Origin of the sequence: Caballeronia glathei, assembly GCF_000698595.1 — a bacterium.
Classification (GTDB): Bacteria; Pseudomonadota; Gammaproteobacteria; order Burkholderiales; family Burkholderiaceae; genus Caballeronia; species Caballeronia glathei.
Window position 1 is genome coordinate 1 of record NZ_JFHC01000053.1, and the last position, 57,671, is coordinate 57,671.

Annotated in this window: 42 protein-coding genes; 13 read left to right on the plus strand and 29 right to left on the minus strand. The window is 66.3% G+C overall.

What is annotated here, in order from left to right; all coding sequences use genetic code 11:
* Nucleotides 1–153: 153 nt before the first annotated feature.
* Nucleotides 154–429, minus strand: a complete 276-nt coding sequence (locus BG61_RS44685) for a hypothetical protein (RefSeq protein WP_152565244.1) — start codon at nucleotides 427–429, stop codon at nucleotides 154–156.
* Between the two features lie 1,277 nt (nucleotides 430–1,706).
* Here BG61_RS44685 and BG61_RS26980 point away from each other — a divergent pair.
* Entirely contained in the window at nucleotides 1,707–1,982 is a 276-nt protein-coding gene (locus BG61_RS26980; protein WP_035928325.1) for a hypothetical protein, read from the plus strand.
* A 175-nt stretch (nucleotides 1,983–2,157) separates the two neighbouring features.
* On the opposite strand, the gene BG61_RS26985 is transcribed toward BG61_RS26980, so the two are convergent.
* Nucleotides 2,158–3,309: a glycosyltransferase family 4 protein gene (locus BG61_RS26985; RefSeq protein ID WP_035928323.1), complete on the minus strand. Its 1,152-nt coding sequence runs from the start codon at nucleotides 3,307–3,309 to the stop codon at nucleotides 2,158–2,160.
* Between the two features lie 496 nt (nucleotides 3,310–3,805).
* On the opposite strand from BG61_RS26985, the gene BG61_RS26990 reads away from it, so the two are divergent.
* The 5 genes from BG61_RS26990 to BG61_RS27010 all read left to right on the plus strand — a co-directional run bounded on the left by BG61_RS26990 (nucleotide 3,806) and on the right by BG61_RS27010 (nucleotide 10,778).
* Complete coding sequence (locus tag BG61_RS26990) at nucleotides 3,806–4,942, plus strand: MraY family glycosyltransferase (RefSeq protein ID WP_035928319.1); 1,137 nt, start codon at nucleotides 3,806–3,808, stop codon at nucleotides 4,940–4,942.
* Between the two features lie 625 nt (nucleotides 4,943–5,567).
* Nucleotides 5,568–6,266, plus strand: coding sequence for a FadR/GntR family transcriptional regulator (locus tag BG61_RS26995; protein ID WP_035928316.1), 699 nt, complete (start codon nucleotides 5,568–5,570; stop codon nucleotides 6,264–6,266).
* Nucleotides 6,267–6,524: 258 nt separating this feature from the next.
* Nucleotides 6,525–8,342, plus strand: coding sequence for a glutamine--fructose-6-phosphate transaminase (isomerizing) (gene glmS / locus BG61_RS27000; protein WP_035928313.1), 1,818 nt, complete (start codon nucleotides 6,525–6,527; stop codon nucleotides 8,340–8,342).
* A gap of 41 nt (nucleotides 8,343–8,383) precedes the next feature.
* Complete coding sequence (locus BG61_RS39420) at nucleotides 8,384–10,030, plus strand: glucosamine inositolphosphorylceramide transferase family protein (protein ID WP_051672807.1); 1,647 nt, start codon at nucleotides 8,384–8,386, stop codon at nucleotides 10,028–10,030.
* A gap of 274 nt (nucleotides 10,031–10,304) precedes the next feature.
* The gene (locus tag BG61_RS27010) at nucleotides 10,305–10,778 is read left to right on the plus strand and encodes a ferritin-like domain-containing protein (protein WP_035928344.1); all 474 of its coding nucleotides are present in this window, start codon (nucleotides 10,305–10,307) and stop codon (nucleotides 10,776–10,778) included.
* Nucleotides 10,779–10,836: 58 nt separating this feature from the next.
* On the opposite strand, the gene BG61_RS27015 is transcribed toward BG61_RS27010, so the two are convergent.
* The 5 genes from BG61_RS27015 to BG61_RS27035 form a co-directional block, all read right to left on the minus strand.
* Nucleotides 10,837–11,544, minus strand: coding sequence for a transcriptional regulator NanR (locus tag BG61_RS27015; protein WP_035928309.1), 708 nt, complete (start codon nucleotides 11,542–11,544; stop codon nucleotides 10,837–10,839).
* Between the two features lie 92 nt (nucleotides 11,545–11,636).
* On the minus strand, nucleotides 11,637–13,019 hold the full coding sequence (oiaK, locus tag BG61_RS27020; RefSeq protein WP_035928306.1) for a 3-oxo-isoapionate kinase OiaK: 1,383 nt from the start codon (nucleotides 13,017–13,019) through the stop codon (nucleotides 11,637–11,639).
* Nucleotides 13,016–14,260 carry a ribulose-bisphosphate carboxylase large subunit family protein gene (locus tag BG61_RS27025; RefSeq protein ID WP_035928303.1) on the minus strand — a complete coding sequence of 415 codons (1,245 nt, stop codon included), beginning with the start codon at nucleotides 14,258–14,260 and terminating at the stop codon, nucleotides 13,016–13,018. The genes oiaK and BG61_RS27025 overlap by 4 nt, the downstream gene beginning before the upstream one ends.
* A gap of 53 nt (nucleotides 14,261–14,313) precedes the next feature.
* On the minus strand, nucleotides 14,314–15,144 hold the full coding sequence (locus BG61_RS27030) for a phosphogluconate dehydrogenase C-terminal domain-containing protein (RefSeq protein ID WP_035928300.1): 831 nt from the start codon (nucleotides 15,142–15,144) through the stop codon (nucleotides 14,314–14,316).
* A 36-nt stretch (nucleotides 15,145–15,180) separates the two neighbouring features.
* Entirely contained in the window at nucleotides 15,181–16,548 is a 1,368-nt protein-coding gene (locus BG61_RS27035; protein WP_035928297.1) for an MFS transporter, read from the minus strand.
* A gap of 310 nt (nucleotides 16,549–16,858) precedes the next feature.
* Here BG61_RS27035 and BG61_RS27040 point away from each other — a divergent pair, with 310 nt between their 5' ends.
* A complete protein-coding gene (locus BG61_RS27040) occupies nucleotides 16,859–18,220 on the plus strand; it encodes an MFS transporter (protein WP_035928294.1) in 1,362 nt (453 codons plus the stop codon).
* A gap of 104 nt (nucleotides 18,221–18,324) precedes the next feature.
* Here the strand turns inward: BG61_RS27040 and BG61_RS27045 are convergent, their stop codons facing one another.
* From BG61_RS27045 to BG61_RS27055, 3 genes are all read right to left on the minus strand, one after another.
* Complete coding sequence (locus tag BG61_RS27045) at nucleotides 18,325–18,981, minus strand: peroxiredoxin (RefSeq protein ID WP_035928291.1); 657 nt, start codon at nucleotides 18,979–18,981, stop codon at nucleotides 18,325–18,327.
* A gap of 182 nt (nucleotides 18,982–19,163) precedes the next feature.
* A complete protein-coding gene (locus BG61_RS27050; RefSeq protein WP_035928289.1) occupies nucleotides 19,164–21,176 on the minus strand; it encodes an acyl CoA:acetate/3-ketoacid CoA transferase in 2,013 nt (670 codons plus the stop codon).
* Nucleotides 21,177–21,460: 284 nt separating this feature from the next.
* Nucleotides 21,461–22,297 (minus strand): shikimate dehydrogenase family protein, encoded by an 837-nt coding sequence (locus BG61_RS27055; protein ID WP_035928286.1) that lies wholly within the window; start codon nucleotides 22,295–22,297, stop codon nucleotides 21,461–21,463.
* A gap of 689 nt (nucleotides 22,298–22,986) precedes the next feature.
* Here BG61_RS27055 and BG61_RS27060 point away from each other — a divergent pair.
* Nucleotides 22,987–24,624, plus strand: a complete 1,638-nt coding sequence (locus BG61_RS27060) for an MFS transporter (RefSeq protein WP_051672808.1) — start codon at nucleotides 22,987–22,989, stop codon at nucleotides 24,622–24,624.
* Here BG61_RS27060 and BG61_RS27065 read toward each other — a convergent pair.
* From BG61_RS27065 to BG61_RS27085, 6 genes are all read right to left on the minus strand, one after another.
* Entirely contained in the window at nucleotides 24,618–25,352 is a 735-nt protein-coding gene (locus BG61_RS27065) for an ABC transporter ATP-binding protein (protein ID WP_035928283.1), read from the minus strand. The two genes, BG61_RS27060 and BG61_RS27065, sit on opposite strands and share 7 nt — an antisense overlap.
* 75 nt (nucleotides 25,353–25,427) lie before the next feature.
* Nucleotides 25,428–27,383, minus strand: a complete 1,956-nt coding sequence (locus tag BG61_RS27070; RefSeq protein WP_035928280.1) for a branched-chain amino acid ABC transporter ATP-binding protein/permease — start codon at nucleotides 27,381–27,383, stop codon at nucleotides 25,428–25,430.
* A 7-nt stretch (nucleotides 27,384–27,390) separates the two neighbouring features.
* Nucleotides 27,391–28,266: a branched-chain amino acid ABC transporter permease gene (locus BG61_RS27075; RefSeq protein WP_035928277.1), complete on the minus strand. Its 876-nt coding sequence runs from the start codon at nucleotides 28,264–28,266 to the stop codon at nucleotides 27,391–27,393.
* A gap of 86 nt (nucleotides 28,267–28,352) precedes the next feature.
* Nucleotides 28,353–29,564, minus strand: coding sequence for an ABC transporter substrate-binding protein (locus BG61_RS27080; RefSeq protein ID WP_370818051.1), 1,212 nt, complete (start codon nucleotides 29,562–29,564; stop codon nucleotides 28,353–28,355).
* 315 nt (nucleotides 29,565–29,879) lie between these two features.
* The gene (locus BG61_RS40400) at nucleotides 29,880–30,050 is read right to left on the minus strand and encodes a DUF2934 domain-containing protein (protein WP_075584236.1); all 171 of its coding nucleotides are present in this window, start codon (nucleotides 30,048–30,050) and stop codon (nucleotides 29,880–29,882) included.
* Between the two features lie 193 nt (nucleotides 30,051–30,243).
* Nucleotides 30,244–31,353, minus strand: coding sequence for a 4-hydroxyphenylpyruvate dioxygenase family protein (locus tag BG61_RS27085; protein ID WP_035928273.1), 1,110 nt, complete (start codon nucleotides 31,351–31,353; stop codon nucleotides 30,244–30,246).
* A gap of 286 nt (nucleotides 31,354–31,639) precedes the next feature.
* Between BG61_RS27085 and BG61_RS27090 the strand changes: the two genes are divergently transcribed.
* On the plus strand, nucleotides 31,640–32,296 hold the full coding sequence (locus tag BG61_RS27090; protein ID WP_051672809.1) for a cation efflux transmembrane domain-containing protein: 657 nt from the start codon (nucleotides 31,640–31,642) through the stop codon (nucleotides 32,294–32,296).
* A 67-nt stretch (nucleotides 32,297–32,363) separates the two neighbouring features.
* Here the strand turns inward: BG61_RS27090 and BG61_RS27095 are convergent, their stop codons facing one another.
* The gene (locus BG61_RS27095; protein ID WP_035928269.1) at nucleotides 32,364–32,612 is read right to left on the minus strand and encodes a hypothetical protein; all 249 of its coding nucleotides are present in this window, start codon (nucleotides 32,610–32,612) and stop codon (nucleotides 32,364–32,366) included.
* Between the two features lie 77 nt (nucleotides 32,613–32,689).
* Nucleotides 32,690–33,199 carry a lecithin retinol acyltransferase family protein gene (locus BG61_RS27100; RefSeq protein ID WP_035928266.1) on the minus strand — a complete coding sequence of 170 codons (510 nt, stop codon included), beginning with the start codon at nucleotides 33,197–33,199 and terminating at the stop codon, nucleotides 32,690–32,692.
* A gap of 542 nt (nucleotides 33,200–33,741) precedes the next feature.
* Between BG61_RS27100 and BG61_RS27105 the strand changes: the two genes are divergently transcribed.
* Both BG61_RS27105 and BG61_RS27110 read left to right on the plus strand, forming a co-directional pair.
* Complete coding sequence (locus BG61_RS27105) at nucleotides 33,742–34,032, plus strand: hypothetical protein (protein WP_035928263.1); 291 nt, start codon at nucleotides 33,742–33,744, stop codon at nucleotides 34,030–34,032.
* Nucleotides 34,033–34,217: 185 nt separating this feature from the next.
* Complete coding sequence (locus BG61_RS27110) at nucleotides 34,218–34,988, plus strand: PP2C family protein-serine/threonine phosphatase (RefSeq protein WP_035928260.1); 771 nt, start codon at nucleotides 34,218–34,220, stop codon at nucleotides 34,986–34,988.
* 30 nt (nucleotides 34,989–35,018) lie between these two features.
* On the opposite strand, the gene BG61_RS27115 is transcribed toward BG61_RS27110, so the two are convergent.
* From BG61_RS27115 to BG61_RS27155, 9 genes are all read right to left on the minus strand, one after another.
* Complete coding sequence (locus tag BG61_RS27115) at nucleotides 35,019–36,326, minus strand: sigma-54 interaction domain-containing protein (RefSeq protein WP_035928255.1); 1,308 nt, start codon at nucleotides 36,324–36,326, stop codon at nucleotides 35,019–35,021.
* Entirely contained in the window at nucleotides 36,323–39,382 is a 3,060-nt protein-coding gene (locus BG61_RS27120) for a peptidase domain-containing ABC transporter (protein WP_035928253.1), read from the minus strand. Before BG61_RS27120 ends, BG61_RS27115 begins: the two co-directional genes overlap by 4 nt.
* Before the next feature lie 19 nt (nucleotides 39,383–39,401).
* The gene (locus BG61_RS27125; RefSeq protein ID WP_035928251.1) at nucleotides 39,402–40,154 is read right to left on the minus strand and encodes a peptidylprolyl isomerase; all 753 of its coding nucleotides are present in this window, start codon (nucleotides 40,152–40,154) and stop codon (nucleotides 39,402–39,404) included.
* Nucleotides 40,155–40,236: 82 nt separating this feature from the next.
* The gene (locus BG61_RS27130; RefSeq protein ID WP_035928248.1) at nucleotides 40,237–41,610 is read right to left on the minus strand and encodes a beta-barrel domain-containing protein; all 1,374 of its coding nucleotides are present in this window, start codon (nucleotides 41,608–41,610) and stop codon (nucleotides 40,237–40,239) included.
* A complete protein-coding gene (locus BG61_RS27135; RefSeq protein ID WP_035928244.1) occupies nucleotides 41,588–44,089 on the minus strand; it encodes an FHA domain-containing protein in 2,502 nt (833 codons plus the stop codon). The genes BG61_RS27130 and BG61_RS27135 overlap by 23 nt, the downstream gene beginning before the upstream one ends.
* 301 nt (nucleotides 44,090–44,390) lie before the next feature.
* Nucleotides 44,391–45,809, minus strand: coding sequence for an efflux transporter outer membrane subunit (locus BG61_RS27140; RefSeq protein ID WP_051672810.1), 1,419 nt, complete (start codon nucleotides 45,807–45,809; stop codon nucleotides 44,391–44,393).
* Between the two features lie 379 nt (nucleotides 45,810–46,188).
* Nucleotides 46,189–46,473 (minus strand): hypothetical protein, encoded by a 285-nt coding sequence (locus BG61_RS27145; protein WP_035928241.1) that lies wholly within the window; start codon nucleotides 46,471–46,473, stop codon nucleotides 46,189–46,191.
* Between the two features lie 275 nt (nucleotides 46,474–46,748).
* Entirely contained in the window at nucleotides 46,749–47,174 is a 426-nt protein-coding gene (locus tag BG61_RS27150) for a DUF4399 domain-containing protein (protein ID WP_035928238.1), read from the minus strand.
* Nucleotides 47,175–47,220: 46 nt separating this feature from the next.
* Nucleotides 47,221–47,658, minus strand: a complete 438-nt coding sequence (locus BG61_RS27155) for a DUF4399 domain-containing protein (protein WP_035928335.1) — start codon at nucleotides 47,656–47,658, stop codon at nucleotides 47,221–47,223.
* Between the two features lie 434 nt (nucleotides 47,659–48,092).
* On the opposite strand from BG61_RS27155, the gene BG61_RS27160 reads away from it, so the two are divergent.
* Nucleotides 48,093–50,003, plus strand: coding sequence for an SUMF1/EgtB/PvdO family nonheme iron enzyme (locus tag BG61_RS27160; RefSeq protein WP_035928234.1), 1,911 nt, complete (start codon nucleotides 48,093–48,095; stop codon nucleotides 50,001–50,003).
* Between the two features lie 86 nt (nucleotides 50,004–50,089).
* Here BG61_RS27160 and BG61_RS27165 read toward each other — a convergent pair whose 3' ends face one another.
* Nucleotides 50,090–52,237, minus strand: a complete 2,148-nt coding sequence (locus BG61_RS27165; RefSeq protein WP_035928332.1) for a serine/threonine protein kinase — start codon at nucleotides 52,235–52,237, stop codon at nucleotides 50,090–50,092.
* 553 nt (nucleotides 52,238–52,790) lie between these two features.
* On the opposite strand from BG61_RS27165, the gene BG61_RS27170 reads away from it, so the two are divergent.
* Nucleotides 52,791–53,009 (plus strand): hypothetical protein, encoded by a 219-nt coding sequence (locus tag BG61_RS27170; RefSeq protein ID WP_035928231.1) that lies wholly within the window; start codon nucleotides 52,791–52,793, stop codon nucleotides 53,007–53,009.
* 118 nt (nucleotides 53,010–53,127) lie between these two features.
* On the opposite strand, the gene BG61_RS27175 is transcribed toward BG61_RS27170, so the two are convergent.
* Nucleotides 53,128–57,489, minus strand: a complete 4,362-nt coding sequence (locus BG61_RS27175; protein ID WP_035928228.1) for a DEAD/DEAH box helicase — start codon at nucleotides 57,487–57,489, stop codon at nucleotides 53,128–53,130.
* Nucleotides 57,490–57,671: the final 182 nt, after the last annotated feature.

Sequence of the window (57,671 nt, forward strand, 5' to 3'; positions counted from 1 at the left end):
CCGCGCCCGCTCCGCCGTTGCCGCCGCTGCCATGCCCCCCACCGCCGTGGCCACCACCGCCCGCTCCACCATGACCGCCGCCGTGGCCGCCGCTGCCATCGCCGCCACCGTGACCGCCGCTGCCCGGGCCGGCACCGCCGCCCCCGCCATGCCCTACGCCACCGCCATGTCCCGAACCCCCGCCGTGGCCTTCACCGCCGCCGTGACCTGAGCCGCCCCCGTGACCCTGTCCTCCATGGCCGTCGCCGCCATGACCTGACCCACCATGACCTTCACCCCCACCATGACCCGAGCCGCCATGTCCTTCGCCACCGCCATGACCTGGTGCTCCTCCGTGGCCGTCGCCACCATGATGTCCATGACCGTCGCCGTCGCCATGACCGTGGCCATGCCCATGCCCATGACCATGACCACCGCCGGTGTCGCCACCGTCTCCGCCTCCGGACCCACCGTCTCCGCCTCCGGACCCGCCGTCTCCGCCCCCGGGCCCGGTGCCTCCTCCGCCGGAGTTGCTACCCGGTGAGCCCCCACCGGGGGAACCGCCACCCGGCGAGCCCCCGCCAGGGGACCCGCCACCCGACGATCCACCGCCCGACGCTCCATCTCCCGACGAGCCATGCCCCGCCGACCCGTCACCCGATGCCCCCGCCGCTCCGGTTCCACCACCCGTTGTTCCCCCGCCACCGCCACTGCCACCACTACCCGTTCCCGCGGTACCGCCCGACGGGCCGGCTCCGCCACCGCCGACGATCAGGATAGGTACAGTGCTGCTCGTCTTGCCATCGGTCGAATCGCCTCCGGACGCACTACCGGCCCCGCCATCGCCTGATGCAGCGAGAAGCTGAACAGAGGTTCGCCTATACGTTTCGCCTTGCGCATCCGCGACATCGTTCGATGCGACTACGCTCTGAACGCGCGAGCAGTCATCGGAGTTCGGGTAACACGGCGCCACCACGGCCGCGCTCGGCTGCAACGGCGCAGTCTGCGCAATTGACAGTGCCGGGACAACACCAGCGAGAACCAAGCAGCTTATTTTGAGGCCGACCTTCAGTCCTCGTTTGTATGCGGTACCCATAGTCACTCCAGTTGGAACGTGTGGTGATTACGTCTTCCTCTCTATCCAAAAAGGAACACGGCCTTTGACACCAGAATGACCATCCACACCACAGACTTCTGTGGCATGCACCACGGAGGACGCGCGCAATGCCGGCCGCGAGCGTGCAGTCGCCCACGGAAAACGTTTGCATTACCAAATATTCGAGCGCATGTTTCTCGATATCTGAACATTCACAGTTTGGATACCGAACTACCTTACAGAATGATTTCAAATATAACAGTGTCCCCTCGCTCGTTTCGGATGCAATCGATTGGTTTGCTCGAGCATCGCCAGACACACACGTTTCCCGATGAACACAGTAGAGAGCGAATCCCAACAGACACCCATCGTCGCTATGCGATATCACTTAAATCAGCAACCCGAACTAACATTCAGCAAGATCACCTGACACTCGCTTGACACATCCAAGGGATGCATGACCACGGCGTCCGTTCATGCTCGTGCCGCACGCTGGTTCGCGGCGTCGCCATCATCGGTTCGTCACGGGATCCACACACGCAAGCCGCATCCGAAATATCATGCGGGTATCGAGCCAGCGGCCGGCTCACGCCTCATCGATTACACACGCACAAGGACAAGAGGTACAAGAATGAGCACGAGAATCTCTTGGGTATCGACGGTCACGTTTCTTTCCGAAGGCATTGCCCGTCACGTCGCCAAACATGGCACGCGGCCGCTGCGCATGGAAATCTCTCCGGAAACGAGAGCCGACGTCCTGCGCGAATCCGGCTCGACGCGCATCAGTGTTTCCGGCGTGCATGCAGACGGCGGTCCCAGGGAGACATTCGACGGCGTCCCGCTGAAAATCGTCGCTGGTTCAGTGCCCAAACTGATATGCCAGACGGGACTCGTCGAGATCATTTAGCTTCAAATGACTTTGTCTTTTACCGCGCAATTCAATTCGCCCGCATTAAAACGACGTCGAGCATTCGATTGATATTCATTCGACGCCTTGCCACGATAACCGCGCGAATTTCGACCGTATGCGCGCAAGCGCACGAGCCCGATTCGCACGCCATTCACTCCACGAAATAAAACGCCTAGGGAAACGTCGGCATCAGCTCCCGATATACGGCCAGCGTCTTGTCGATAACGATGCGCTCGTCGAATTGCTTCAGCGCCTTGTCCCGTGCTGCGAGTCCCAGCTTTCTCGCGAGCGCGCGATCATCGTCCAGAAGCCTGATCGCACCCGCCAGCGCCTCGCTGTCGCGCACGGGAATGGAGATGCCGTCGACTCCGGTCCTGCTCACCACTTCGCGGCATCCCGGAGCGTCCGTCGTTATCAGCGCGATGCCGCATGCCGCGGCCTCGATGAGCGCCTTGGGCAACCCTTCTCGATAACTCGGCAATACCATCACGTCCACTTCCGACAGCAACTGGGGCATGTCGCCCACATGCCCCAGCCACTCGACCAGCCCCTCGCCGACCCATCCCTCCACCAGCTCGCGCCTGACGGCAGCGGGGTTTCCCGCATCGGGCAGGCCGGCAAGCAGGAACCGCACGTTGCGCGATTCCCGCTTGAGCATGCGGGCCGCGTCGACGTATTCGGCGATGCCCTTGTCCCATAGCAGCCGCGCGGCAAGCAACACGCAGAGCGGCTCCGGTGCACCGACGTGCTCGACCGCACGGACCGTAAAGCGTGCGAGATCGACGCCCGAGCCTCTGATGAGCCGAATCGATTGCCGATCGACGATGTCGGCCGACTCGAACAGCTCGACATCGTCGGGGTTCTGCAAAATCAGCGCACTGCCTTGCCCGCTCAGCGCAGCGCGCATCATGCGGCGCACGAGCGGCTTGAGCATGCGCGCCTTCATGTCCCGGCTCGTGAACACATACCCCATGCCCGCGACCGCCCCGATGCGCACCGGCACGCGCGAGAACCTGCCCGCAAGCGATCCGTACACCGCGCACTTGATCGTGAACCCGTGCACGATCTGCGGACTTTCGCGATCGAAGAAGCGCGTCAGCCACATGATCAGCGACAGCTCGCGCAACGGATTCAGGCTGCGCCGGTTCATCGGCACCGCAAGCCAGCGAAAGCCCAGTTCGCGAAGCCTGGGACCATATTCCCCATCCGGGGACAACAGGATGACTTCGAAGCCATATTCGCGCAGCTTGCATGCGAGGGAGAGGCGAAAGTTGTAGAGATACCAGTCGGTGTTGGCGAACAGCACCACCTTGGGACTCTTCACGTGAACTCCCGGATCCGGTTGCGCGCGTTGACCAGGACTCGCCCGAGCATCCTCTTCATTCGCAATCGCTCATGCCGTGCGCGAACGAACGCAATGACACATGAAACCTGAAGCCTGTTTGCTCATTCCATTGGAAAAGAAGTAATCGTCATTTCATATTCACTGCGCTTGACGCTCAATCGAGCGGCCGATGATATCGCCGGCTCGCCGCGCAATACGCGCAAGACTTACCCTGACTTGTCATTCAATTGAATGGGCGACAGGCAATTCCGTCGCTTTCGTTGAGGGACTCGCACACGTTAGCGAGAAGCGCGTCTCGGCAAATACGCTGATTTGTCGGTCAATAAAATCATCCTCGCAATGTTGTGTACGGAATGCCATAGAGACAACACGCTTAATGCGAGACGGTGCGTATTCATTAATCGTGTCCTCCGGCTTTCACTCGAGCGACAAGACACACAAGAAAGTTCTCCGTAAATTTTGGAGTGGCAGAGAGATGCTCAATCTTGCGCTTGGCTTCGTAGTTTCGTTTCTGGTCATATTCTTCATCGTGCGCAGTTCGGGCTTGCATGGGGCGCTCTCCATGGACCACGACCTGCGCGGCATCCAGAAGAACCACGCGTATGCGGTGCCACGCATCGGGGGCGTCGGGATCGCCTGCGCGGCGGCCGTGACGATCGCCGCGCAGCCATTATGGGCAATCAATCCCGGCATGAATCATCTGCTGCTCCTGTTGTGCGCCGTGCCCGCGTTCGGGGGCGGCGTGATCGAGGACATGACCAAGCGCGTGAGCGCGCGCACGCGGCTTCTGTGCGCGCTCGCATCCGCACTCGCGGCATGCCTGGTGCTGCATGCGACGCTCACGCGCGTGGACCTCCCGCTCGTCGACGACTGGCTGCGCATCATGCCGATCGGCATCGCCTTCACGATGCTCGGTGTGGCCGGTCTCACGAACGCGGTAAACATCATCGACGGCTTCAACGGACTCGCCTCGGTCATCACCATGCTGATCTTCGCATCGATCGGCTACGTTGCGCACAGCGTGAACGACTGGTTCGTCATGAGCATGGCGCTGATGATGCTGGGCGCGATCGGCGGCTTCGTGCTGTGGAATTTCCCGGCGCCCTCCATCTTCCTCGGCGACGGCGGCGCGTACTTCATCGGCTTCATCATGGCGGAGCTGCTGGTCCTCCTGATCCTGCGCAATCCCGGCGTTTCCGCATGGTATGCGATGGCCGTCGCGATCTATCCGATCTTCGAGACGCTCTTCTCCATCTATCGCCGCCGCATCGTGCGCGGCAAGCCCGCGGGCGAACCGGACGGACTTCATCTTCATACGCTCGTGTACCGCCGCATCGTGCGCAAGGGTCTCGATGCGGGCAACCTGCGTCAGCGCACGCGGCGCAACTCGCGCACCTCGGTCTACCTGTGGGTGCTGAGCCTCGTGAGCATCGTGCCGGCAACGTTCTGCTGGGACTCGCCCATCGCGCTCGCCGCGGCAACGCTCGCCTTCGTCGCGGCCTACGTGATGCTCTATGTGGCGATCGTGCGTCTTAAGACACCGCGCTGGCTGATGTTCCCGACGCACGACCCCGTGCTCGCGCCGCCAAGCGGCGAGCAGCCGCGCAACTGACCGATGCGCAGGGCGGGGCCCCGGCCCCGCCCGCTGTCCTTTCGCGTTTCGTCACTCACACACGCGCCGCCGCGCGAAGGCGGCGCGTTTTTGTCGTTCGAAGCGCGGGCCGGGACTACCCGCTCAACCGCCAATGCTCCCTGCAACGAATGCCTCGCGTCGTCCGCAAATTCATGGCTTTGCGAAAGCAAACGCTTGCGCGCGCTCGACGGTTCCGCCGGTGTCCGCGTCCGCCCCGGCAGTGTGCGCGGACGAACGATAAGTAGACGAATTCCCCCCGCGTCATATTGTGAAATATGGTCACGACACGATAGGCTTGTATTACCGAGCCGATGAAGCAAGTCGTAAAAAAGTCCCGCTCCGGCGCATGCGTCTTTCACGCGACCGGACAACGCGACACCGAGAGACGACACGGGCAATCGGCTGCCGAACATGACACGTCAGTTCACAGAGGAGGCATACGAGTCATTCATCACACGCGAGCGGACACGCACCTGCGGTGCGCACCGTCCGCCGCACGGGGGAAGCTAGACACTGCCGCGCCACTATTCAATCGAACGCAGCAGGCCGCTCGGGGTGGGCGGCGAATATGCCGGCGCGCAGCTTGAAACCACGAGAAGAACAAATGAACCATGGATACGAAGCATCGCTCGTCAAGCGAGTGGTTAATCAGCTGGTGACCGGCATCGTCAATGGAGACTACGAAGGCAACGTGCTCCCTCCGCAAGTCATCCTGTCGAAGAAGCACGGTGTCAGCCGCACCATCATGCGCGAAGCGCTGAGCATCCTGATCTCGCGGCGCATGCTCGATGTCAGGCCGAAAACGGGCACGCGCATCAAGCCGGCCAAGGACTGGCTCATCATCGATCACGAAGTCGCCGAGTGGCGATTGCGCGCAACGCCCGATCCGGAATATCTGCGCGGGCTGATCGAGTTCCGCACGCTCGTCGATCCGCGCGCCGCCTCGCTGGCCGCGACGCGCGCGAACCGCAACCAGCGCATCGCGATCGCCGCCGCCTATCAGAACCTCGTGCACGCGGGCCCCGCAGCGGCGGTACAGCATACGGCCGAAGACGCGCTGCAAGGCGCGATCGTCGATGCGAGCGGCGACGAACTGCTACGGCAGATGAGCAGCGTCATCCGCATGGGCCTCAAGGCCATGCGGCCGATCGCGCGCATGCACACGCTTGCGCATGACTCGGGCCTCGTGCACTACGGCAGGGTCGTGCGCGCAATCGAAGGCGGCGACGCCGACGGTGCGAGGGCCGCGATGAACCTGCTCCTCAGCCAGAACGCCGAACAACTTCTCGGCGAAGCCGTCTGAAACCGGGTGCCCGACGCCGTCGGGTACTCGTCACGGCAACGCTGCCCCTCGCGGGGCATCGCCTCGCCGGTCCACCCTCTTCCATGATCGATGCGAACCCGCTCTGCCTTTCCCGGGAGCGCGCGGGGGGGCATGAAAGATTCGAAAAGTATGCGCAAAGCAACTGACGCGCCGCATGCCGCGCGTCAAGCTTGAACGACACGCGATCCGGCCATGCCGCTTCGCTAACCAGAACCAGAACACCGTCGGGGGACGAACATGTGTGGAATCGTGGCAGGAGTCGCAGAACGCAACATCGTGCCGGTATTGCTCGATGGCCTGCGCCGGCTCGAATACCGGGGCTATGACTCGTGCGGCGTCGCCGTGCTTCGCGACGGCGCGCCGCAACGCGTGCGCAGTCTCACGCGCGTGCGCTCGCTCGATCTCGAGGTGCGCGAGATGGGTCTCGAAGGCGGCACCGGCATCGCGCATACGCGATGGGCGACGCACGGCGCGCCCGCGACCCAGAACGCGCATCCGATCTTCTCGAAGAACGAGATCGCGATCGTGCACAACGGCATCATCGAAAACTACGAGACGCTCAAGCGCACGCTCAGCGGCGCGGGCTACGAGTTCGTGAGCCAGACCGACACCGAAGTGATCGCGCATCTGATCCACAGCCACTACAGCGGCGATCTGGCGCAGGCCGTGCGCAGCGCCGTGAGCGAGCTGCGCGGCGCGTATGCGATCGCCGTGTTCTGCAAGTCCGAGCCGAACCGCGTGGTCGGCGCACGCCACGGCTCGCCGCTCGTTGTGGGCCTGAGCGGCGAAGAATCGTTCCTGGCCTCCGATCCGCTCGCGCTCTCGGATGTCACGGACCGCTTCATCTTCCTCGAAGACGGCGACATCGTCGATCTCTCGCGCGACGGCAATCGCATCATGAACCGCGCGGGCGAGCCGGTCGCGCGCGAGCCGCGCACGCTGCGCCATCCGCCGGCCGAAGCCGCGCTCGGGCCGTATCGCCATTTCATGCAGAAGGAGATCTTCGAGCAGCCGCTCGCCGTGGCGCAGACCTTCCCACGCAAGAGCGCGTTCGACGCGACACTCTTCGGCGCGACCGACCCGCACGCGTTCGCATCGATCGACCGCGTGCTGCTGCTCGGGTGCGGAACGAGCCACTATTCGGCGATGACCGCGAAGACGTGGTTCGAATCGATCGCGAAGATTCCCACCCAAGTGGAAATCTCGAGCGAATACCGCTATCGCGAAACGATCCCCGGCCGCAACACGCTCGTGGTTCCGGTGTCGCAATCGGGCGAGACGGCCGACACGCTCGGCGCCCTGCAGCACGCGCAGTCGCTCGGCCACGATCACACGCTCGCGATCTGCAACGTGGCGACGAGCGCGATGGTGCGCCAGTCGCGCTGGTCCTTCATCACGCAGGCGGGCGCCGAGATCGGCGTGGCTTCGACCAAGGCGTTCACCACGCAGCTCGTCGCGCTCTTCCTGCTCGCGGTGACGCTCGGGCGCGCGCGCGGCCACGTCGATGCGCAACAGGAAGCAACCTATCGCGCGCAGCTCGGCGGCCTCTCCACGGCGCTGCAAAGCGTGCTCGCGCGCGAGCCGCAGATCATCGCGTGGGCGCATGAACTCGCACGCACCAACGACGCCATTTTCCTCGGCCGCGGCTCGCACTATCCGATCGCGCTCGAAGGCGCGCTCAAGCTCAAGGAGATTTCGTACATCCACGCTGAAGGCTATCCCGCTGGCGAGCTCAAGCACGGACCGCTCGCGCTCGTGACCGACGCAATGCCCGTCATCGTGACCGCGCCGAACGACGGCCTGCTCGAGAAGCTCAAGTCGAACATCCAGGAGGTGCGCGCGCGCAAGGGCCAGGTGTACGTGTTCGCCGACGCGGACGCAAACCTCGAAAGCGCCGAAGGGCTGCGCGTCATCCAGATGCCGGAATACTACGGCCCGCTTTCGCCGATCCTGCATGTGCTGCCCTTGCAGCTGCTCGCGTATCACGCGGCGTGCACGCGAGGCACCGACGTCGACAAGCCGCGCAACCTCGCCAAGTCGGTGACGGTCGAATGACGCTCGCATCGGCGCGCCGTGATCCACCGGAGCAATCAGCGATGAACAACATACGCGTCGGGCTTCTCGTCGACGACATGGCGGCTCCTGCCTGGGTCACGCACATGCTCGGCCAGATCGCCGCGGAACAGGGCATGGAAATCGCGCTGATCGTGAAATACGCATACCGGGCGCAGCCGGCGGGCAAGGCCGCTGCCCCGCGCGATCCGTGGCTGCTGTCGCTCTGGATGGAGGTGGACAGGCGGCTCGTCAGCGTGCCCGACGACGCGTTCAGCAGCGAGCCGCTTTCGCTGGCGTTGCCCGCCGTTCCCCGGCTCGACGTGGAGGTGGAGAGCAAGCCGTGCGGCGATCATTTCGACGCACGCGATCTCGCGCAGATCGCCGGGCACCGCATCAACGTGTTCCTGCGGCTCGGCCCGCTGCGCCCCTGCGGCGAGATATTCGATACGGCGTCGTGCGGCATCTGGTCGTTCAGGCACGGCGACGAGCCCCTCGAGCGAGGCGGCCCGGTCGGCGCCTGGGACATCCTGCTTGATCGCCCGGCGACGGCGTCCGCGCTGGAGTTCCAGACCCGCGCGGGCGAGCGCGGACACACGCTGCAGCGCTCGTGGTCGATGACCTACCCGGTCTCGATCCGCCGCAACCGCAGCCGCTGCTACTGGAAGACGCTCTCGTTCGTGCCGCGCAAGCTGCGCGAGCTCGGCCGCATCGGCGAGGAGAACTTCAAGCTGAAGTACGCGGCCACCGGCACGGCGCCCGCGTTCTACTCGGGCGCGCCCGTCGCACGGCCTTCGACGTTCGATTCCGGCAAGCTGATCGCGCGGCTCGTCGCGCGCACCGTCGCGAAGAAGGCGGCGGCGCTGCGCTCCCTCGACCAGTGGATGCTGCTGTACCACTTCGGCGGCGAGAACGAGCTTCCCGAGCGCGTCTTCGAGTTCAGGCAGCTCGTGCCGCCGAAGGACCGTTTCTGGGCGGACCCGTTCGTCGTCGAAAGGAACGGCGAGTACGTGGTGTTCATCGAGGAACTGGAGTACGCGAACAACCGCGGCCACCTGTCGGTCATCCGCTTCGACGCGAACGACGAGCCCGTCCTGCCGCCCGTCAGGATCCTCGCGCGGCCCTATCACCTCTCCTACCCGTTCATGTTCGAGGAGGACGGCGAGCTCTACATGATTCCGGAGACGAACGAGAGCCACGCCATCGAGCTGTACCGCTGCACGCGCTTTCCGGACAAGTGGGAACACGTCATGAACCTGATGGACGGCGTGATGGCCGTCGACACGACGATCTGGCGTCACGACGGCAAGTACTGGCTGTTCGCCTGCATGCGGGAAAACGAGCACGCGTCGCTGTCGGACGAGCTTTTCCTCTTCTGGTCGGATTCGCTGCTGACGACCGACTGGCATCCTCATCCGTGCAACCCGATCGTCTCCGATATCCGGTGTGCGCGTCCGGCCGGCAACATCTTCCAGCACCACGGCAAGTGGTACCGGCCGGCGCAGGACTGCAGCGGACGGTACGGGCGCGCGATGTCGTTCCAGCGCATCGACGCGATCGACGAGACGACCTACCGCGAAACGCCCGTGAGCCGCATCGAACCCGAGTGGGACGAAAGCATCGTCGGCGTTCACACCTTCAACCGGGCCGGGCGCCTCACCTTCATCGACGGCATCAAGAAGCGCGGCTGAAAGCCGCCCGCCGTGCCGCTGCCTCGCACCTGCGGGGCACGGCGCGGCGCATGTCGTGGGACCGGTTCTTGCGTGTGCCCTGTCCATCGCCTGCGGCCCCGCGGACGCGGGCGGGCACTCACGCGGGTCGCATCCGGCTCGCGGGCACAAACGCCTCGCACGATTCGCCTGCGTGACTACAATTAGCTGGTGCGTCGCAAGACGGGGGACGACGATGGACGCGAGCGGCGGACGTTCCGAGCCCATCCGCTCTGCACAGGCGAAGGAGGCGGAAATGTCAGAGATCGACAAGGAAAAGGTCGTTGCCGTGCTGAACCAGATTCTCGAATCGGAGCTGGCCGGCGTCGTCCGTTACACGCACTATTCGTTTCTGGTGTTCGGCTTCGGCCGGATTCCGATCGTGTCGTGGCTGCGCGAGCAGGCCGACGAATCGCTGCTGCACGCGCAGCAGGTGGGCGAGTGGATCACGACGCTCGGCGCCTATCCGTCGCTTGCGATCGGCCCGCTGCTCGACTCCCATACCTTCGACATCGCCTCGATCCTGCGCGAATCGCTGCAGGCGGAGAAGGTCGCGCTCGATCTCTACCGCGATCTGCTGACGCTCGTGGAAGACCGCTCGGTCGCGCTGGAGGAATTTGCCCGCCAGATGATCCACGTCGAGGAAATGCACGCCGGCGAAGTCGACAAGATGTTGCGCCGCCCCGGCGAAGTGGCGACGTCGCCGGAGCGCCGCTCGGGCCAGACCTAGGGCGCGGCTCGCGCGCAAAAGCGTCAACTGCACGTCAACCGCACGTCAGCAGCGCGCGTCAGGTGCGAATCAGCGTGCGGTACAGGTCGTTCGCGCGGCTCAGGTGCGCGCGCATCGCTTCGGCCGCGGCGTCGCCGTTGCGCTCGCCGATCGCATCGACGATGCGCTGATGCTCCGCGAGCGTCAGCTCCTCCGCGCCGGGCGCACGCACGAGCGGCCGGTAGTACTCGCCCGCCCAGCGGAACAGCGACTCGACGATCGACGGAAAAATCGGATTGCCGCTGATCTGCGCAATCTCCCGATGAAACGCCATGTCGCGCTCGATGAACTCCTCCAGATTGATCATCGACGCGCGCTGCTGCGCCACCTTCAGCTGAAGCCTGGCGACGTCTTCCTCGGTAGCGCGCTCAGCGGCCATGCGCGCCATGCCGGTTTCGAGAAACATCCGCGCCGACTTCAGATGCTCCAGCATGTCCGGCTGCGTGCGCAGCAGATGCATCGCGCCGCCGGCGATCTGCGCGATCAGGCGCTCGGCGGTCGGCACGACGACGCGCGCGCGCTCGCCGTGCACGATCTCGACGATGCCCGAGCGCTCGAGCGTCTGCAGCGCCTCGCGGATCGCAGGCCGCCCGACGCCGTAGATTTCCATCAGCCCGCGCTCGGACGGAAGCTGCGCGCCGGGCGCGATTTCGCCGGTGCGGATGCGCTCCATCAGCCGGTCGAGGACTTCCTGATACAGCTTGCGACGCTGAACGATTTCAGCCATTGAATCATCCGTGCAAAAGCCAAGTGGTGTGATGAGAGTACCACGGCGCACGGCGGGCCCGAAGCGGGCCACACGCGAAACCGCGCGCCGCGTCAGGCGAGCAGCCGGCCCTCGCGCACCGCGCCGAAGAACGATGCGTCGCCGATCTGCCCGCCCTTCAGCACGATCTCCAGGCCGTCGCGGCGCGCGAGCGCGGACCACGCGCGGCACAGCGGCGCGCCAGGCGCCAGGCCGCCCGCAACGCTCAGCGCCGAGATTCCGAGCGCGCCCGCGACTTCGCCCGAGCTGTCGCCCCCCGCGACCACCACGCGCGGCAGTTCCACGCGATCCAGCAGTTGCCGCATCACTTCGGCGAGCGCGCCGCCCACCCGGCGCGCGGCGTCCTGCCGGGTCAGGCCAGCGGCGCTCGCGATCGCATCGAAACCGAGCACGTCGGGGTCGTCCGGGCCCTCGGCGCTGTGCACGAGCGCGCTCCGCCCCTGCCGCAGCGCGTCATGCACTACGCCCACCACGCGCTCGATTTCGGCGCCGCCCGTGCGTTCGCCGAGCGCGCGCCGCAGATCGAGCCGCTCGACGCGAAATCCGTTCGACCGCGCCCAGCGGATCTGCTGCGCGGTGACGGGCGAGCAGCTGCCGCTCACGGCCGCGATCGCGTCGACGGGGCGCGCGACGGGAAGCCCTGGCGATTCCGGCAGCAGGCCGCAGGCGCGCCAGTGCGCGGCGAGCGCATATTGCAGCCCCGACGACGACGCGCTGAACAGGCCCTCGCCTCGCTGCTCCCAGACGAGCCGCCCCGCTGCGGCGAGCGTTTCCTCGTCGAGCACGTCGATCATCACGACGGGCGTGTCGCCGCCCGCGAGCGCGCGGCACGTCGCGGCGGCGTCGGGACCGCGCAGCCGGACCAGGTCGATCAGCTCGATGCGCCGGTCCGTCTGGCGCCGCAGATGCACGCGCAAGTCCGCTTCGTTCATCGGCGTGACGGGATGGCGCGACATCGTCGGATGGCGGTCGAGGCGAAAACCCTCGCCGTCCACCGCGGCGAACAGGTTGCCGAACGCCTGATAGCGCTTCAGGCGCGGCGCGCCGACGATCATCGGCGACCAGCCCGCCGGCATGTGCTTCACGCCGATGTCGATTGCGCGGCCGATCGAGCCGGTCTCCGGCGACGAATCGAACGTCGAGCAGACCTTGTATTGCAGGACCGGCGCGCCGAGCGCGGCGAGGCTCGCGAACGCCTGCGGCAGCGCGTCGTCCATCCATTGCGGGCTGCGCCCCCGCGACGAGCCCGCGAGCCCCACGCAGCGCACGCCGGGAAAGCGCGCGAGCAACTCGGGCGTCGGCGTTTCCAGGCACAGCAGCGTGGGCACGCCGGCGGCGGTCATCGCCTCCATGGCGTCGGTCGAGCCGGTGAAATCGTCGCCGTAGTAGGCGAGCAGCAGGCCGGCGGGCCAGTTCTGCGATGCCGGCGCGTTCATCGCCAGAACCCCAGCGCGGCGCGCAGCGCCGGATTGCGCTCGGCGTGGCGTTCGAGCGGCACGCCTTCGATCGCCGCCACCCACGCCTCGCGCAACGCCTCCACACCCGTCGCGACGCCGCCCGGATGGCCGAAGATGCCGCCGCCCGCCGTGTGGATCAGGTCCGCGCAGCCGATGGCCGCGTACGTGTCGGCCGCCTGCAGCCCCGTCTGGCCGGAACTGAAGACCGGCATCGCGGGCATCGGCGCCTCGGGCATCACCGGCGCGAGCACGGCGCGCGCGGCGTCGATCACGCTGTCGTCCGGTTCGCTGAACTTGTTGCGCAGGCCGTTCACGTGCAGGTGATCCGCGCCCGCGAGGCGCCAGATCATCTGCCACGGCGCGTAGTCCCAGCCGAGCTGCGGGCTGCGCGACAGATACCCCCAGCCCGCGCGATGCGCGTGGATCGGCAACTGGCTGTGGCGCCGCAGCTCATGCATGCCGACGAGCCCGATCGAATTGAGCACCGCCATCACGCACGTGCCGCCCTCGGCAAGCACGAGATCGTGGCGGCGCTTCATCTGGTCGAGGTCGCCCGTCAGGTTGAACGCGACCATCGCCTTCTTGCCCGTGCGATCCGCGTGTTCGTTCACGACGCGCATCACCGCGCGCACGCGCTCGTCGAACGGGCAGTGCGGGCCGTCGCCCTGCAGCTCGTCGTCCTTGATGAAGTCGATGCCGCCCGCCACCAGTTCGCGCACCTGCTGCGCCGTTTCGTCAGGCGACAGGCCGACGCTCGGCTTGATGATCGTGCCGATCAGCGGGCCGCGTGCAACGCCCGCGAGCCGCCGCGTGCCCTCGATGCCGAACGCGGGCCCCGGGTAGGCCCGGGCGAACGACGGCGGCAGCCTGAGCCCGGTAAGCCGCAGGCCCGACACCTGGCGCAGTTCGAACAGGTTGCCCGCGATCGTCGACATGAGGTTCGGCAGCGACGGCCCCAGGTTCCCGATCGGCCACGACAGCTCCAGCGCGCACTGCGTGTAGACCTTCGATTCGATGCCGCCCGGCAGGCTCGGGTGAGCGGCGCGGCCGAGTATGTCGAGCCGCTCGACGCGCGCGCCCGAGCGCGCCTTCAACTCCGGCGTTTCGGTGGGCAGCGCGACGAAGGTGCCGCTCGACTGCTCGCCCGCGATGACATCGGCGGCAAGCAGCGGATCGACGCCGGTTTCGAGCCAGTAAGTGGCGTGGATGCGTTCGGTCACGGTTTTCCTCGTTCCTCGGTTTGATGGCGAATCGATGGCGAACGGCGCGGACTTCAGGTGATGCGCCGGATGCTTTCCGCGATCTCCTCGCGATCGAAGACGTTCTTCCAGTCGTCGCGCATGAGGCGCGGCTTGCCGAATTCGATCGCCTTGTTGCACGCATCGGAGAACGCGCCCGGGATTTCGTTGAAGATCACCGCGCCCAGAATGTTCATGTGGCCGAGCAGGAAATCGCGCGCGGCTTCCTTCGGCACGCCGCGCTTCACCGTCTCGTCCATCGCCTCGCGCATCACGTAGAGCAGCGTCGCGCAGATCGTCTCGGAGAGGCCGGGTTCGAGCAGCGCCATCTGGTCGACGGTCAGCCGGTACGAGCGCAGGATCGGCGCGTAGATCACCTTCGCCACCGCCTCGCCAAGATCGAACGCCTCTTCCGGGCCCTGCATCAGCGCGCTCGTGATCGACTGCTTCGCGTATGCGCCGCCGAAGAAGTCGCGGCGGGCCTTCGTATCCTCCTCGTCGTTGAAGATGAGCGGATGGCACGGGTGCGCGACGAAGTACGTCAGGTCGGCGCGGTCCGGCAGGTGGCCCGCGAAGGGCGCGGCGGCGTCGAGCGTCATCACCATCGTGCCGGCCTTGAGCTTCGGCGCGATCTCGTGGCTCAGCTTGCCGATCAGCGTGTCGGGCACGGCGAGGATCACGACGTCGGCGCCGTCGAGCGCGGTGTCGGCGGACACGCAATCGACGCCCAGTTCGTCCTTCAGGCGCTTGCGTCCGCCCTCGCCCGGCTCCACGTGAGCCACGCGATAGTCCGACTTCAGCAGGTTGCTCGTCAGGCGATAACCCATCTTTCCGCCTGCGCCAAAGAGTGCGATCTTTTCCTTCATTTCATGACCTCCGGATATACGGTTCAGTTGGAACAGTTACTTCGTGTGTGAATGCGCTTCGAGCCCGACGGGCACGGCGGCATCGCTCGCGGAACGCCGCGCCGTCGAGCCGATCGCGAAGGCGAGCGCGGCCGAGATCAGCATGAACACCCCGACAATGAACATCGGCGCCTGATACGAGCCGGTCACATCCTTCACGGCGCCGGTGATGTAGGGCGCCATGAAGCCCGCCAGATTGCCGACGGTGTTGATGAGCGCGATCCCGGCGGCGGCCGCGGCGCCCGACAGGAAGCGCGCGGGCAGCGCCCAGAAGTTCGGCAGCGCGGAGAAGATCGCGCAGGCGGTGATCGTGATGACGGCGATGCTGGCCGTCGGCGAGCGCATGTAGAGCGCGAGCGGGATGCTCGCCGCGCCGATCAGCGCCGGGATGCCGATGTGCCAGGCCCGTACGCCGCGCTTCGTCGCATTGCGGCTCCAGAGGAACAGCGCGAGCGCCGCGGGCAGATACGGAATCGCGGTGATCAGGCCCTTCTGGAACACGTTGAAGTGCGTGCCGAAGCGGGTTTCGAAACCGCCGATGATCGTCGGCAGGAAGAACGCCAGCGCGTACAGACCGTAGATCAGGCCGAAGTACATCAGCGCGAACATCCAGACGCGGCCGCTCATCATCGCGGCGCCCGCACGCAGCGTGTGCGGCGCGGCGGACTGGGTCTTCGCGCGGTCTTCCGCTTCGAGTTCGGCGGTGAGCCAGTTCTGCTCGGCGGGCGTGAGCCATTTCGCCTTCGACGGCCGGTCCGCCAGATAGAACCACGCGATCACGCCGACGACGATCGCCGGCACCGCCACGCCGAAGAACATGATGCGCCAGCCGGCAAGGCCGAACGCGCCGTGCGCTTCGATCAGGAGCGCAGCGACCGGCGCACCGATCACGATGGTGAGCGGCTGCGCGAGATAGAACAGCGCGAGGATGTGGCTGCGATGGCGCGCGGGCACCCACATGCTGAGGAACAGGATCGCGCCGGGAAAGAACCCGGCTTCCGCGACGCCCAGCAGAAAGCGCAGCGCATAGAGCTGCGGAATGGTGCTCACCCACGTGAACAGCAGCGCGACGATGCCCCACGTCACCATGATCCGCGCGAGCCAGCGGCGCGCGCCGAACTTGTGCAGCGCGAGGTTGCTCGGAATCTCGAGCAGGATGTAGCCGATGAAGAACACGCCCGCGGCAAGCCCGAACTGCGCGGCGGTCAAGCCGAGGTCCTTGGTCATGCCGTTCGGTCCGGCGAACGAGATCGCCGTCCGGTCGAGGAAGTTGATGAAGAACATCAGCGCCACGAACGGCACGAGCCGCAGCGACACTTTCCGGATGGCCGATTTTTCGACCGACTGGATTTCCGCAGTTTGCATCTCGCCTCCTCCTGCATAGGGATGGATATGGAACGATTTATAGTTTTACTGGTGTGATGAGTAGACCATGTGGAGTGATCTTTGGACACCTGGGGATTACACGGGGACGAATCAGCGGAGGAATAAAGCGGCCACCGTGCGCCGGGTCCGGCGCGGCAGACGATCAATTAGGGTATTCCTGTGGCATCCGCAGCCGGAGCGGGCGGCACAATTCGGGGCGGAAGCTGCGGCGGTGAACAGGCTGGAACTTCGGGGCTCGCCGGCCGAAAGATTCCGGGCGCTCGGAGCTCACAAGACAAGGGGCATAAAAATGGATAACGACAAGACAGTAAACATCCAGACGTTTCTCAACGCGAACCCGTTCTCGGGATTCCAGTGGCTCATCTTCGTGATGTGCTTCGTGATCGTCCTGCTGGACGGCTTCGATACCGCCGCGATCGGCTTCATCGCGCCGTCGCTCGTCACCGAGTGGCACATCAGCCGGCCGGCCCTCGCGCCGGTCCTGAGCGCCGCGCTGTTCGGGCTCGCGTTCGGCGCACTGTGCGCCGGGCCGCTCTCGGACCGGCTCGGGCGGCGCCTGCTTCTGATCGTATCGGTGCTGATATTCGGCGCCGCGTGCCTCGCGTCCGCGTATTCCGCGAGCCTGCTGCAGCTCACGGTGCTGCGCTTCATCACCGGACTGGGGCTCGGCGCCGCGATGCCGAACGCGGTCACGATGATGAGCGAGTACTGCCCGGACCACCGGCGCGCCACCGTCACGAACCTGATGTTCTGCGGCTTTCCGCTCGGCGCGGCGTTCGGCGGCTTTCTCGCCGCGTGGATGATTCCGCACTTCGGCTGGCGCAGCGTGCTCGTGCTCGGCGGCGTCACGCCGCTCGTTCTCGTCGTGCTGCTCGTGATCGCGCTGCCCGAATCGGTGCGCTACATGGTCGCGAAGAACCAGCCGGTGGAAAAGATACGCGCGGCGCTCTCGCGCATCTCGAAGAGCGTGGCCGGTGCCACGTCGTTCGTGATGACCGAGCAGGCGCCGCGCACGGCGGCGAAAAGCGGCATCCGCGTGGTGCTGTCGCCGTCGTACGTGGTCGGCTCGGTGATGCTGTGGCTCGCGTACTTCATGGGCCTCGTGATCTTCTATGCGTCGATCAACTGGATGCCCATTCTGTTCAAGGAAGCCGGCCTCGCGCCGCAGCGCGCCACGCTGATTTCGGCGCTCTTCCCGCTCGGCGGCGTGGGCGCGGTGATCTTCGGCGTGTTGATGGACCGCTTCAATCCGAACCGCGTGATCGCGGCCGGCTACGCGCTCACGGCGGTGACCGTGTACGCAATCGGGCAGGCGATCGGCAATGTCGGCTGGCTGGTGGTCATCGTGTTCGCGGCGGGCATCCTGATGAACACGGCGCAGTCGTCGATGCCCGCGCTCGCCGCCGCGTTCTACCCGACGCAGGGGCGCGCCACCGGCGTCGCGTGGATGCTCGGCATCGGGCGCTTCGGCGGGATCGCGGGGTCGTTTCTCGTCGCGGAGCTGACGCGCCGGCAATTCACGTTCGGCGGCATCTTTTCGGTGATCGCCGTGGCGGGCGTGATCGCCTGCGTCGCGCTGCTCGTCAAGCAGGCGGTGCATCCGATCGACGCCGCCGCTGCGCCCGCCGACACGTCGTTCTCCGGCCACTGACCGGAGGGCCCGGAACCGGGCCGCATGAAAAAGGCGGGATGGCCGCGAAACCGGGTGTTGCCCGGTTCGCAGCCATCCCGCCCGTCGCGGCTGCGGCTTCGCCCTTACTTGGGCTCTTCGACCGTACGCAGATACGGCTTGAGCGTCTTGAATCCCTGCGGATACTTCTTCTTCGCGTCGTCATCCGAGACCGACGCCGGAATGATCACGTCCTCGCCCGGCTTCCAGTTCACCGGCGTCGCCACCGTGTGCTTCGCGTTCAGCTGGAGTGCATCGAGCAGGCGCAGCACTTCGTCGAAATTGCGCCCCGCGCTCATCGGATAGGTGAAGGTGGCCTTGATCTTCTTGTCCGGCCCGACGATGAACACCGCGCGGATCGTCGCGTTGTCCGCGGCCGTGCGCGGCGAGTCGCCGCTCGCGTTCGGATGGATCATGTCGTAGAGCTTCGCGACCGTCAGATCCGCGTCGCCGATCATCGGATAATTGACGGCGGTTCCCTGCGTTTCCTCGATGTCCTTCGCCCACTTCGAATGGCTGTCCACCGGGTCGATCGACAAACCGATGACCTTGGTGTTGCGCTTGTCGAATTCGGGCTTGAGACGCGCCATGTAGCCGAGCTCGGTCGTGCAGACCGGCGTGAAGTCCTTCGGATGCGAAAACAGAATCGCCCACTTGTCACCGATCCACTCATGAAACCGGATCGTACCTTCAGTCGTCTGCGCGGTGAAATCGGGGGCTTCGTCACCGATACGGATGGACATGTTTCAATCTCCACTGTGTGAAAAAAACGAAGTGTTCCGGTATCGAGGGATTCGTGACGGAACAGGCTCCGGACGTAAATATGAAACTAACAAGATGATTATAGTGCGCCACGTGCGCGCGATTTGCTCGGACCGCCGTCATTCGCGAATCATCGTGATTGCGTCTGCGCCGATTCCTCTGCTCAATCGGAAGTGTGGCCCGGCCCTCGCTGCGCATGTTCGCGCGCCTCCTCCGGACTTTCATAAATATACGGTGCGACGCCGCGACGTTTGAGCGCATCCCCGAGCTTCATCCTGAGAAAACTGCTCGTCGTGTAGCGCGTCACGCTGCCGTAGAACTTGCTCACGAGCTTCGTCACCATCTCCGAATAGGCGTCGAGGATCTCGGGCCGGATGGAGAAATTGTCGTAGTTCACGATCGCGTGCGGCTTCGCGGTCGTGCCGGCGAGCTGCACCTCGACCTCGCGGCGGATCGCCTCGACGTCCTCTGCGCTCGCCACTTCGTGCCCCTCGAAATTGATGAAGAGCATGTTCTGGCTCGCGTCGTAGCTGAACCGCTCGGAGAGGCGCAGGCCGAGCAGGATGCCGCGCAGGCCCATCGGCGCGTCGCGGAAAATACGGGCGTCCATCAGGCGCGGCGGCGACTTGATGACGGGCGCAAAGCCCATGTGCGCGACGATATCGTTCTGCACGTCGATGCCTGGCGCAACCTCGATCAGTTCGAGCCCGCCGGGCGTGAGCGCGAACACGCAGCGCTCCGTGATATAGAGCACCGGCTGCCCGCGCTCGGCCGCATACGCGCCGCTGAAAGTGCGATGTTCGACCTCATCGACGAACTTCTGGCACGTGCCTTCGCGCAGGATCCTGAGACGCCCGTCTTCGATCGCGATCTCGAGCTTGCCCGCATTGAACGTGCCAACGAACACGACTTTCTTCGCGCTCTGGCTGATGTTGATGAAGCCGCCCGCGCCCGCGAGTTTCGGGCCGAACTTGCTGACGTTCAGATTGCCCGCGCGGTCCGCCTGCGCGAGGCCGAGAAACGCGATGTCGAGTCCGCCGCCATCGTAGAAGTCGAACTGGTAGGGCTGGTCGATGATCGCCTGCGTGTTGGTCGCCGCGCCGAAATTAAGCCCGCCCGCCGGAATCCCGCCGATCACGCCCGGCTCGGTCGTCATCGTGAAGAGGTCGATCACCTGCTCCTCGTTCGCGACGCTCGCAATGCCTTCAGGCATGCCGATGCCGAGGTTCACCACGCTGTTCGCCATCAGCTCGAACGCGGCGCGGCGCGCGATGATCTTGCGCTCGGAGAGCGCCATCGGCGGCACGGAGCTCGCCGCGACACGCAGTTCGCTGGAAAACGCCGCGCTGTAGCGTTCGCCGAAGGTCTGCCAGTGGTTCTTCGGCTCGGCCAGGACCACGCAGTCGACCATCACGCCCGGAATCTTCACTTGCCGGGAATTGAGCGTATTCGACTCGGCGAGCCGCTCGACCTGCGCGATCACGATGCCGCCCGAATTGCGCGCGGCCATTGCGATCGAGAGACCTTCGAGCGTCAGCGCCTCCTTTTCCATCGTGATGTTGCCGTTGACGTCGGCGGTAGTGCCGCGCACGATCGCCACGTCGATCGGAAAGGTCCGGTAGAAGAGATACTCCGCGCCGTCGATGGACATCAGCGTGACGAGTTCGCCGGTGGTGCGCGCGTTGAGCTTGCCGCCGCCGTTGCGCGGATCGACGAACGTGCCGAGGCCGACCGTCGAGAGATGGCCGGGCCGGTGCGCGGCGATGTCGCGAAAGAGCTGCGAAATCACGCCCTGCGGCAGGTTGTAGGCCTCGATGCGGTTGTCGATCGCGAGTTGCTGAAGGCCCGGCACGAGTCCCCAGTGCCCGCCGATCACGCGCCGCACGAGCCCTTCGTGCGCCAGATGATTGAGCCCTTTCGTGCGCCCGTCGCCCTGGCCCGCGGCGTAGACGAGCGTGAGGTCGCGCGGCGCCTCGCCGTTTTCGCCGTCGCCTTCCAGGAAGCGCGCTTCGAGCGCGATCGCCACCTCCTCCGCGAATCCGATGCCGACGAAGCCGCTCGTCGCGATCGTATTGCCCGAACGGATCAGACGAACCGCCTCGCGTGCAGAGACGATCTTCCCGCGCTCGACGGTGCGCGCCGTGGCGGGAAACCGGTGCCTGGTACCTGCGCTCATGTTGTCTCCATTCGGCACGTACGGAGGAGGCCTCCCGTGCTCGTGTGTGTCAAGGGCATGCCGTGGCCGGGCTCCCGACCTGCGCGCGACAGGCGGCGCGCTGAGATTCCGGTCTTTCGCGTGCCCCGGAACGGCAGTTCAACGGCGCGGTCATGCTGCACACATTGTGCAGCATGACCGCGAGATGCCTCTCGCGCCACATTGCCATTCCGCTGCGGCGCGGCGCGGCGCGGCTCGGGAACGCGCGATCCGCGCAAGTCTTCGAGCGCAGCCCGCCCGCCGCCTCATGCGTACTTGATCTGCGAAACCGCGCGCAGTTCGTCCGGGGTGGCCGTGCCGTAGCCGAAGAACTCCAGATAGGCCGGGATCATCTCGAAGAGCATGTCGGTGCCGACCTGCACGGCGCACCCCTTGTCCTTCGCAGCGCGCAGAAGCGGCGTGTATTCCGACTTCATCACCACTTCGCCGACGAAGGTCGAAGGCGCGATGCGCTCGATGTCGAAGGGCAGCGGGTCGGTGTCCTTCATGCCGAGCGGCGTTGCGTTCACGATCACGTCGAACCCGGCGGGGTCCCTCGATCCGGTGGTCACGGCGAGCAGCGGGTAATGCTCACGCAGGCGCTCGGCCAGCGCCTCGACGGATGCGGCACTCGTATCGAAGAGCGCCAGTTCGGCGACACCCGCGGCCGCCATCGACGCCGCGATCGCCGAGCCCACCCCGCCGCTGCCGAGCACGAGCGCGCGCGCGCCCTTGAGCGGCCTGCCCTTGCGCTCGACGCCGCGCACGAAGCCGGCGCCGTCGAACTGGTCGCCGACGAGCGTGCCGTCCGGGCGTTTCAGGATGGCGTTGCACGCGCCGGCGATGCGCGCGGTGGGCGTGACCTCATCGACGAGGCCGACAGTCGTGATCTTGTGCGGCATCGTGACGAGCGCGCCGCGAATGTTGGTCATGCGAAAGACGAGCGGCAGGAAGGATGCATAGTCCTCGGGTTTGACGCCCATCGGCACGACGACCGCATCGATGCCGCTCTTCTCGAACCACGGGTTGTAGATCATCGGCGCCTTGAACGCCTCGGTCGGGTAGCCCAGGTGGGCTATGAGGGTGGTCTTGCCGCTGATCATCGCTGCGCTCCTTTTTCCCTGACGGTCGATGGACTGCATCGTTCGATTTTCCGCGCGGCGGCGCGGGGTTCGCCCCTTTTCCTTTCATCATAATGCTTGAGGCCGCGTTTGGTTTGGTTTCATTTGGTTCGGCCGGCCTCGGTTTTTTTGGCGTCTCCACGCGTTCTGCTTTTCGCTGGCGCTTGGGTTTGGTGTTTTTTTGAACCGTCTGATGCGCCTCGTGCTTCTGTGAAACTTGCGTTGTTATTGGTCTATTAGCTTCGCCCCTGTGCGGGGCGGCAGTCACTTTCTTTGCTGCTGCGAAGAAAGTGACCAAAGAAAGCAGCCTTTTAGTCATACGGTGTCAGGACGTGACCACGTTTGATTCCTTCCAAGTGGCCCGACCGCAGGAGTGTCCACCTCTGTACGGTGAGCGGACAGGTACGCAGACCCAATGCGTAGTCGCACCCTTGAACGGAGTGACAAGGCAGTCATTCTTCCGTCCTCGCTGCGCTCCGACGCGCAGCCTGCCTTCGCCGTGGTTTGCATGGCTACCTTTTTTTCACGCTCTTTTCTTTCGCATTCTTCAGGGTTTCTACTCTCTCCCTTCTCCCTTCAGCGCTCGCTGAAGACGCGGTCTTCGCAATCCTCCGCGATTCAGGTCATCATTTCGTATCGGTCGCGCACGCGCGCCGTCCAAGGAGCACGCGATGAGCACACCCGCCTGTGACACGACCCGGCAATTGCTGCCGTTTCGCGAATCATTGCTCGCCATGCTCGGCGTCGCCTTCGTCGCCATGCTCGTCGCCCTCGACCAGACCATCGTCGGCACCGCCATGCCGCGCATCGTCGCCGAACTGAAAGGCTTCGACCTCTACGCGTGGGTCGCCACGTCGTACATGCTCGCCTCCGTCATCACAATCCCCATCTTCGGCCGGCTCGGCGACCTCTTCGGCCGCAAGCCGTTCCTCCTCGCGGCCATCGCGCTCTTCACCGGCGCGTCCATCCTCTGCGGCATCGCCAGCGACATGCTGTTTCTCGTGATCGCTCGCGGCGTGCAAGGCATCGGCGGCGGCATCCTGATCGGCACGATCTTCGCAAGCGTCGCCGATCTCTTCCCCGACCCGCAGCTGCGCCTGCGCTGGCTCGTGTTCGTCAGCACGGCGTTCGGCCTCGCGAACATCGTGGGGCCCTCGCTCGGCGGCATGCTCACCGAACACGGCGGCTGGCGGCTCGTCTTCTTCGTGAACGTGCCGATCGGCATCGTCTCGCTCTTCTTCGTGCACCGCTATCTGCCACACCTGCGACAGCCCCGCACAGGCGCGCCGGTACGCCTCGACTGGCCCGGCGCGCTCGTCGTGGCAGCCACCTTCGGCGCTCTGCAACTGCTGATCGAGTTTCTTCCGAACGAAGGGCTCAGCAAGACGACGGCGCTCCTCGCCGCGATCGCGGCAGGCGGCATGCTCACGCTATGGTTCTGGGAAAAACGCATGGGCTATCCGGTCGTGCCCGTCGACATGCTCGTCGACCGCAAGCTCGCCGCGCTCTTCGCGATGTCGCTGCTCGGCGGCTTCGCGCTCTTCTCACTCGTGTTCTACGTGCCGCTGCTGTTTCAGGGCGGCTACGCGATGTCCCCGCACGACTCCGGCATGCTCATCACGCCGCTCGTCATCGGCACGACGATCGGCACGTTCGCGAACAACCGCATCGTCACGCGCATCCGGCGCGCGAACATCATCATCCACGTGGGGTTCGCGCTCTTCGCGGCCGCATGCCTCGGCGTGGTCGCGATCACCGGCATGGCGCCGCATCTCGTGTGGGTGACATGCATGGCCGTGAGCGGCCTCGGGCTCGGACTCGTGGCCGCCAACCTGACGATCTTTTCGCAGCAGATCGTCGGGCGCGACAACCTCGGCGCCGCGACCGCGCTCCTGCAATCGCTGCGCACCTTCGGCGGCATGCTCGGCACGGCGATCACCGGCGCGCTGCTGAGCCAGATGTACACGCGCGGCGTGCACCGGTCACTGGACTCGTATCAGGCGACGCAGTGGTTCAAGTCGTTTTCGAGCCCGGAACTGCTCGTGGACAGAAAGGAGCAGGCCGCGCTGGTGAGCCGCCTGATCACAGCGGGCCACGCCGGCGACGCGATGATGAGCGCGGCGCGCCGCGCGCTCGTGGAGTCGATCCACGTCGGCCTCACGCTCGCGGCCGCGGCGGCGATCGTCGGGCTGTGCCTCGCGTGGTTCGTGCCGCCGGTGCGCGTCGGCCGGCCGGAGCCCGACGCGCACGCGGCGGGCGGCACCGTACCGCCTGTACCGCCCGTACCGCCCGCGCCGGACGGTCAGTGACTCGTGCCGAGGTAGGCCGCCCTCACCGACGGATCATTGCGCAACTGCTCGGCCGGGCCGTGTGTCGCGACCCGGCCGTTCTCCAGCACGTAGCCGTAGTCGGCGACGTTGAGCGCCGCGGCCGCGAACTGTTCGACGAGCAGCATCGTCACGCCCTCCTCCTTCAGCCGCGCGATGATGCGGAATACCTCGTCGACGAGGATGGGCGCGAGGCCCATCGAGGGTTCGTCGAGCAGCACGAGATCCGGATTCAGCATGATGGCGCGTGCCATCGCGAGCATCTGCTGCTCGCCGCCGGAGAGCGTGCCCGCCAGCTGGTTGCGCCGTTCCTTCAGGCGCGGGAAGAGTTCGATGGCGCGCTCCAGATCCGCCGCCACGTCGCCCTTCGGACGCGCCCACGTGAGGCGCGGGAACGCGCCGAGGATCAGGTTGTCAGTCACCGACATGGTCGCGAACACGCGCCGCCCTTCCGGCGAATGCGCGAGCCCGAGGCGCGCGATCCTGTGCGAGTCCATCGCGTCGATGCGCTTCGCGTCGCTGCCGACGCCCATCGTGATCTCGCCTTCGGTCGGCCTGATCATGCCGGAGATGGCGCGCATCGTCGTGGTCTTGCCCGCGCCGTTGGAGCCGATCAGCGTGACCACCTTCGCCTTCGGCACGTCCATCGATATGCCGTGCAGCACTTTCACCTTGCCGTAGCCGGCGTGCAGATTCCTGATCGATAACATGTCGTGGTTTGTCCTTCTGTGTTCTTTTTCAAGCGCTCGTTTCGAGGCATCCCCGGTGCATGACCCGATGAAGCGTCAGGTCCCCATCAGCCGCTCCGCCCCCTCGTCGGCCTGCCCGCCCAGATATGCCTCGATCACCTTTTCGTTGGCCTGGATCTCGGCGGGCTTGCCCTCCGCGATCTTCTGCCCGAAGTCCAGCACGGACACCGTATCGCAGACGCTCATCACCACGTCCATGTGATGCTCGATCAGCACGAGCGTGATGCCGTGATTGCGCACCTTGCGGATGATCGCGATCAGGTCGCGGATATCGGGCGCCGTCAGACCCGCCGCGGGCTCGTCGAGCAACAGCAGTTGCGGGTCGAGCGCGAGCGCCCGCGCGATTTCCAGCAGGCGCTGCTTGCCATACGGAAGGTTGCGCGCCTCCTCCGCCGCGACGTCCTCCAGCCCGACGAATCGCAGCATGTTGAACGCGCGCTCGCGCGCCTCGCGCTCCTCGCGCCGGTATCGCCCCGTCATCAGGCCGACATCGGCGAAGTTGGACCTGAACGTGTGATGCAGGCCGACCAGCACGTTCTCGAGCGCGGTCATCTCGCCGAACAGCTGCACGTTCTGGAACGTGCGGGCGATTCCGGAGAGCGCGATGTCCGCGGAACTGCGCCCCGCAATCGGCTTGCCGTCATACTCGATCGCGCCCGCGGTCGGCACGTAGATGCCGGTCAGCACGTTCATCATCGTGCTCTTGCCCGAGCCGTTCGGCCCGATCAGCCCGTGAATGGTGCCGCGCTTCACCTTCAGGTCGACTTCGTTGAGCGCCTTCAGGCCGCTGAACTGCATCAGCACGCCGCGCACGTCGAGAATGCTCCCGGTGCCTTCGGTGCGAACCGCGAGCACCGCATCCTGGCGCGTGGCGGCGAGCGCCTGAATATCCATCGATCTCGCGCGCCCGCGGCCGAGGCTCAGCACACGGCGCACGAACCCGACGATGCCGTCCTGCAGGTAGTACACGACGAGCAGGATCATCAGGCCGAAGATGGTCAGCCGCCAGTCGGTGAGCGCATCGATCCAGTACGAGAAGATCGCGAGGCCCGCCGTGCCGAGCACGGGAATCGCCACCTTGCGCGGCGTGCTGATCTTGCGCGCGAGCGCCACCGCCGCGCCGATCACGACGATGGCCGCGAGCAGCGTCGAGACCATGCGGAACGTGTCGATGTCGTCGAGCAGCTTGGGCAGCATCACGATGATCGTCGAGCCGAGCACGGCGCCCGTGCGCGTCTTGCGCCCGCCCATGATGATCGCGAGCAGGAACAGGATGGTCAGCTCGAAGTTGTACGTGTTGGGCGAGATGTACTGCTCGGAATACGAGTAGAGGCAGCCGGCCAGCCCCGCGAAACCCGCGCTGATCACGAACGCATAGACCTTGTACCGGTACACCGAGACGCCCATGCAGTCCGAGGCGATCGGGCTGTCGCGCAGCGCCTCGAACGCGCGGCCGAGGTGCGACTTGAGCACGCGGTGCACGACGACGATCGACACCACGAGCAGCGCCGCGACGAGCCAGTAGTACTCGACTTCATCGAGCATGTGGCCGGCGAACGAGGGCTTCGGGATCTTGAGGCCCATCGGCCCGTTGGTCAGGAAGTCCATCTCGTTGATGAGAATCTGGATGATGGTGCCGAACGCGAGCGTCACCATCGCCAGATACGGGCCCGATACGCGCAGCGCCGGCAGGGCGAGTATCGCGCCGAAGCCGGCCGTCACGAGGATCGCGAGCGGCGCGGTCACGAAGAACGGCATGCCGAGCTTCATGAACAGCACGCCCGCGGTATAGGCGCCCACGCCGAAGAGGCCGGCGTGTCCGAGCGACACCTGACCCGTATAGCCGACCACGATGTCGAGACCGAACAGCAGGATCGCGTAGATCATGATGGTCTCGACGAGGTGGATGTAATACGGATTGCCCGACAGCAGCGGGAAAACCGCGAGAGCAGCGAGCCCGAGTCCCGCCGCGATGAGTTTCTTTGTTTTCACGGTAGCCTCAGACTTTCTTGATCGCGGTCTTGCCGAAGAGACCCGCGGGCTTCACCGCCAGCACGATCAGCAGCAGCACGAGTCCCGGCACGTCCTTGTAGCCGGTCGAGATGTAGAAGCCGGTCGTCGTCTCGGCGATGCCGAGAATCATCCCGCCCACGATGATGCCCATGCCGCTCGACAGCCCGCCGATGATCGCAACGGCGAACGCCTTCAGGCCGAGCACGGCGCCCATCGTCGCGCCGGTCAGCGTGAGCGGCGCGATCAGCACGCCCGCGAAGGCCGCCGTGAGCGACGAGAGCGCATACGAGAACGTGATCACGAGCCCCGTGTTGATGCCCATGAGCGAGGCCGCATCGCGGTCATTGGCGGTCGCGACCACGGCCTTGCCGAAGATCGTCTTGCGGTTGAAGAACTCCACGGCGAGCATCATCACGAGCGCGCCCGCGACGACGAGCAGCTCCATCGGCAGCACGTTCGCGCCGAACACCCTGAGCGGCGACTCCGGCAGCGGCGACGGAAAGCGCAGGTCGTCGCGGCCCCAGACGTTTTCCGCGACGTTCTTGAAGATGATGCCGAGCGCGATCGTCGACATGATCCAGCCGAACTCCGACTTGATCTTGATCGCGGGCCGCACGCCGATGCGTTCGACGAACGCGCCCTGCGCGAGCCCGAAGAGGCAGACGAGCGGAATCATCAGCCAGTAGTTCACGCCGAGCGAAACGAGCGTGAGCCCGACGAGCGCGCCGAGCATGAGGGCATCGCCCTGGCCGAAGTTGAGCGTGCCGGAAGTGGCGAAAGTAAGTTGATAGCCGAACGCGATCACGGCGTAGATCATGCCGAGCGCGATGCCGCTATAGATGAGCTGAAGAAGAATGGACATCGTCGAATCGCCGGTGGTTCAGGAGACAAAGCAAAGCCGCACCCGCCGTGAGGCGGGCGCGGCTCATGTACACAAGATGCGCGGCCTTAGTTCGAGGCCGTCGTCTGCTTGGCGCGCAGCTGGCCGCCGCCCTTCTTGTCCGCGTCGTACGCGTAGACCACGCGGCCGCCCTTCACCTCGCCCACCACCGGCACGTTGGGGCTGATCGCTTCGTGGTCGGCATGCGAGAACGGCTTGTCGTACACCATCACGACGCCCTCGACCTTCGTGTTCAGGCTCTCGAGCGCAGCACGCACCTTCGGGCCCTCCGTCGATCCGGCCTGCGTGATCGCGGCGGCGAGCAGGTACACCGAGTCGTAGCCTTGCGCGGCGGAAACCGGCGAGTCGATGCGGTTGTTCTTCGGCTTGAACTCCTTCAGGTACGCATCGATGAAGGCCTTGCGCTTGGGCGTGTTCGGCTCCTGGATGAACGTCTGCGGCATGCGCGCGCCTTCGCCGTTGGCACCGGCGTTGTCGATGTAGTTCGCCATCGAGAGCGTCCAGCTGCCGATGAGCGGGACCTTCCAGCCGAGCTTCGCCTGCCCGTTGGCGATCTGCGCGAGCTCCGGTCCGATGCCGTAGGTCAGCACGGCTTCGGCGCCCGCTTCCTTCGCCTTCAGCAGCTGGGCCGTCATGTCGACGTCCTTGATGTTGAATTTCTCGACGGCGACAGGCTTCACGCCCTTCGCGGCCAGCGCCTTCTCGAGGTCCTCGCGGCCGAGCTGGCCGTAGTTGGTCGAGTCGGCGAGGATCGCCACCTTCTTGAAGCCGCGCTTGGTCACCGCTTCCTCGACGATCATCGGCGCCTGGATGCGGTCGGCGGCGGCGTTGCGGAACACGTAGTTGTCAGGCTGGTCGGCGAACTGGTGCGTGACGACCGAACCGGTCGCGACGTTGTTGAACACCGGGATCTTCGCTTCCTGGAAGAAGCGCTGCGAAGCGAGCGCGACGCCGGTGTTGATGTAGCCCACTACCGCGACGACCTTCTCCTTGTTGATCAGCTCCTGCGCGATCTGCACGCCGCGCTCGTTCTTCGCTTCGTCGTCACGCTCGACAAGCACGATCTGGCGGCCGAGCACGCCGCCCGACTTGTTGATCTCAGCGGTAGCGAGCCGCACCCCGTCGCGCATGCTCACGCCCATCGACGACGAACCGCCGGTGAAAGGACCGTCGACGCCGATCTTGATCGGATCCGCCGCGTAGCCGGCCGAGGCGAAAACGCCGAACGCGAGCGCACCCGCGATGAGCTTCATTTGCATACCCATTGTTGTCTCCGTCGCATGAATCGTTTTTTTTGTCAGGCCGGCTTTCGTTTTTGGCGGTCGCCGCCTGGCCCGTTTATTTCGCAAGCTTGTTAAATACTTGTCGGTGACTGAGTGTAGGAAGTGAAAGGTTCAGACAATATTCGGAGTTACCCGCACAAAGTGAAAGGCACGGAGCGCGAGCGCACATTGAAAGGCGGCGCGCCCCGAAAGGGTGCGCCGCGTGCAGGAGATCAGGTGGGTGCTATCGGATGAGCGGCGGCAGTCGCGCCGCCGTCATGGCGTCGTCATGACCCTGGCCGACGAACTGGTTTAGCTTTTCTCGACGGACGCCGGCCCGCCATTTTCGCCAGCGACGCTCGCGCGCGCCTCTTCCCAGAATTCGTCGGCGCGTCCTTCGGGGCTCCCCGCTTCTTCCCATAGCTCGTAGGCTTTGCGGCGGATCTGTTCGTCCGTCGACGTGTCCAGCGATGTGTTTTCCATCGTGCGCTCCCAGGCAAATGATTACGGAACGGATGGAAGCCGCGGACTCCACGGTCGCACGCGCCGGCCCGACTCCATACGGGCCGCGGCGCCACCATCCGGCAAACGTTGCAGCGATCTCACCGCAGCAATCGCTATGCCGCGCGGTGTCACGCGCGTGCCTCGTGAGCGGAGCGCCGGCCGGGCCGTGCGGCTATGGCGTCGAACGCGCGAGCGCGAGCGCCGCGAGATTGCCTTCCCCGAAGCCGTGGTGGCCGCGGCGCTCGACGATCTCGAAGAACATGTCGCCGCGCTCGCGCTCGACAAACGTCTGCAGGAACAGTTGCGGCGTGCCGTCAGGGGCGATCTCGCCGTCGACGAGAATGCCCCGCGCGCGCAGTTGCGCGACGTCGAGCCCGTGCCCCGGAAGCCGCGCATCGAGCTGGTCGTAATAGCGCGCGGGCGGCTCGACGAATTTCACGCCTCGGGCGATCAGCGCGTCGGCCGAAGCGAAGATGTCGGCCGACGCGAGCGCGATGTGCTGCACGCCTTCACCCGCGTGATCGGGCAGGTACTGCTGCATCAGGTCGGTGCGGTAGGTGCCTTCCTCGTAGACGGGAATGCGGATCGAGCCGCACGGCGAGAGCGTCACCGCCGAGTCCTGCGACACGTGCCAGTCCGGATGCACCTGATGCAGCTCCTCGAAATGCAGCACTTCGCGGTAGAAGTCGAGCCACTCCCGAATGCGTCCCGCGCCGACCGTCTGCGTGAAATGGTCGACTTCGAGCAGCCCGGTGCCGCCGTATTGCGTGGCTTGCGTGCCGGCCCCGTTGATCGGGCGAAAGTCGATGTCGTAGATCGACGCCTCGCCCGCGTTCTTGCCCGGCCAGTGATCGACGAAATAGATGTGCGAGTCGCCGATGCCCTGAATCGCCGGAATCGCCAGTTCGTTCGGGCCGATCTTCTCGCCCTCGAAGTCCCATGCGCCGAAATCCACGGCCCGCTCGTGCGCCGTCTGGGCATCGACGACGCGAATCCCGATCGCGCAGATGCCCACGCCGTGCGTCTCGGCGAACCGCGACGCGAACGAATCCGGCTCGGCATTGATCAGGAAATTCATGCTGCCCTGGCGAAACAGCGTGACGGCCTTGCTGACGTGGCGCGCCGCGGGCACGAAGCCGAGCCGCCCGAAGAGCGTCGCGAGACCGTCGGGGTCGGGGCTCGAAAATTCGACGAACTCCAGCCCCGCGATGCCGAGCGGATTGCTGCCGGAGCCCTCGCCCGGTGTCGGTGCGGCGGAGGAATCGGAGTCGGGATGCGTCATCGGAGATACCTTGAAAAATGGTCTGGCCGGATTGCGTTCGGGTGCTCCGGTGCGTCCGTGCACTCGCGCGGGCGCCGCTGCCGCGCGGGCCGCCCACACCGGCGCCGCCCGAAAAGTGGCAGTAGAGTAGCGGTTACGCAATCGACATGTCAAAGCCGCGAGAAAGCGTAGCGGCGGCATGACGGCGCGGTGACGGCCTCTCGTGAGGATATCGCAGACACCCGCGGCACGCCCTGGACCGCGCGGCGCGCGGTGCCTCGCCCATCGTTGAATCAGGAAGTCGGCCATGCAAGACGACTGCTGCAGCCAGGACCACGGGCAGGCGCCCCGCCACGACAGCCGCTACCGCTCGGCGCTCTGGATCGCGCTCGCCGTGAACTTCGCGATGTTCGTGGTGGAGGTCGTGTCGGGAATCGTGGCGGGGTCCGTGTCGCTGCTGGCCGACTCGGTGGATTTCATCGGCGACGCCGCCAACTACGGCATCAGCCTCTTCGTGCTCGGCATGGGCCTCGCGGCGCGCGCGAGGGCCTCGCTGCTGAAGGCCTTCTCGATGGCCGCGTTCGGGATCGGGGTGCTCGGCTGCGCGCTGTGGCATGCCTTCGACTCGACGACGCCCAGCGCCCCGACGATGGGCGCGGTCGGCACGCTCGCGCTCGCCGCCAATTGCGGCGTGGCGCTCCTGCTCTACGCGCATCGCGATGGTGACAGCAACCGGCGCAGCGTGTGGCTCTGCACGCGCAACGACGCGCTCGGCAACCTCGCCGTGCTGGTCGCCGCGCTGGGCGTGTTCGGCACGTCGTCGGCGTGGCCGGACCTGAGCGTGGCGGGCATCATGGCCGCGCTCGCGCTGGGTTCCTCCGCGCGCGTGCTGCGCCAGGCACGCGCGGAACTGCGGGAAACCGCCGTGCCGCTCGCGCGGCCGCCGGGCGCGGGCCGCCGCTGAACGCCGCGCGGCGCGCCGGGCACACCCGGCGCACCGGCGTCATGCGGACCTGCAGGCGCGAACCGGCTCACGCGGCGATGCGCGCGAAGCCCATCGAAGGCCGCTTGGCCTGCGGCGGAAACACGTTCCACGAACCGTCCTCGTGGCGGAAGAAGATGATGGCGAGCATGCCGCCCGGGTGCAGCGCCTCCACGCAGACGTAGCGCGCACGGGTGATCTCCGAGCGGCAGAAGCGCACGACGCGCGCCGGCATCGCCGGGGTCGGGGCGAGCCATTTGTCGACGGCCCAGTGAAGCGATTTTTCATCCGTGTGCATGATCTTTCTCCTCGACTGCCTTTGCTTCAGTGGCCGCGCATCAATTCGGGATCCGCGCGGCCGGTGTGTGAAATCGGTCATGCGGCGCGTGCGCCGATGAAGAGCCTGCTGCGTTCCGCGTTGATGAACGCCCTGAAGAGGCCCGCGACTGCGTGAAGCGCGGCGCGCGGGTGAGTGAAGCAGGCTTCGACTTGCTGGCTGCGGTTTTCGCCGAACAGGCACCACGAGCAGAAGTGCTCGCAGTTGTTCGTGAGCAGGCGATAGTCGTCTTCGCCGAGGCGGGAGCGGGCGCGGCGAACGGCTTCGAGGCCGACGAACTTGGCGGTTGCGTTCAGGCGGACCCAGACTTCGTGACCCGCGGCGAACTCCTCGACCGTGCTTTCTTCCACCGGGCCCCGATGCAGGGACTTGGCGAAACCTGCGTAGTGAATGACCTTGCCGTTGCCGACGTAGATGCCATGGTGTTGGTAACCGGAGCGAACCGTGATCAGTTGCGATCCAAGAGCCGGTTCGTCGTCGAACGAAAAGGCGATCGCTGCGGCGGCGCCTTGTTGTTCGAACAGTCCGGTTTGTTGGGTGGTTGACATGGCTCGCTCCGATTATTTTTTGGTCGGCGGGGCGTCGGATGTGTCTGTTTGGCGCCTCGTTGCCAACTCAATTGCATCAATCGGGCCAGTCTTTATAAACTATTGATTTTTAACGGTTAAATATGTTTTCGAGGTCTCGGCGCGCACGCAAGTGTCTTGACCTCGCCAACACTTTAGAAGGTGTTGTCGGGCGCGGACCATCAGGACTTTCAGCGCACGCTTAAGTACGCGGCATGCGTCGCGAGCGAGCGCTTTCGTGGATTTCAGGAATGTCGGGGCAAGGCGGAATTCGTCGGACGATCGCTTTGCGGCGCGCGTCCCGGTGTTGGTTCGGCGACGCGCCTGCGCCGCGAAATGTTGGCTTCCGCCCAACTGATCGGAAGCCGCATTGCCGCCCCGAAGGCGTGGCATGCCACGCGAAGGTCGGCGATGCCTTGCGCCGCAAGCGTGAGGCGCCGGCAGTCTTTTCAGGCTCGATCCCGGCACGGCCCTTGCGATGGTTACGGCGTCCCATCCCGCCGCACATGGCACGGAGATTCGAAATGAGCGCCATCACTGTCACCGACCTGCACTACGATCGCGAGCTCGACCACGCGGCGATGGCATCCATCGGCGGCGGCGGCGGCGCACCGTGGATCTACGGCTGGATCACGCCCTACATAGAAAGTCGGCCGGGCGGATTCGGCGGGGTGGTGAACATCATCGAGATCACGAACAACTTCACCGCCGACCAGATGATCAACCAGTTCCAGCAGGTCGACGTCCACAACACCGGCGCGAACTCGAATATCAACGTGAGCCCGACCGCAATCGCGGGCAACGTCAAGGGGTAAGCGGCAGGCTCGCGGCAAGGTGCCGGACAGGCGCCTTGCCGCAGCCCGCCGGGCGCGCGCGGCACCCTTGCCGCGCCGCCCAAATTGCCAATCGAGGCGCCGGGCGTTGGTGCACAATTGACGGCATAAGCCGTGTTCTTGCTTCTCCGACGACGCAGCGCGCTACTGAAGATCCAGAGGGTGCCGTGACTTTTACCAGTGAGTTCCGATGGACGTCGGCGGCCCGGTCCGATACGGGCCGCGTCCGGCAGATCAACGAGGACGCCTACCTCGACCGGCCCGAGCGCGGCCTGTGGGCCGTCGCCGACGGCATGGGCGGCCACGCGGTCGGCGATCTCGCGAGCCGGCTTGTGGTCGAGAGCCTCGGCGGCGTGTCGTCGCCCGACGGGCTCGCGAGCCTCGTCGCCGATGCGCGTGAGCGCCTGCTGAACGTGAACGGCCAGTTGCGGCTGGAAGCGGCGAGGCGCCAGGTCCAGCGTATCGGCAGCACCGTCGTGCTGCTCGTCGCGGGCGAGCGCTGCTGTGGCTATCTGTGGGCCGGCGACAGCCGCATCTATCTGTGCCGGCACGGCCGGCTGCATCAGCTGACGCGCGATCACAGCCATGTCGAGGAACTGAAGGCGCGCGGCCAGCTGACCGCCGAGGAAGCGCTGCACCATCCGGCGCAGCATCTGATCACGCGCGCGGTCGGCGCGATGGACACGCTCGATCTCGACCAGGACACCGTCGATCTCGACGACGGCGACACGTTCCTGCTCTGCAGCGACGGACTGAGCAACGAAGTGACCGAACAGGAAATCCTGACCGAGCTCGCGCCCGGCGACTGTCAGCAGGCCGCGCAGCGGCTCGTGGATCTCGCGCTCTCGCGCGGCGGGCGCGACAACATCTCGGCGGTCGTGGTGCACGCCGAGGACCTCGGCTGCGCCGACAAGACGCAGGTGAACCCGACCCTCTGAGGCGCCTTCAGCGCTACCTCCGGACTACCGTCACGCTTCCTTGTCGCGCTGCGCTGCGGCGGCTCGAAAATCCTTCGAATGCAGCCCGTGCTTCTTCAGCAGCATCTGGAGATGCGAGCGGTTCATCTCGAAGCGGCGCGCGAGTTCCGCCACCGTCCCGCCCACTTCCTGCAACCCGCGTTCGAGAAACGCGCGCTCCGCTTCGTCGCTCGCGGTGCGCTTCGCCTCGCTGAGCGAGGTCGCGACGATGCTGCCGCCGCCCGGCGCCTGCGCGTCGTTCATCGCCGACGAGAGCGCCGACTTCGGCCGGATGTCGAGCGGCAGATGTTCGAGATCGGCGGTGTCGGCCGCGAGACAGGCGAGCCGGTAGATGACATTGCGCAGTTCGCGAATGTTGCCCGGATAGTCGTAGTTCTTCAGGAAATCGCGCAGGCGCGGCGACATCCGCACCGGGCGGCGCTTGAGCGTCGCGGCCGCTTCGTCGCCGAAATAGGCGAGCAGCAGCGGAATTTCGTCGCGGCGCTCGCGCAGCGGCGGCAACGTCAGATGAATGACGCTCAGGCGGTAGAACAGGTCTTCGCGAAAGCGACCTTCCTCGCAGAAGCGGCGCAGGTTCCGGTTGGTCGCCGCGACGATGCGCGTATCCACCGCGATCAGCTCGTCGGACCCCACGCGCTGGATTTCGTGCGCTTCCAGCACGCGCAGCAGCTTCACCTGCCCGGTGAGCGGCAGCTCGCCGATCTCATCGAGAAAAATGGTGCCCGTGTGCGCGCTTTCGAACTTGCCCTTGCGGTCGTTCGACGCGCCCGTGAACGCGCCCTTCTTGTGGCCGAAAAGCTCCGACTCCAGCAGGTTGTCGGGAATCGCGCCGCAGTTCACGGAGATGTACGGCTTGTCGCCACGCGAGCCGTTCGCGTGGATGACCTTCGCCATCAGTTCCTTGCCGGTGCCGCTCTCGCCGTCGATCAGGACCGGCAGGTCGGTCGGCGCGGCCTTTTCCGCGATTTCCAGCGCTTCCAGGAGCTTCGGGTTGTCGCCGAACGTGCCCTCGAAGATGAAGCTGCGTTCGAGCAGGCCCTGGCGCCGCGCGCCGGGCGTCTGGTCGACGCGCTTCGGCTCCGCCCCCGCCGCCTGCACGAAACGCTCCTTGTGCGACAGCTGCATCACCTCGTCGCGCAGCGAGCTTGCCTGCCTGAGCAGTTTTTCGATCTCGGGGCGTTCGAGCTTGGACGACCATCGCAGCGTCGAGCGCAGGATCTCGATCTTTTCGATGAGTCCGGCATAGGAGATGGCCGAGCCCGGCGGCGCGCTTTCTTCTGGCTGGTCGAGTATTTTCATGCTGCGCTCAGTTGCTTCTGCACGAGTTGGTAGTACATGCCCTTTCGCGCGACGAGTTCGTCGTGCTTGCCCTGCTCGACGATGCCGCCTTCGTACAGCACGAGAATCTTGTCGGCGCGCATGATCGTGGAGAGACGGTGCGCGATGATCACGGCCGTGCGCCCCTTCAGGATGTCCTGCATGTTGCCGAGAATGTTGCTTTCCGATTGCGTGTCGAGCGCGGACGTCGCTTCGTCGAAGACGAGCAGGCGCGGGTCGTGATAAAGCGCGCGTGCGATGCACAGCCGCTGGATCTGCCCGCCCGAGAGCCCCATGCCGCGCTCGCCCACCACCTGCTCGTAGCCGAGCGGCAGCTTGCAGATGAACGCGTGCGCGTCGGCCATCTTCGCGACGTCCTCGATTCGCCGCCGGTCCGGCGTTTCGTCGCCGCTCGCGATGTTCTCCGCGATCGTGCCGGAAAAGAGCAGATTGCTCTGCATCACGTAGCCGATCTGCCCGCGGTAATAGCCCTTGTCGATCACGCCGAGATCGTAGCCGTCGACGATCATCTTGCCTTCGCTCGGCGCGTAGAAGCCGACCAGCAGCTTCGCGAGCGTCGTCTTGCCCGAGCCGCTGCGCCCGACGATCGCGATCAGCTCGCCTGGCTTGATGTCGAAGCTGATGTTTTCGAGCACGTAGGGCGCGTCGCCGTCGCCGTAGCGGAAGTAGACGCCTGAGAAGCTGATGACGCCCTGCAGGTCCGGCAGCATCACGCGCGAGGAGAGTTCCTCGGGCTTCTGCTCCGGCTCCATGTCGAGCACGTCGCCCAGGCGCTCCATCGCGACGCCCGCGTCGTTCAGCAGGCTCCACAGGCCGATCAGCCCCATCAGCGGCGTGAGCACGCTGCCCATGAACGCGTTGAATGCGATCAGCTGGCCGATGGTCATCTCATGGTTGAGCACCATGTTCGCGCCGACCCAGAGTATCGCGATGGTCGTCGCCGAATTGAGCAGCTGGCCGCCGAGCGCGACCACGATGTTGAACGCCTGCGCCTTGTACTGCACTTCGAGCGATTTCGCGTATTTCTTCTCCCACTTGATCCGCACCGGCCGCTCGATGCCCATGCCCTTGATCGTCTCGACGCCGCCGAGCGCTTCCATCAGGAACGACTTTGCGTCGGTGGACGCGGCGAAGACCTCGCGCGCATAGTGCTTGATCTTCGGCGTCGCGACGGCGGTGAGCACCATGATCGGTATCACGAAGGCGATCAGGAGCAGCGTCATCTTCACGTTGTAGAGGAACATGATCGTGAAGTAGATGAAGATCATCAGCAGGTTCAGCACGGTCGTGACGGTGGACTCCGTCAGGAACGCGCGAATCGTCTGGTTCTCCTGGAAGCGCGCGAATACGTCGCCCGTCTTGCGCTTCGCGAAGAAGCCAAACGGCAGCGACATGGTGTGCTTGAAGAACTGCGACATCATCGCGAAGTCCATGTTGCGCACCATGAAGTTCGCGAGGTAGGCGCGGATCGTCGCCATCAGCTGCGAGAACACGCTCGAGATGATGAGGCCCGCGATCAGCACATGCAGAAGCCCGAAGTTCTGATGGACGATCACGCCGTCGAGGATGTTCTGGATGATGATGGGCGGCACGACGCCGAGCACCTGGATCACGAACGTCGCCATGAAAAGGTGCAGCAGGATCTTCTTGTACGGCTTCAGGTAGCCGACAAAGCGTATCCACGGCGAGCGCGACACCTCCATCTGCGCCATGTCCTGATCCGCCGTGAACAGCAGGCACGTGCCGCTCCAGCCGCGCTCGAACTCCTGCACCGTCATCTTCTTGAAGCCGATCGCCGGGTCCGCCACCCAGACGTTCTCCTTCGACACCCCGTACACGATGACGTAGTGATAGCCCTCCCAGTGCACGATGAACGGCAGGTCGAAGCCGCGCAGCGATTCGAACGTGCACTGCACGCCGCGCGTCGTGAAGCCCAGCGACTCGCCCGCGCGCGCGAGGCTGTCGAGCGTCGCGCCCTGCGTGGTGACGTTCGCGAGCTCGCGCAGCTTGCCGAGTGTCATCGAGATGCCGTAGTGCTTGCAGATCATCGCGAGACACGCGGCCCCGCAATCCATCTCCTCCGCCTGCTCGACCCACGCGAAGCGCTTGATCACGCGCTCGCCGAATTCGGGTTTGGTGTGCAGATCGAGCATCGACGGCAGGCGGCGCCGCTCCGCGAGCTTCTTCTGCCGCTGAAGCTCGCGCTCCGTGAAGCGGATGCGTTCTTCCAGCACCTCGCGCAGCTTGACGTTGCGCTCGAGGATGAAATGGACCGTCTTCTCCGGAATCACGAGCAGGCGCGTCTCGACGCTCGCGACCACCGACGCCGCCTGCTCCTGCCGCATCACGCACGCCTTCTCGCCAAAGATCTCGCCGGGGCCGAGCGTCGCGAGCAGATGCTCGGTGCCGGCCTCGGTGCGCATGATCTTCACTTCGCCCTGGCGCACGACATACAGGCGCCGGTCCTCGCGCGAATCCTGCTTGAGAATCTCCTTGCCCGCGCCCACGCGCTTCACGCCGACGCTGCGCACGCACTCTTCCAGTTCGGCCTTGTTGAGCTTGCCGCGCAAATCGAAGAGGCGCGCGACGAAGCCGCCCGCCGAATTGATCGCGACATAGCTCGTGATGAACGCGAGCGCCGCCTGATTGTTCGCGATCACGGGCTCGATCGCCGTGCGCGGAATGAAGAGCAGCTCGGTCTTGCCCGAGGAGCGCACCGAGGACTCGTGCCGGTAGTCGCGCAGCATGGCGATATCGGCGAAGACCTCGCGCTCCTTCCTCACCCCCATGCTGATTTCCTTGCCGTGCTCCTCGGTGAAGATGCGCACGGAGCCCGCCTTGATGACGAACAGGCCGTCGGCGGCATCGCCCGCGTTGCATACGGTCTCGCCGAATCCGAAGAAGCGCGACTGGGCATGCTCGGCGAGCCGCTCGATTTCGTCGCGCGTGAACGGAGAGAGGATCTCGACCGTCGCGAGGAAATCAGCCGGCGAATCGAGTTTCGATGGCACATCCATGTACTGGCACTCCTCGTCCCTAGCGCGCTTCGATGATGTGTTCCTGCGCCCGCGCCATCAGCCATTCCTCGCGCAGGAGCCGCCGGATCTCTCCCTTCACGTCCTCGTCGAGCGTGGCCGGATGCTTGGCGGTCACGGCGAAGATCTCGTAGAAGGTGCCGTCCGCTGCCGGGAACGGCCCGAGCAGGTCGCCCGGCGAGGCATTGAATACCTTCGCCTCGATGTCGGTCTTCAACTGGCCGCGCAGCACGCGGCCGATCACGCCGCCCTCTTCGCGCGTGTCCGCGAGCGAGTGCTCGCGCGCCATGTCCGCGAAGCTGTCCGGGTCGTCGTTCAGGTAGGAGATCATCTCCTTCGCCTTGCCCTCGGTGTCGAGCAGGATGTGGCTCACCTCGATGCTGTCGAACTTCGGCGAGTTGAGCTTGAAGTACTCCTCCACCGCGCTGTCGGTGCCGACCTGCTCCAGCATCTTTTCCTGATACAGCGTCTCCGTGATGAAGACCTCGAACTCGTCGAGGCTCACGCCGAGCGCATCGAGATAATTGTTCATGTCGGCCGCACGGTGCAGGGCGCGCACACGCCGGAACTGGTCGGCCCGCGTCTGGATGTCGTCGCCCGTCACGACGATGCCGTGCTTCTTGGCGGCGCGCACCGTCAGCTTGTCCCTGACGAGCTGCTCCACGAGACTGTCGTACTGCCCGTTCAGCTTCAGCAGCCTCACGAACTCCCCGACGTCCACCACTTCCTCATCGATTCGCACTATCGGCATCATCTCACTCGCTCCTTGGTGGTCGGGCGCGCGCCGGGCGCTCCGGGTTTCTTGTGCCTGCCTTCTGCCGTTCGTCTCTCGCGATTCAGCCCGCCAGGTTGCGGAACGGATCGAGCCCGAGATCGATCAGGCGCCGCTCGCGCACGACGATCTCGGCCGTCGCCGTCATGCCGTAGCGCAGCGGATACTTCGTATTCGACACCTGGTAGTAGTCTCGATCGAGCGTGACACGCCCCTCGTACACGGGCAGCTTGGTGGTCGGGCTCGGCTTGGTCGCGGGCGAAATGAACGCGAGCGTCCCGTCGATGAGGCCATAGCGCTGATACGGAAACGCGTTGAACTTGAGCTTCACCGCCTGTCCCTCGCGCAGGAACGCGCGGTCATGCTCGGCGATCTCGATCTTGAGCACGGGCTTGGCGTTCTTCGGCGCGATGCCGCCCAGCGGCGTGTTGGCCTGGATCTTGTCGCCGGGCTGCGTGGACGTGACATCCGTGATCACGCCCGAAACCGGCGCGAGGATCAGCAGGAAATTGTCCTTGTCGATGTTCTCGAAGCGGATGCGCGCGGCCGCGTCCGCGACGAGGCGCGCCGTCTGCAGTTGCAGCCTCAGCTTGTCCTGCGTGCTCGCGATCTCGCGCATCGCCGACTCGTACTGAAGACGCAGGTTGGTCGCCTCCTGGCCGCTCGTCTCCAGTTGCGCCTTCGCCTGCGAATACTCGTGGCTCAGGCGGAAGTCGAGTTCGGCGAGCTTCGCCTGCGCGACACGGTAGGCGCTGTCGGCTTCCAGATACGCGTTGCGCTTTACCTCGACCTGGATCTCCGAGATCCCGCCGCCGCCCGGCAGCGCGAACAGGCGCGAAAAGCGGTCGAGTTCCAGCTTCGTCGCGTCGCGCGTGCGGCGTGCGTTCTCGAGCGCGCTGCGCGCTTCCTGAAGCTGCGCCTTCTGCCCTTCGGCGAGCTTGGTCGTGCCCTCCGAGACGCGGTTCTGGTGCAGCCGTTCCTCCACTTCCAGCTGGTCCTTGAGGGCGGTCGCCTTGCGCTCCATCAGCAGCTTCTTCTCGGGAAACTGCTTCCATTCCCGCTCCGCGTCGTCGAGCTTCAGGCGCGCCTCCAGCGCGTTCGTCGCGGCCTCGATCGCGCCGCGCGCGTTCAGCCGCGCGAGCACGTCGTCCTTCTGCACCGGCTGCCCTTCCGCGATGTAGAGGTCGGCCAGTTCGCCGTCGATCGGCGCATAGAAGCGGCGCACTTCCGACTCCGGCGAAAGCGTGCCGGACGCGGTCACGATCACGTCGGAATGCCCGATGAACGACCACACGAGCGCCGAGAACACGAGCGCCACCATCGCGATGACAAGCGCCTGCGTCATGCGCCACGGCTCGGCCGTAAGAATCGCGATGCCCTCGGCGCCGTGATCTTCCAGCGCCTCGGTCAGGGGTTTAAGGTGCGCGTCGTTCTTCACCGCCCGGTCCTCCTATCAGCGCCAGCTTGTTTTTCAGGAGCCCGGGTTCGAGCACCATGCGCAACTCCTGCAGCGAGCGCCGCTGGAGTTCCGCTTCCGCATTGATCTCGTCGACGAGCGCGGTCCACTTCGCCGCGCCGTCCGCCTTCACCTGCCGGAAGATGCGCATGCCGCGCTGCGCTTCCGCCTGCGCGTCCGAAAGCAGGCGCGCCTGCGTGCGGAACGAGTCCGAGATGCCGGATTCGAGCCGCTGCGAGCCGCCGATCGAGCCGTTCGCCCGGTACTGGCCCCAGAGCGCCTGCGCGTGGTTGAGCAGCTCCTGCGCGCGGGCGAGCGCCTTGTCCCTGAACGCGGCGACGTCGGGCTGCACCGCCTTGATGAACCACGTGTCGTCGCGCGCGTCGAGCGTTTCGTTGAACGACAGCAGCGCGTCCTCATAGCCTTTCGTGCCGCGCGCCTTCTGCAGATCGGCGAACTGCGCCGCCACGGCCTTCTTGTGCGTGACCTCGGCGGCGATCACATCCGACCATGCGCCCACCGGCATCTTCTGCAGGCCGTCGAGCGCCTGCGCCGTCTGGCCGTTGCGCCACGCCTGCGCCACCGCCTCGTATTGATTCACGGCCGCAGGCGACGGCAGCTTGGTCGCGCTCATCTGGCGGAACTGCTCCTGAAACGGCGGCGTGGAGAACTTGATCGTCGCGAGCAGCGCGACGAGCGGCGCGAGGCTCGGCGCGCTCGCCTGCTTCTGCAACTCGATGTACTGGCGCAGGTCCTCGCGCACGCGATCGAGCCCGCCAAGCCGCGGATACTTTTCCGCGTATTCGGTGAGCACCGCCTGCAACGCTTCGGGATGCCCCTCGCCCAGTTCCTTGCCGATGCTCGCCTTCAGCCGGTCGATCGCGGCGAGATACACCGAATCGTCGCTTTGCAGCTTGCGCAGATGGCTGAGCGCCGCGGAATACGGCTCGCGGAACTCCGGCACATACGACGAGATGCGGTCGAGCGCGCGCTGGTGGCCGGTGGCGTCGTCGTCCCAGTGCCGCAGGATTTCGCCGACGCGGTCCTCGTCCGCATAAATGCGGATCGGCGCATCCGGGCCGCCCCGGCCGAGCACGAAGCTTTCGAGCTTGCCGATCCATTCGAGCTCGTCCACGAGCGGGCGCACGTCCGCATTGTTCGCGCCGAGCCGCTTCATTTCCGCGATCACCGCGCTCGCCCTGTCGAACTGGCCGCGCTTGAGCGCCGCGAGCCACTCGGGCACCTTCGCCTTGAGGAGCGCCTCGGTGCCGAGCGCGCTGAACTGCCCGTCGTCGGGATGGCGGCTCAGGTAGTCGCTCGCGACGCCCGCCGCCTGTGCATACTCGCCGCTCGCGATGAGGCCCTTCATGCGGCGCTCGGACGAGCCGTGGAAATAGAGCGCCGATGCGATCGCGACGATCGCGGCGAGCACCCCGACGCCCACGGTCAGCACCCGCTTCCTGCTCGTGCGCTCGCCGCCCGAAAAGGCGGTTCTCAACTCGGAGAACATCATCGAGAACTTGCTGCGCTTGCGCCGCTTCTCCGGGTCCTTGCGGGTGTCGTCGGCCTCGGGCAGCGCTTCCTTGTTGACTTCGTCCTCGCGCAGTTGCGCCTGATCGACGCAGAAGATATCGAGAAACGAATGCGCCGAGCCGACGAACGTGGTCTTGTCGGCGTCAGCTTCAGCGGCTGCCTCGTTTGCCGCGTCGGCCACCGCGACCTGCGTGAGCGTCGAGTCGCCTTCTTCCTTGTGCACGCTCACGCGGTACACGAAGTGCGTGCCGCCGAACGCGAGCACGTCGCCGTCCGCAAGCGGATGAGCCGACGCGTCGAGCCGCTGGCCGTTGACGAAGGTGCCGTTGGTGCTGCCGAGATCCTCGACGTACGGCGCCCCGCCCTTCAGAAAGAGATGCGCATGGCGGCGCGAGACGTAGTTGACCTGATGCGGATACTGCTCGCGATAGCGCGCGAACAGGGCATCGGCCTTGCTCACGAGAAACGGGAACTGCGCGACGTCGATAGGCTGGAGGCCGAGGTCGGTGCGCTTGGGCGCAAGCGTCACGCTGGCCGGACGCACCGCGCTCGCACGCGCATGCACGCGCGGCACGAACTGCACGCGATACGACAGCTTGCTGCCGAAGCAGATCTCGTCGCCGTGCCGCAGGCGTGCGGGCTTTTGCCGGACCTCCGCGCCGTTGACGGCCGTGCCGTTCTTGCTGTCGAGATCGGCGACATACACCCCGCCGTGCTCGATGAAGATGCGGGCATGCCGGCGCGAAAGCTGCGCGACCGCCTCGGGCGCGCACGACGCGAACGGCGCTTCGGTGCGGCCGATCGCAAACAGGTTCTCGTCGATGCGGATCTCGGCCAGCTCCGGATGGGATACGGGCTTGAGGACGACATCGAACGCCTCATCCACGCTCGCCTGCACCTCTGCTATCGGAGCTTCGCCAGGAGCCATGTCCACGTCACGAGGAGCGTCCAGCCGCTGGCGCAAGCGCGTCAGGGCAACGCCCGCAAATGTCCGGGCGAATAGACTTTGTTGGACTGAACCGCCCTTCGGGCGGCGACAGTAGAAAGTGTAAGTCACGCATTGCCGTAGTCAATCGCCGGGCACTGGTGCGACACGCCATATCCGAGCCGCATGGCCGTTCGTTTCGCATTCATTTTCGGATTCCTGACAGGGTGCCGCTCGCGCCCCGAACAGTTCGATAGTTTAGACATTTCGGATGCCTGCCTTCGATGTCTGCCTTCGACGTCTCTTACTTCAGCGTTTCCTTACTTGCGTTCTGCACATCGACGGTCGGCCATCCGCCGCCGAGCGCCTTGTAGAGCGTGACGGTGTCCGAGAGGATCTGCTGGTGATTCGCCAGCAGCGCGAGTTGCGCGGCGAGCAGCGTGCGTTCCGTCTCGAACACCTGCAGTTGCGAGATCACGCCCTCCTTCAACTGCGCATCGATCTGCGCGGCCACCACGCTCAGCTGCTCGACTTCCTGCTGAAGCTCCACGCGCTGCCTGGTGTGCGAGTCGAGATTGACGAGCGCGTTCTCCACTTCCTCGAACGCGGCCATGACCGTGCTCCGGTACTGCTGTTCGGCGACCGTCGTCTGCGCCTCGGTGGTCTTCACGCGCGCCCTCACGCTCGGGTCGAGAACCGGGATGTTGATGCTCGGCAGAAAGCTGAACGTGAAGGTCTTCAGCAAGTCGGTGAGCGCGAAGCTCGCGCTGCCGGCGCGGCCCGTCAGGCTGATGGTGGGCAGTTGCGCGAGCTTCGCCTGCCCGACGAGGTTGTACGTTTCGAGCACGCGGTATTCGGCGGCGATCAGGTCGGGCCGGCGCGCGAGCAGTTGCGAGGGCAGGCCCGCGGGCACCGGCGGAATGTGCACGCGATTCTGCAGACGGCCGTCGGGCACCTTGAACTCGCCGGCCGGCACGCCGATCAGCGTGGCGAGCGCGTTGTCCGCGAGATCGCGCGCGCGGCGCAGCTCCAGCAGTTCGCGCGTCAGCCGGTTGATCTCCGCGCGCTGCGTGAGCACCTGCGTCTTCGGCACGAGGCCGTTCTTCTGCATGCCCTCGAAGATCGTCAGGATCTGCTGGTTGGTCGTGATCGTCGTCTTCTGCTGATTGATCTGGTCGTCGAACTGGAGAATCTGGAAATAGGTCGTCGATACATCGGAGACGAGCTTCAGGTAGCCCGCGCGCCAGTCGGCCTCGGTCGCGCGGAACTCGGCCTTCTGCGCCTGCACGCCCTTCTCCACCGCGCCCCAGATATCGATGTCCCAGTTGACCTGCGTGCCCAGGTTGTACTGCTTGACGAAGTTCTGCCCGGTCGTCTTCTCGAAACTCGCGCCGGCGCCGATGTCCATCGTCGGCAGCGCGGCCGCCCGCGCCTCGCCGATCTGCGCGCCCGCCACGCCGATGCGCGCGGCGAGCACCTTGATGTCGAAATTGCCCTCGATCGCCTTGTTCACGAGCGAGTCGAGATACGGGTCCTTGAACTGCTTCCACCAGTCGGGCTGGATTGCATCGGTGGCCGCGAACGTCGGCGCCGAAGGCTTGGTGAACGCGGTCTTCTCCGGCGTGTCGGGGCGCTTGTAGGTGGGGATATTCAGATCGAGGCAGGCGCTGAGCAGCGTCGTGCACACCCCGCCGACGATCGCGAGCCGGATGGCGCAGGCCATCGCATGCCTGCGCGCGGTGCGTTGCGGCGCCGCTGCGCTCGTGCGGGCCACGCCGACCGCGACCGGCGGCCTACCACGCATGCCACGCTTGACTGCTACGCGCAACGAGGGCAACAGGGCTGGCACGATCTCACTCCGGTGAATGCGGACCGAACGCGACGCGGCGGGACGATCACCCTCAAGTAGAGCACACGGCGGGCCGCTGCTCCATACAGGTTCGTCACTAGTCGATGCGTCGTGCTGCGGGCCGGTGCGTTGTCTGGGTGTCGGGCTGAAAGGGGACGCGAGGGCCGGCGCGCCGCTTCGCTCGCGTGGGCGAAGTCCGGCGCGCGATCGCGGCGGCACAGGCCACCGGCCCGCGCCGCCGCTCATCACGGAATCACCCCGGAATCGCGACGATCGTGTTCGTGTTCGAGTTCGCCGCCAGCTGGACCGGGTTGACGTTCGACTGGAAGCGCCCGGCGCTGCCCACGCTGTTCTGGTTGAACACGTTCTGCGTCTGGCCGATGAATTGCGGCGCGCTCAGCGACAGGTTGAACGTCGACAGGTTGTACTGCGACAGGTCGAGCCCCGGCAGCAGCGCGACGCCGCCACGCACTGCGGACATCGCGGCACGGTCGAGTTGTTCGGTCACGGGGAGGTCTTGGATCGTCAGCGAGTTCATGTCGGTTCTCCTGGGGGTCATTGAGCGTCGGGGCTGGTTCGGCATCGTTGTCTGCTCGCAGGGAACAAATGCATAGGCCGTGCCAAAGACACCCAGGAAGACTGAATTATTTTTCAATCCGTTGAAAATGAAGGGGTTTCAGGAAGACTGCCGCGCGGCGGGCGCGGCCGGCGAACCACCCGCCGCCGATCACATGGCGCTTGCGAACCAACAGTTCGCATGCCGGACTGTCGGTTCTTCGGCAACACACGCGTTGGGCCCCGGGCCAGGCGCCGCTACTTCACGATGATCGTGATCTTCTTCGAATAGACCGGCGGATTGTGCGGGATGTGCTTGTCGTCGCCCATCAGGAGCTGCAGCGTGTGCTTGCCGGGCGGCAGTTCGAGCAGCGTCTCGGTTTCGCCCGCGCCGTAATGCAGATGGTTCCTGTCCGACGGAATCTCCTCGTTCATCGGCGGCAGGTCGACGTCGATCAGCAGATGATGGTGGCCCGTGTTCGCATACTTGACGCCGCGCGGCGCGACGCCCATGTAGCGCAGCCCGAACCACACCTTGAACGGCTTGCCGGCGGGCACGACCTGGCCATCGTTCGGATAGCCGATGTACGCATACGCGTTGGGCGGGGCCGGCGTGGGTCCGGCGAAGGCGGCGCCGGCAGCCAGCGAGGCCGCGAGCGCGGCGGCGGCGAATAGCTTGTTCATGGCGTGTGCTCTCCGCTTGTGCGGCGTCCAGTGGGCGGCGCCGGTGTCATCGCACGATGATCGTGATCTTCTTCGAATACACGGGGGGATCGTGCGGCACATGGTTCAGGTCGCCCATGAGCAGTTGCAGCGTGTGTTTTCCGGGCGGCAGTTCGATGCGCGCGTCGGTTTCGCCCGCGCCGTAATGGAGGTGGTTGCGATCCGACGGTATTTCCTGGTCGAGCGGCGGCAGATCGACGTCGATCAGCAGGTGATGATGGCCGACGTTCGGCAGGTCGACACCCTTCGGACACACGCCCATGTTGCGCAGTCCCATGCGCACCCAGAGCTTGCCGCCGGTGATCACGGCGCCGTCGGGCGGCCAGATGATGTAGGCCTCGGCGTTGGGCGGCGAAGGCGTGCGCGCCGGCGCCGCGGGGAACGACGAATCGGCAGCCAGCGCTGCGAGCGAAGCCATCGCGCCAAGTATTGTTCTTCTTAGCATGCTACGCGAGCCTCCCGGAAGGTCGGAAAACGATGGATAGCGCATCGAGCGCTACTCGCCATGTCCTGCGATTTTCGTCTTTTAGCTTAGGTCGTAACTTCTCAAAAAGATACGTGGAAGAACGCGGGGTGCCGTGCGCGCGCGAGGCGCCATCTGCGGGTGCGCAGCACGCGCATCCGCCCGCGCCCGCGAACGCGCCCGCATCGAAAGCGGGATGCAAGGCGGCGCGATCGCGCCCCCTCGCACGCATCCCCCACACATTGGGGATTAAGCCTCGCCGCGTGCGTGCTATCGTTGTTGATGCTGCACCCCGCAACGGCACAACGCCGGATCCGCGCGGTGGCGTAGGCCACGCCGTAGCAGCCCTGGCACGCGAAGGCGACATGCGCGTTGTCGATCGACTATCTTCAATGCCGGATAGACAGGGTGTGAATATGTGGCGAAAACTCTTGATCGTATGCATATTCGGGGCAATCGGGGTGGACTGCGCGCAAGCGGCGTCCGCCGCCGCGGCAGCGGCCCCAACGGTAGAGCGCACCGTCACCGCGCCACCCGGGCCGCGGCGCATCGCACTCGTGATCGGCAACGCCGAATATGGCACTCACCCCCTCGCGAACCCGGTGCGCGACGCCCGCCAGATGAGCGCCACGCTCGCGTCGCTCGGCTTCGAGGTCACGAGCTACGCGAACGCGAGCGCGCCGCAGATGGCGCAGGCAATCGCCGACTTCAGGCGCCGGCTCGCCGCGGGCGGCGTCGGCGTCTTCTATTTCGCGGGCCACGGCCTGCAGGCGGGCGGCGACACGATGCTCGTCCCCGTCGATGCCGACAGCGGTTCGCCCGCCCGGCTCGTCACGAAGGGCGTCGCGCTGCAAAGCGTGCTCGACGCGATGTCGAAAGAACGCCCGAACCGAATCAATCTCGTCATCCTCGACACATGCCTGAACAATCCGTTCGAGCCGGTTGCGGCGCGCGCGCCCGATCTGCCCGCGGATACGCTCGTCGCGTACGCGACCGCGCCGGGCACGCTTGCCGACGACGGCGAGCGCCAGGGCGTCTACACGGCCGCGCTCGTCACCGCGATGGCGGCAGGCCCGCGTGACGCAACGGCGATGTTCCGGTCGGTGGCGTCGGCGGTCGGGCGCGAGACGAAGCAGCGGCAGGTGCCGTGGATCGCATCGTCGCTCGCAGGCCCGTTCAGCTTCGGCGCCGTGCCGCGCGATGCGAGCGCGAAGACGCGTGTCGCCGGGATCGATGCCGCGTCGCAGACGGGCACGCTCACCCGCGGCATCCTGCCGAAGGACAGCAGCGAGCAGTACGAGCTGACCTTCTGGGATTCGATCAAGGACAGCAACTATGCGAGCGATTACGAAGCCTATCTGAAGGCCTATCCGAACGGCCGGTTCGCCGCGCTCGCCCGCGCGCGCATCGACCGGCTGCGCGCCGCCGCGCCGAAGACCGAGGCGCCTGCGGCACGCACCGCGCCCGCCGTCACCGCGCCCGCCGAAAAGGCGCGCCCGGTCCAGCAGGCGCCCACGCCTGCTCCTGCACCGGCGCCCCGGCAAACCGAAGCTGCCAAGTCCGCACCCGCCGCATCGCCTGCTCCGGCGACGGCCGCCAAAGGCGCGGCGGGCGCCGAGATCAAGGACTGCCCCAACTGCCCGATACTCATCCCGATCGCCGCCGGCACCTTCACGATGGGCAGCAACTCCGATGACCCCGCCGAGAAGCCGCCGCATCGCGTGTCGATCGGCCAGCCGTTCGCGATCGGCAAGTACGAAGTGACACTCGATCAGTGGAACGCCTGCGCGGATGGAGGCGCCTGCACGCGCATCCCGGCGGACGGCAATCCGGCGGGCAACACGCCGATGCGCAACGTCAGCTGGGACGACGCCCAGGTCTACGTGAAATGGCTGAGCAAGACCGCCGGCAAGGCGTACCGGCTGCCCTCCGAGGCCGAATGGGAATACGCGGCGCGCGGCGGCACATCGACGCCCTACTGGTGGGGCGACCAGATGCGCAAGGGCAACGCGAACTGCAAGGAATGCGGCGACCCGTGGAAGGCCGAAGGCCCGGCCACCGTCGGCTCGTTCGCGCCGAACCCGTACGGCCTCTACGACATGAACGGCAGCGTCTGGGAATGGGTGACGGACTGCTGGCACAGCTCCTACAAGAACGCTCCCGCCGACGGCCGCGCGTGGGACGACCCGTCATGCTCGGTGCGGGTGATCCGCGGCGGATCATGGCGTGACGGCGGCGCCTACATGCAGTCCGCGACCCGCTTCAAGTACAGCGCGAGCGTGCGGCAGTCGCAGAACGGCTTTCGCGTGGCCCGCGACATGCCATAGCGGCGGCATCCGGCAGCCCGCGCGAGCCCACGCTCGCGCGGCGGGCATTCGCGCGGGCCGCCGCAGGGCGTTCGCGCGGCGATCCGTCAGTGCTTGCGGGCCTGCGTGCTGATCTGCACGAGATCGATGGCCACCTTGTCGCGTCCGTACTTGTCCGCGATCTGCGCGAGCCGCTTGTCGAGGGCACGCAGATAGTCCCCCTTCTGCTCGCTGTCCGGCCTGAGCGCATCGAAGAGCGGCGTGGGCGTGATGGTCAGCACGATCAGCTCCGAGCCGAACGGCTTCGACACCACCCAGTCGCCCATCGTGCCGATCGTCGCCGTGTAATGCGGCGGCGCCTGATTGTCCTTCGCACGCTCGTTCGGCAGGAGATGGGCCACGGCGCCGTCGAGCGAGAAGTAATCGACGTTCACGTAGGAATCGAAGCCCGGCGTCATGACATCGACGATGAGCGGCTGGCCCTCGGTCAACTGCGCATTGGGGGCACGCGAGCGCAGCGACGCCGGACGTCCCGTCTGGCGATTCGCCGTGTAGTACGGCGCGATGACCTTGAGCACGTCGCATTTGTCGTCGCTTACCTGCTGCACGCCGAGATTGGTCGTCTTCACGCCCGGCACGGCGGCGAGCGCCTCCTTCAGGCGCGCGGTGCCATAGCGCTGCGACAGGAAGCCCTGCACGTCGACGGTCTGGTCATGCACCGACGCATACAGCGCCGAGCACGGCACGCCCGCCAGAACCGGCGCGACGGCGCTGAGCGTGAGCACGGGCGGCGGCGCGGCGGGTGTGACAGGAGCGGCAGGCGTAGCCGACGCGAGGGCCGCCGAAGGAGCGGCGGGCCGCTCCGCCTGGGTACCGGCCGCAGGCGCCGCGGGAGTCACCGCTCCGCCCGCGCCGCTGTCCTGGGCGCTCGTTTCGGTTTCCGGCGCTTTCGACGACTGCGACTGATCGTAGAAGTAATAGCCCGTTCCCGCCGCCAGCGCCGCGACAAATGCCGCCGCGCCGATGAGGACGCCCGGCTTGCCCTTCGACCCCGATGCCGCTGCCGGCCGGTCCTCGCTCAGTTCATCGAGAAAACGCGCGACGGTCGGCGTGCGCGCCTCGCGGTCGAACGAGAGCGCCGCCTTCAGCGCCTTCCACTGCTTGCCGCCGAGGTCTTCCGGCCGCTGCGGCTTCATGCCCGCGCTGCGCGCCTGCGTCGCGGGCACGCGGTCGAACGGATGCTTGCCCGTCAGCAATTCATACGTGATGCAGCCGAGCGCATAGACGTCGTCGCGCGGATCGGGCTCGCGATGCTCCAGCATCTCAGGGCTCGCATACGCAGGGGTCAGCGCGCCGAGACTGCCGGGGTCGAAGATGGTCGCCTCGGTTTCCTCTTCCGGCCGCTGGAACACCCGCGCGATGCCGAAATCGATCACCTTGACTTCGGCCGTGTCCGTGAGGAAGACATTGGCGGGCTTGAAGTCGCAATGAACGAAGCCGCGCTCGTGCGCGTAGGCGAGCGCGTTCGCCATGCCCCGGAAGATCGGAACCACTTCGGCGAACGGCATGCCCTTGAAATTCGGGTTCCGAAGAATGCGCGAGAGCGGCTGGCCGGACAGGTACTCCATCGTCAGATAGACGACCGAGCCGTCGCGGTCGAAGTCGTACACCGTCACGATGTTGCGGTGCGCGAGCGTCTGCGCCTTGCGGGCTTCGCGCTGAAGCGCGATCAGCGACTTCGGGTTGCCGCGAAACTGGAGGTTGAGCACCTTGATCGCGACGTAGGGCCTGCGATCCGACGCCTCGAGCTTGCGCAGGTCGAGGGCCTTGAACACCGTGCCCATGCCGCCGACGCCGAGACACTCCTCGAGCACGAAGCGCCCGTTGAGCGTATCGCCGATGCCCTTCACCTGATCGAGCTCGGCGACCACCTGGCTGCCCGAGGACACCGAGCGCGACTCCGTATGCACCGATCCATGCCCCGGCATGGTCTGCACGCGGGTTTCCTCGGAATTCGCAACGGGGTTGTTCAGCCCCGGGCTGGCAAGCCTCGCCGACTGCTCGACGCGCCAGCGCACGGCCGCGTAGACATCGGGAGGCAGGGGCTTCGCGGCGTTCTCTTCGTCGAGGGCCTGCAGGAGCCGCGCAGCGGGCTCGCGATTCGTCGCCAGCACGCCATCGATCCGCGCGAAGAACTCGTCGCGCGACTGGCCGTCGCTTTGAAATGTACGAATCGCTTGCGCAAAGCTTGTCATCTGTGCGACTCGCAGCGGCTCCAAATCGACCGACAATTCACTTGTCGTAACAAACTACATGTCCACGTTCGATACTAGCCTTCGATAGCGCCTTTCGCAAATCTCGTTTTCGATCATTGGCGCGGCGGCGAACGTGTTGCAGGCAATCCGACATGGCGCTCTGAAGTGTTGGCTGCATAGCGTCTGATCGGGCGCTTTCCGGGCGTCGCGAGTGATCGTCAGAGGAATGTCGCATACCGAACAAATGCCGGGTTTTCAAGCACTTGAACGCGCACCTGCCAGCGTGGCATGCAACATGGCACGGCCCATGCATTCATGTAACCCACGCAAGCGACGAAGCGGCCGATGCGGCGCGTGCCGTGTCGCCGTCATCGTGCGAAATCGCAGTGGCCGCGTGCGGAGCCGCACAGGTCACAAGCGCGGACGGATTGCCTATACTGGGGGCATGAACCCGCCGGCTGGGTGCATGAACCCGCCGGACATCCGACCGCAACGTCGCGTGGCCCGTCACGCGAACCCGGCTCCGAACCTTCAGCACCTTCAGGAAAAAGCCATGGCCGTTATCGTCATCAAGGATCTCGCGGACAGTCTCGACCTCGACAGGGAAGCAATGACCGCGATCGTGGGCGGCGCGCGAACCGGCGCCCACCAGTCGTTTCGCCCGCGCCCGTTCGCGGCCGCGAACAGGGTCTTCAGCTATCCGGGGATGTCCGTTCAGGGCGTGGAAGCGCAGCAGCCCGGACCGTTCAGGAAGAAACTGGTCCCGCGCTGATCCGTAAGCATCCGCTGAACTCCGGCATTAAAGGCAGCCCGCGCGAGGCGCATCGGCAACGATGCGCCTCGTGTTCGTTCATGGCGTGGAGGTTTCGAGGGTCCCGCTGCGTGCAGCGCTACCCGATCGATGCCGCGACGCGCCGCCCGTCGGCATGAGAACCGAGCGATCGCGCCGTGCGCCTGACGAGGCCCGAGCGCACCGCTTCACGCGCCTCGGCGTCGAGTTCCACCAGATAGCGTGTCTTGCCCGCGATCACCGCGCCCACCGCCACGCCATCGCGATACAGCACCCGGTTGCCCGCAAGAGCGGGCACTTTTTCGCCGGGCAGGAGCGTGCCGACGAGGTTCAGCGGGTCGACTGCGCTCACCGCGACGAAGCTGCCGTCGAGCGGACGCTTGCGCACCTCGCGCAAGAGCGGCACGGCTTCGGGCAGCGCGAACTGCTCGCCCGCCAGCCCCGCGACGAAACGCCCGCCGCGAATCTCGCCGCGCACCTCCAGCCGGTGAAACACGCGCAGCAACTCGCGCCACGGAGGCAGCCAGCCGGCCTCGCGCTCGAAGAGCCGCCAGAACACGACGCCATAGCGGCGCAGCACGGCCATCGCGACGTGTTCGACGGCGCCCGCCTGCTCCTCCTGCCCCTCCTGGGGCCCGGTGCGGCGCAGGAGCGCCCAGCGCCCCGCGTCGTCCATCCCGCCGATGAAAAGCCCGCCCCGGCGCGGCCGCCGGCTGAACGCGTTGCGCTTCGCCGCGGGCGCGACGAGCGCGCGCAGGCCGGCGAAGCTGTCGGCGTTGACGAGGCCGAGCGCGACCAGCTCGCCCAGCGCGTCTTCGAGCTCGGTGCGCAAGAGGCGCGTGTCGGCGAGCAGTTCGTCGAAGAACATCGCGCCGTGAGCCTTCAGCGCGTCGTGCACGAGCTGCGCGCGCGAGCTCATCTCCGGCGCCTCGCCGGGCCGCATCAGCGCGTTCCACGCGGCGAGATCGCGGCGCGGCAGCAGCACGATCGGCGTGCCGCGCACTGGCCCGCCCGCGGCCTTCGAGCGGCCGCCCGGCCGGCTCCAGACGATCTTCCCCGCGCGGCAGATTTCGTCGAGCCAGTAGCCCGAATAATCCGCGATGCGCGCCGGCAGGATCTCGTCCTCCCACGCGACGGCGGGCGCCTCGAACCCTTCGAGCTGCCCGAGGACCGATAGCAGCGCGTCGCGCCCTTCGCCGCGCGTATCGGCGGCGAGATGCTGCCAGTCGAACAGGAAGCGCATGAAATCCTGCCGCTCGACGGGCTCGATTTCCCGGCGCAGCCGCCGCACCGTGTACCGGTGGATGCGCGCGAGCAGATGGCGCTCGCACCATTCCTCTTCGGCCGCGCCCGGCGTGAAGCGGCCCCGCATCACGTAGCCCTGCCCTTCGAGGCGCGTGAGCGCGAGCGCCACCGACGACGCCGGCAGCGCCAGCGCCCGGGCGATCACCGGCACCGTCAGCGGACCGAAGCCCGACAGGCGCGCCCGGACGATCTCGACGAGCGCGTCGTCCTCCGTCCATTCGTCCGTGTAGCCGGCGGGCGGGTGAAGCGGCGGGCGCATCGGTGCCCGCGGATAGACCGCGCGCACGCACATCAGCCGCTCGACGGGTATCCACAGCGCGTCGTGCTCCGCGATCTGCAGGCGCGTCGCGCGGCCCGTCTGCGCAAGCGCGTCGAGCCAGGCGGGCCAGCCGTCGTTGTGCTGCGCCTCGGCGGCGCTCACGCAGGCGAGACTCATCAGCGCCTCGTGCATTTCGTCCGCGCTTCGCACCGCGGGCCACGCTTCCTCGCGCACGCCTGCGATCGCGTCGGCGTCGAGCGCGCCGAGGTCGTCGGCGGATTCGGGGTCGCTCCAGCGCCGCGCGAGCACGGCCTGCGTGCGGCGCTCTTCCAGGGGCGCGTCGTCGAGGAACGCGTACGGCCGCGCCGAGAGGATTTCCGCCGCGAGCGGCGACGGCGCGGGCAGCTCGCGCGTGACGAGCCGCACTTCTCCACGCTCGATGCGCCGCAGGATCGCGAGCCATTGCTCGCTGTCCATCGCGTCGTGCAGACAGTCGTCGATGGTCTGGTCGACGAGCGGGTGATGCGGCACCTCGCGCTCGCCCACCACGTTTTCGACACACGCGACCTGATCGGGAAAGATCGTCGCGAGCAGGTCCTCGCTCTTCATGCGCTGCAACTGCGGCGCGACCTTGCGCCCGCCGGCGTAGCGCGGCAGCGCGAGCGCGTTGGTGGCGTTCCAGCGCCAGCGCACGCCGAAAAGCGGTGCGTCGAGGAGCGCCTGGATCAGCACGTGCTCGGCGGTGCTCGCGCGCAAGTAGCGCCACACCTCGTCGAGCGCGAAGCTGTGGCTGCCCGTCAGGGACAGAACGATCGCGTCCTCCGTGGCGGCCGCCTGCAGCTCGAAGTTGAACGTGCGGCAGAAACGCTTTCGCAGCGCGAGGCCCCACGCGCGGTTCACACGGCTGCCGAACGGCGCGTGGATGACGAGCTGCGTGCCGCCGGATTCGTCGAAGAAGCGCTCCATCACGAGCGTGTCCTGCGTCGGCAGCACGCCGAGCGCCGCGCGCGAGCGCGCCAGATACTCGACGATCTGCCGCGCCGCCTCGCGCCCGATGCCGGTTTCATCCGCGAGCCACGTGATCGCCGTATCGAGCGGCGCGGCGCCCTTCTGCGCGAGGAACGCGTCGATCTGGCCGCGCAGCCGCGCAATCGCATGTGAGAGCTCGTCGGAGCGGCCGGGCGCCTCGCCGAGCCAGAACGGGATGTTCGGCGGCTGGCCGTTCGCGTTCTCCACCCGCACGCGCCCGCCTTCGATGCGCAGGATCCGGTACGACGTGTTGCCGAGCTGGAAGATGTCGCCCGCGAGGCTTTCCACCGCGAAGTCCTCGTTGACGGTGCCGATCTGCAGGCCCTGCGGTTCGAGCAGCACGGCGAAGTCGGCGTTGTCCGGAATCGCGCCGCCCGAGGTCACCGCCGTCAGCTTGCCGCCGCGCCGCCCGCGCAGCGTCCCGCCGACCGCATCGCGGTGCACGTACGCGCCGCGCGGACCGTGGCGGCTCGTGTAGCCCTCTGCGAGCGTGCGCACGACCGCGTCGTATTGCGCGCGTTCGAGCGCCGCGTACGGATACGCATGGCGAAAGCGCTCGAACAGTTCGTCCTCGCCCCATTCGCGGCACGCGACTTCCGCCGTGATCTGCTGCGCCAGCACGTCGAGGGGCGCGCGAGCGACGTTGAGCGCGTCGAGCTCGCCGCGCCGCACACTGTCCAGCAGCGCCGCGCATTCGATCAGATCGTCGCGCGAGGTCGGAAAGAGCCGCCCCTTCGGCGTGCCGCCGACCTGGTGCCCCGAGCGCCCGACGCGCTGCAGGAAAGCGCCGATCGACCCCGGCGAGCCAAGCTGGCAGACGAGTTCGACATCGCCGATGTCGATGCCGAGTTCCAGCGACGCCGTCGCGATCAGCACCCGCAGTTCGCCGCGCTTCAGGCGCTGCTCGGCATCCAGCCGGTGCTCGCGCGCGAGGCTGCCGTGGTGCGCGGCCACCGCCGTCTTGCCGAGCCGCTCGGTCAGGTGGCGCGCGGCGCGCTCGGCCATGCGCCGCGTGTTGACGAAGACGAGCGTCGTGCGGTGCTGCGCGACGAGATCCGCGAGTTTGTCGTAGACGCGCTCCCACATGTCGTTCGACATGATCGCCTCGAGCGGCATCGGCGGGATGTCGAGCGCCAGGTCGCGCGCCCGCGCATGGCCGACATCGACGACCTCGCACGGCTCGCCCACGCCCGCGAGGAATTTCGCCACGAGCTCTATCGGCTTTTGCGTCGCGGACAGGCCGATGCGCACCGGCCGCGCGGCGCACAGCGCGTCGAGCCGCTCGAGGGAGAGGGCCAGATGCGCGCCGCGCTTCGAGCCTGCGACGGCGTGAATCTCGTCGACGATCACCGTGCGCGTGGTGGACAGCATCGCGCGGCCGGAATCGGAACTCAGCAGCACGTAGAGCGATTCGGGTGTCGTCACGAGAATGTGCGGCGCGCGCTTTCGCACGGCGGCGCGTTCCTGCTGCGTGGTGTCGCCGGTGCGCACCGCGGCGCGGATCTCGACCGGCGGCAGGCCGAGCTGTGCGAGTTCGCGCGCGATGCCCGCGAGCGGCTCCTGCAGGTTCACGCGGATGTCGTTGGACAGCGCCTTGAGCGGCGAAACGTAGACGACGGTCGTTTCGTCGGGCAGCGCCGAGCCGCGCGCAAGGCCCTCGCGCACGAGTTCGTCGATGGCGGCGAGAAACGCGGTGAGCGTCTTGCCCGAGCCCGTGGGCGCGGCGACGACGGTCGAGCGGCGGGCCTGGATGAGCGGCCACGCGCGCGCCTGCGCCTCGGTGGCGGCCGAAAAGTTGCGGTCGAACCAGTTGACGACAGCGGGATGAAATCCCGAAAGCGCGTCGGCGAGTGGCGGGTTCACGGTCATCCGGCTATTTTATGAGCGGATCGGATTTCGCGTGCGGCGCGGATTCGATGCGGTCTCGCTGCCGATTTGCTGCCGGTTCGGCGCCGATTCGCTGCGGTTTCCGCGGGATTTCGGCGCGTCGATTGGGCACTCGCGCGCCGCGCCTTTCGTCGCAGGAATCGCGACCGGGCACCGCGCTTGCG

What these genes read in the sequence shown, in the direction of transcription:
- BG61_RS26980 (WP_035928325.1), top strand. Translation starts at nt 1,707, where the DNA reads ATGAGCACGAGAATCTCTTGGGTATCGACGGTCACGTTTCTTTCCGAA.
- BG61_RS26990 (WP_035928319.1), top strand. Translation starts at nt 3,806, where the DNA reads ATGCTCAATCTTGCGCTTGGCTTCGTAGTTTCGTTTCTGGTCATATTC.
- BG61_RS26995 (WP_035928316.1), top strand. Translation starts at nt 5,568, where the DNA reads ATGAACCATGGATACGAAGCATCGCTCGTCAAGCGAGTGGTTAATCAG.
- glmS (WP_035928313.1), top strand. Translation starts at nt 6,525, where the DNA reads ATGTGTGGAATCGTGGCAGGAGTCGCAGAACGCAACATCGTGCCGGTA.
- BG61_RS39420 (WP_051672807.1), top strand. Translation starts at nt 8,384, where the DNA reads ATGAACAACATACGCGTCGGGCTTCTCGTCGACGACATGGCGGCTCCT.
- BG61_RS27010 (WP_035928344.1), top strand. Translation starts at nt 10,305, where the DNA reads ATGTCAGAGATCGACAAGGAAAAGGTCGTTGCCGTGCTGAACCAGATT.
- BG61_RS27015 (WP_035928309.1), bottom strand. Translation starts at nt 11,544, where the DNA reads ATGGCTGAAATCGTTCAGCGTCGCAAGCTGTATCAGGAAGTCCTCGAC.
- oiaK (WP_035928306.1), bottom strand. Translation starts at nt 13,019, where the DNA reads ATGAACGCGCCGGCATCGCAGAACTGGCCCGCCGGCCTGCTGCTCGCC.
- BG61_RS27030 (WP_035928300.1), bottom strand. Translation starts at nt 15,144, where the DNA reads ATGAAGGAAAAGATCGCACTCTTTGGCGCAGGCGGAAAGATGGGTTAT.
- BG61_RS27035 (WP_035928297.1), bottom strand. Translation starts at nt 16,548, where the DNA reads ATGCAAACTGCGGAAATCCAGTCGGTCGAAAAATCGGCCATCCGGAAA.
- BG61_RS27040 (WP_035928294.1), top strand. Translation starts at nt 16,859, where the DNA reads ATGGATAACGACAAGACAGTAAACATCCAGACGTTTCTCAACGCGAAC.
- BG61_RS27045 (WP_035928291.1), bottom strand. Translation starts at nt 18,981, where the DNA reads ATGTCCATCCGTATCGGTGACGAAGCCCCCGATTTCACCGCGCAGACG.
- BG61_RS27050 (WP_035928289.1), bottom strand. Translation starts at nt 21,176, where the DNA reads ATGAGCGCAGGTACCAGGCACCGGTTTCCCGCCACGGCGCGCACCGTC.
- BG61_RS27055 (WP_035928286.1), bottom strand. Translation starts at nt 22,297, where the DNA reads ATGATCAGCGGCAAGACCACCCTCATAGCCCACCTGGGCTACCCGACC.
- BG61_RS27060 (WP_051672808.1), top strand. Translation starts at nt 22,987, where the DNA reads ATGAGCACACCCGCCTGTGACACGACCCGGCAATTGCTGCCGTTTCGC.
- BG61_RS27065 (WP_035928283.1), bottom strand. Translation starts at nt 25,352, where the DNA reads ATGTTATCGATCAGGAATCTGCACGCCGGCTACGGCAAGGTGAAAGTG.
- BG61_RS27075 (WP_035928277.1), bottom strand. Translation starts at nt 28,266, where the DNA reads ATGTCCATTCTTCTTCAGCTCATCTATAGCGGCATCGCGCTCGGCATG.
- BG61_RS27080 (WP_370818051.1), bottom strand. Translation starts at nt 29,564, where the DNA reads ATGCAAATGAAGCTCATCGCGGGTGCGCTCGCGTTCGGCGTTTTCGCC.
- BG61_RS40400 (WP_075584236.1), bottom strand. Translation starts at nt 30,050, where the DNA reads ATGGAAAACACATCGCTGGACACGTCGACGGACGAACAGATCCGCCGC.
- BG61_RS27085 (WP_035928273.1), bottom strand. Translation starts at nt 31,353, where the DNA reads ATGACGCATCCCGACTCCGATTCCTCCGCCGCACCGACACCGGGCGAG.
- BG61_RS27090 (WP_051672809.1), top strand. Translation starts at nt 31,640, where the DNA reads ATGCAAGACGACTGCTGCAGCCAGGACCACGGGCAGGCGCCCCGCCAC.
- BG61_RS27095 (WP_035928269.1), bottom strand. Translation starts at nt 32,612, where the DNA reads ATGCACACGGATGAAAAATCGCTTCACTGGGCCGTCGACAAATGGCTC.
- BG61_RS27100 (WP_035928266.1), bottom strand. Translation starts at nt 33,199, where the DNA reads ATGTCAACCACCCAACAAACCGGACTGTTCGAACAACAAGGCGCCGCC.
- BG61_RS27105 (WP_035928263.1), top strand. Translation starts at nt 33,742, where the DNA reads ATGAGCGCCATCACTGTCACCGACCTGCACTACGATCGCGAGCTCGAC.
- BG61_RS27115 (WP_035928255.1), bottom strand. Translation starts at nt 36,326, where the DNA reads ATGAAAATACTCGACCAGCCAGAAGAAAGCGCGCCGCCGGGCTCGGCC.
- BG61_RS27120 (WP_035928253.1), bottom strand. Translation starts at nt 39,382, where the DNA reads ATGGATGTGCCATCGAAACTCGATTCGCCGGCTGATTTCCTCGCGACG.
- BG61_RS27125 (WP_035928251.1), bottom strand. Translation starts at nt 40,154, where the DNA reads ATGATGCCGATAGTGCGAATCGATGAGGAAGTGGTGGACGTCGGGGAG.
- BG61_RS27135 (WP_035928244.1), bottom strand. Translation starts at nt 44,089, where the DNA reads ATGGCTCCTGGCGAAGCTCCGATAGCAGAGGTGCAGGCGAGCGTGGAT.
- BG61_RS27140 (WP_051672810.1), bottom strand. Translation starts at nt 45,809, where the DNA reads ATGGCCTGCGCCATCCGGCTCGCGATCGTCGGCGGGGTGTGCACGACG.
- BG61_RS27145 (WP_035928241.1), bottom strand. Translation starts at nt 46,473, where the DNA reads ATGAACTCGCTGACGATCCAAGACCTCCCCGTGACCGAACAACTCGAC.
- BG61_RS27150 (WP_035928238.1), bottom strand. Translation starts at nt 47,174, where the DNA reads ATGAACAAGCTATTCGCCGCCGCCGCGCTCGCGGCCTCGCTGGCTGCC.
- BG61_RS27155 (WP_035928335.1), bottom strand. Translation starts at nt 47,658, where the DNA reads ATGCTAAGAAGAACAATACTTGGCGCGATGGCTTCGCTCGCAGCGCTG.
- BG61_RS27160 (WP_035928234.1), top strand. Translation starts at nt 48,093, where the DNA reads ATGTGGCGAAAACTCTTGATCGTATGCATATTCGGGGCAATCGGGGTG.
- BG61_RS27165 (WP_035928332.1), bottom strand. Translation starts at nt 52,237, where the DNA reads ATGACAAGCTTTGCGCAAGCGATTCGTACATTTCAAAGCGACGGCCAG.
- BG61_RS27170 (WP_035928231.1), top strand. Translation starts at nt 52,791, where the DNA reads ATGGCCGTTATCGTCATCAAGGATCTCGCGGACAGTCTCGACCTCGAC.
- BG61_RS27175 (WP_035928228.1), bottom strand. Translation starts at nt 57,489, where the DNA reads ATGACCGTGAACCCGCCACTCGCCGACGCGCTTTCGGGATTTCATCCC.